The sequence below is a fragment of the Leisingera sp. JC1 genome (genome assembly GCF_001679925.1).
GTDB lineage: Bacteria > Pseudomonadota > Alphaproteobacteria > Rhodobacterales > Rhodobacteraceae > Leisingera.
Genome location: NZ_LYUZ01000013.1, coordinates 55,990 through 111,205, shown reverse-complemented (window position 1 = coordinate 111,205; position 55,216 = coordinate 55,990). Strand labels below are relative to the sequence as shown.

General features: G+C 63.2%; 54 protein-coding genes, 1 tRNA gene, 1 pseudogene and 1 riboswitch (2 of these 57 running past the window's edge). Of the genes and pseudogenes, 33 read left to right on the top strand and 23 right to left on the bottom strand.

The window, feature by feature from the left end; genetic code table 11:
• The 4 genes in view from A9D60_RS03495 to A9D60_RS03480 are tightly spaced (at most 59 nt apart) and all read left to right on the top strand, a layout consistent with a single transcriptional unit that may run on beyond the window.
• Nucleotides 1-859: the 3' portion of an aromatic ring-hydroxylating oxygenase subunit alpha gene (locus A9D60_RS03495; protein WP_065266326.1), read on the top strand. The gene continues 347 nt to the left of window position 1, outside the view; only the last 859 of its 1,206 coding nucleotides appear in the window; its start codon lies off the left edge, out of view; the stop codon is at nt 857-859.
• Nucleotides 860-918: 59 nt separating this feature from the next.
• On the top strand, nt 919-1,776 hold the full coding sequence (locus tag A9D60_RS03490; RefSeq protein ID WP_065266325.1) for an ABC transporter permease: 858 nt from the start codon (nt 919-921) through the stop codon (nt 1,774-1,776).
• Nucleotides 1,773-2,606, top strand: a complete 834-nt coding sequence (locus A9D60_RS03485; RefSeq protein WP_065266324.1) for an ABC transporter permease — start codon at nt 1,773-1,775, stop codon at nt 2,604-2,606. Before A9D60_RS03490 ends, A9D60_RS03485 begins: the two co-directional genes overlap by 4 nt.
• 1 nt (nt 2,607) lies before the next feature.
• A complete protein-coding gene (locus tag A9D60_RS03480; protein WP_065266323.1) occupies nt 2,608-3,711 on the top strand; it encodes an ABC transporter ATP-binding protein in 1,104 nt (367 codons plus the stop codon).
• Nucleotides 3,712-3,833: 122 nt separating this feature from the next.
• Here the strand turns inward: A9D60_RS03480 and A9D60_RS03475 are convergent, their stop codons facing one another.
• Nucleotides 3,834-4,895: an extracellular solute-binding protein gene (locus A9D60_RS03475; RefSeq protein WP_065266322.1), complete on the bottom strand. Its 1,062-nt coding sequence runs from the start codon at nt 4,893-4,895 to the stop codon at nt 3,834-3,836.
• A 167-nt stretch (nt 4,896-5,062) separates the two neighbouring features.
• Between A9D60_RS03475 and A9D60_RS03470 the strand changes: the two genes are divergently transcribed.
• The gene (locus A9D60_RS03470; RefSeq protein ID WP_254656620.1) at nt 5,063-7,102 is read left to right on the top strand and encodes an oxidoreductase; all 2,040 of its coding nucleotides are present in this window, start codon (nt 5,063-5,065) and stop codon (nt 7,100-7,102) included.
• A 229-nt stretch (nt 7,103-7,331) separates the two neighbouring features.
• On the opposite strand, the gene A9D60_RS03465 is transcribed toward A9D60_RS03470, so the two are convergent.
• The 4 genes from A9D60_RS03465 to A9D60_RS03450 are packed head-to-tail and all read right to left on the bottom strand — an operon-like array spanning nt 7,332 to nt 13,127.
• Nucleotides 7,332-8,702, bottom strand: coding sequence for an aminotransferase (locus A9D60_RS03465; protein ID WP_141117803.1), 1,371 nt, complete (start codon nt 8,700-8,702; stop codon nt 7,332-7,334).
• Between the two features lie 27 nt (nt 8,703-8,729).
• Nucleotides 8,730-9,908, bottom strand: a complete 1,179-nt coding sequence (locus tag A9D60_RS03460) for an aminomethyltransferase family protein (RefSeq protein ID WP_065266319.1) — start codon at nt 9,906-9,908, stop codon at nt 8,730-8,732.
• The gene (locus tag A9D60_RS03455) at nt 9,908-11,479 is read right to left on the bottom strand and encodes a phytoene desaturase family protein (protein ID WP_065266342.1); all 1,572 of its coding nucleotides are present in this window, start codon (nt 11,477-11,479) and stop codon (nt 9,908-9,910) included. Before A9D60_RS03455 ends, A9D60_RS03460 begins: the two co-directional genes overlap by 1 nt.
• A gap of 10 nt (nt 11,480-11,489) precedes the next feature.
• Nucleotides 11,490-13,127 (bottom strand): phytoene desaturase family protein, encoded by a 1,638-nt coding sequence (locus A9D60_RS03450; protein WP_065266318.1) that lies wholly within the window; start codon nt 13,125-13,127, stop codon nt 11,490-11,492.
• Between the two features lie 149 nt (nt 13,128-13,276).
• On the opposite strand from A9D60_RS03450, the gene A9D60_RS03445 reads away from it, so the two are divergent.
• Nucleotides 13,277-13,933, top strand: coding sequence for a TetR/AcrR family transcriptional regulator (locus A9D60_RS03445; RefSeq protein ID WP_065266317.1), 657 nt, complete (start codon nt 13,277-13,279; stop codon nt 13,931-13,933).
• 429 nt (nt 13,934-14,362) lie between these two features.
• On the opposite strand, the gene A9D60_RS03440 is transcribed toward A9D60_RS03445, so the two are convergent.
• Nucleotides 14,363-15,280, bottom strand: coding sequence for a LysR family transcriptional regulator (locus A9D60_RS03440; protein ID WP_065266316.1), 918 nt, complete (start codon nt 15,278-15,280; stop codon nt 14,363-14,365).
• Between the two features lie 110 nt (nt 15,281-15,390).
• On the opposite strand from A9D60_RS03440, the gene A9D60_RS03435 reads away from it, so the two are divergent.
• The 6 genes from A9D60_RS03435 (at nt 15,391) to A9D60_RS03410 (ending at nt 22,803) form a co-directional block, all read left to right on the top strand.
• Nucleotides 15,391-16,356: a glutathione S-transferase family protein gene (locus A9D60_RS03435; protein ID WP_083194089.1), complete on the top strand. Its 966-nt coding sequence runs from the start codon at nt 15,391-15,393 to the stop codon at nt 16,354-16,356.
• A 62-nt stretch (nt 16,357-16,418) separates the two neighbouring features.
• Entirely contained in the window at nt 16,419-17,231 is an 813-nt protein-coding gene (locus A9D60_RS03430) for a hypothetical protein (RefSeq protein ID WP_065266315.1), read from the top strand.
• Nucleotides 17,232-17,295: 64 nt separating this feature from the next.
• Nucleotides 17,296-17,967: a DsbA family oxidoreductase gene (locus tag A9D60_RS03425; RefSeq protein WP_065266314.1), complete on the top strand. Its 672-nt coding sequence runs from the start codon at nt 17,296-17,298 to the stop codon at nt 17,965-17,967.
• A gap of 553 nt (nt 17,968-18,520) precedes the next feature.
• Nucleotides 18,521-19,540: a putative 2-aminoethylphosphonate ABC transporter substrate-binding protein gene (locus A9D60_RS03420; RefSeq protein WP_065266313.1), complete on the top strand. Its 1,020-nt coding sequence runs from the start codon at nt 18,521-18,523 to the stop codon at nt 19,538-19,540.
• 136 nt (nt 19,541-19,676) lie between these two features.
• Complete coding sequence (locus tag A9D60_RS03415) at nt 19,677-20,783, top strand: putative 2-aminoethylphosphonate ABC transporter ATP-binding protein (RefSeq protein ID WP_065266312.1); 1,107 nt, start codon at nt 19,677-19,679, stop codon at nt 20,781-20,783.
• A 4-nt stretch (nt 20,784-20,787) separates the two neighbouring features.
• Nucleotides 20,788-22,803 (top strand): putative 2-aminoethylphosphonate ABC transporter permease subunit, encoded by a 2,016-nt coding sequence (locus A9D60_RS03410; RefSeq protein ID WP_065266311.1) that lies wholly within the window; start codon nt 20,788-20,790, stop codon nt 22,801-22,803.
• Nucleotides 22,804-23,035: 232 nt separating this feature from the next.
• Here the strand turns inward: A9D60_RS03410 and A9D60_RS03405 are convergent, their stop codons facing one another.
• Nucleotides 23,036-23,908, bottom strand: coding sequence for a LysR family transcriptional regulator (locus tag A9D60_RS03405; protein WP_065266310.1), 873 nt, complete (start codon nt 23,906-23,908; stop codon nt 23,036-23,038).
• A gap of 124 nt (nt 23,909-24,032) precedes the next feature.
• On the opposite strand from A9D60_RS03405, the gene A9D60_RS03400 reads away from it, so the two are divergent.
• The 3 genes and pseudogenes from A9D60_RS03400 to A9D60_RS03390 form a co-directional block, all read left to right on the top strand.
• Nucleotides 24,033-24,740 (top strand): TSUP family transporter, encoded by a 708-nt coding sequence (locus A9D60_RS03400; protein ID WP_065266309.1) that lies wholly within the window; start codon nt 24,033-24,035, stop codon nt 24,738-24,740.
• A gap of 6 nt (nt 24,741-24,746) precedes the next feature.
• Entirely contained in the window at nt 24,747-25,769 is a 1,023-nt protein-coding gene (locus tag A9D60_RS03395; protein ID WP_254656619.1) for a D-cysteine desulfhydrase family protein, read from the top strand.
• A gap of 196 nt (nt 25,770-25,965) precedes the next feature.
• Nucleotides 25,966-26,196, top strand: a pseudogene (locus tag A9D60_RS03390) (ester cyclase); the annotation flags it as partial.
• A 460-nt stretch (nt 26,197-26,656) separates the two neighbouring features.
• On the opposite strand, the gene A9D60_RS03385 reads toward A9D60_RS03390, so the two are convergent.
• Nucleotides 26,657-27,148 carry a hypothetical protein gene (locus A9D60_RS03385; RefSeq protein WP_065266308.1) on the bottom strand — a complete coding sequence of 164 codons (492 nt, stop codon included), beginning with the start codon at nt 27,146-27,148 and terminating at the stop codon, nt 26,657-26,659.
• Nucleotides 27,149-27,314: 166 nt separating this feature from the next.
• Between A9D60_RS03385 and A9D60_RS03380 the strand changes: the two genes are divergently transcribed.
• On the top strand, nt 27,315-28,304 hold the full coding sequence (locus A9D60_RS03380) for a hypothetical protein (protein WP_065266307.1): 990 nt from the start codon (nt 27,315-27,317) through the stop codon (nt 28,302-28,304).
• Between the two features lie 6 nt (nt 28,305-28,310).
• Here A9D60_RS03380 and A9D60_RS03375 read toward each other — a convergent pair whose 3' ends face one another.
• The 8 genes from A9D60_RS03375 to thiC form a co-directional block, all read right to left on the bottom strand.
• A complete protein-coding gene (locus A9D60_RS03375; protein WP_065266306.1) occupies nt 28,311-29,669 on the bottom strand; it encodes an amidase in 1,359 nt (452 codons plus the stop codon).
• A gap of 116 nt (nt 29,670-29,785) precedes the next feature.
• Nucleotides 29,786-30,490: a bifunctional hydroxymethylpyrimidine kinase/phosphomethylpyrimidine kinase gene (thiD, locus tag A9D60_RS03370; RefSeq protein ID WP_065266305.1), complete on the bottom strand. Its 705-nt coding sequence runs from the start codon at nt 30,488-30,490 to the stop codon at nt 29,786-29,788.
• On the bottom strand, nt 30,487-31,455 hold the full coding sequence (locus A9D60_RS03365; RefSeq protein WP_065266304.1) for a HesA/MoeB/ThiF family protein: 969 nt from the start codon (nt 31,453-31,455) through the stop codon (nt 30,487-30,489). The genes thiD and A9D60_RS03365 overlap by 4 nt, the downstream gene beginning before the upstream one ends.
• Nucleotides 31,452-32,057 carry a thiamine phosphate synthase gene (locus A9D60_RS03360; protein ID WP_065266303.1) on the bottom strand — a complete coding sequence of 202 codons (606 nt, stop codon included), beginning with the start codon at nt 32,055-32,057 and terminating at the stop codon, nt 31,452-31,454. Before A9D60_RS03360 ends, A9D60_RS03365 begins: the two co-directional genes overlap by 4 nt.
• On the bottom strand, nt 32,057-32,824 hold the full coding sequence (locus tag A9D60_RS03355; protein WP_065266302.1) for a thiazole synthase: 768 nt from the start codon (nt 32,822-32,824) through the stop codon (nt 32,057-32,059). The genes A9D60_RS03360 and A9D60_RS03355 overlap by 1 nt, the downstream gene beginning before the upstream one ends.
• Nucleotide 32,825: 1 nt before the next feature.
• Nucleotides 32,826-33,023, bottom strand: a complete 198-nt coding sequence (gene thiS / locus A9D60_RS03350) for a sulfur carrier protein ThiS (RefSeq protein ID WP_065266301.1) — start codon at nt 33,021-33,023, stop codon at nt 32,826-32,828.
• A complete protein-coding gene (locus A9D60_RS03345) occupies nt 32,992-33,960 on the bottom strand; it encodes an FAD-dependent oxidoreductase (protein ID WP_065266300.1) in 969 nt (322 codons plus the stop codon). The genes thiS and A9D60_RS03345 overlap by 32 nt, the downstream gene beginning before the upstream one ends.
• Entirely contained in the window at nt 33,957-35,771 is a 1,815-nt protein-coding gene (gene thiC / locus A9D60_RS03340) for a phosphomethylpyrimidine synthase ThiC (RefSeq protein ID WP_065266299.1), read from the bottom strand. The genes A9D60_RS03345 and thiC overlap by 4 nt, the downstream gene beginning before the upstream one ends.
• A gap of 137 nt (nt 35,772-35,908) precedes the next feature.
• A riboswitch (TPP riboswitch) is annotated at nt 35,909-36,037 on the bottom strand.
• A 212-nt stretch (nt 36,038-36,249) separates the two neighbouring features.
• Here thiC and bioB point away from each other — a divergent pair.
• The 12 genes from bioB (at nt 36,250) to A9D60_RS03280 (ending at nt 48,638) form a co-directional block, all read left to right on the top strand.
• Nucleotides 36,250-37,227, top strand: coding sequence for a biotin synthase BioB (bioB, locus tag A9D60_RS03335; RefSeq protein WP_008556688.1), 978 nt, complete (start codon nt 36,250-36,252; stop codon nt 37,225-37,227).
• Nucleotides 37,227-38,366 (top strand): 8-amino-7-oxononanoate synthase, encoded by a 1,140-nt coding sequence (locus A9D60_RS03330; RefSeq protein ID WP_065266298.1) that lies wholly within the window; start codon nt 37,227-37,229, stop codon nt 38,364-38,366. The genes bioB and A9D60_RS03330 overlap by 1 nt, the downstream gene beginning before the upstream one ends.
• The gene (bioD, locus tag A9D60_RS03325) at nt 38,363-38,989 is read left to right on the top strand and encodes a dethiobiotin synthase (protein ID WP_065266297.1); all 627 of its coding nucleotides are present in this window, start codon (nt 38,363-38,365) and stop codon (nt 38,987-38,989) included. The genes A9D60_RS03330 and bioD overlap by 4 nt, the downstream gene beginning before the upstream one ends.
• Nucleotides 38,986-40,284, top strand: a complete 1,299-nt coding sequence (bioA, locus tag A9D60_RS03320; RefSeq protein WP_065266296.1) for an adenosylmethionine--8-amino-7-oxononanoate transaminase — start codon at nt 38,986-38,988, stop codon at nt 40,282-40,284. Before bioD ends, bioA begins: the two co-directional genes overlap by 4 nt.
• 3 nt (nt 40,285-40,287) lie before the next feature.
• Nucleotides 40,288-40,902, top strand: a complete 615-nt coding sequence (locus tag A9D60_RS03315; RefSeq protein WP_065266295.1) for a pimeloyl-ACP methyl esterase BioG family protein — start codon at nt 40,288-40,290, stop codon at nt 40,900-40,902.
• The gene (gene bioC / locus A9D60_RS03310) at nt 40,902-41,693 is read left to right on the top strand and encodes a malonyl-ACP O-methyltransferase BioC (RefSeq protein WP_065266294.1); all 792 of its coding nucleotides are present in this window, start codon (nt 40,902-40,904) and stop codon (nt 41,691-41,693) included. Before A9D60_RS03315 ends, bioC begins: the two co-directional genes overlap by 1 nt.
• Before the next feature lie 162 nt (nt 41,694-41,855).
• Nucleotides 41,856-42,824, top strand: coding sequence for an ABC transporter substrate-binding protein (locus tag A9D60_RS03305; RefSeq protein WP_065266293.1), 969 nt, complete (start codon nt 41,856-41,858; stop codon nt 42,822-42,824).
• Between the two features lie 382 nt (nt 42,825-43,206).
• Nucleotides 43,207-44,172, top strand: a complete 966-nt coding sequence (locus A9D60_RS03300) for an ABC transporter substrate-binding protein (protein ID WP_065266292.1) — start codon at nt 43,207-43,209, stop codon at nt 44,170-44,172.
• A 10-nt stretch (nt 44,173-44,182) separates the two neighbouring features.
• Complete coding sequence (locus A9D60_RS03295; RefSeq protein WP_019294647.1) at nt 44,183-45,235, top strand: quaternary amine ABC transporter ATP-binding protein; 1,053 nt, start codon at nt 44,183-44,185, stop codon at nt 45,233-45,235.
• Nucleotides 45,235-47,271: an ABC transporter permease gene (locus A9D60_RS03290; RefSeq protein ID WP_065266291.1), complete on the top strand. Its 2,037-nt coding sequence runs from the start codon at nt 45,235-45,237 to the stop codon at nt 47,269-47,271. The genes A9D60_RS03295 and A9D60_RS03290 overlap by 1 nt, the downstream gene beginning before the upstream one ends.
• 123 nt (nt 47,272-47,394) lie before the next feature.
• Complete coding sequence (locus tag A9D60_RS03285; protein ID WP_065266290.1) at nt 47,395-48,057, top strand: NnrU family protein; 663 nt, start codon at nt 47,395-47,397, stop codon at nt 48,055-48,057.
• Nucleotides 48,058-48,119: 62 nt separating this feature from the next.
• Nucleotides 48,120-48,638 (top strand): DUF2478 domain-containing protein, encoded by a 519-nt coding sequence (locus tag A9D60_RS03280; RefSeq protein WP_065266289.1) that lies wholly within the window; start codon nt 48,120-48,122, stop codon nt 48,636-48,638.
• A 132-nt stretch (nt 48,639-48,770) separates the two neighbouring features.
• Here the strand turns inward: A9D60_RS03280 and A9D60_RS26470 are convergent.
• Nucleotides 48,771-48,854: transfer RNA gene (locus A9D60_RS26470), tRNA-Tyr, on the bottom strand.
• A 120-nt stretch (nt 48,855-48,974) separates the two neighbouring features.
• On the opposite strand from A9D60_RS26470, the gene rlmB reads away from it, so the two are divergent.
• The 3 genes from rlmB (at nt 48,975) to A9D60_RS03265 (ending at nt 50,982) form a co-directional block, all read left to right on the top strand.
• A complete protein-coding gene (rlmB, locus tag A9D60_RS03275; RefSeq protein WP_065266288.1) occupies nt 48,975-49,751 on the top strand; it encodes a 23S rRNA (guanosine(2251)-2'-O)-methyltransferase RlmB in 777 nt (258 codons plus the stop codon).
• A 94-nt stretch (nt 49,752-49,845) separates the two neighbouring features.
• Nucleotides 49,846-50,307 carry a YHS domain-containing (seleno)protein gene (locus A9D60_RS03270; protein ID WP_065266287.1) on the top strand — a complete coding sequence of 154 codons (462 nt, stop codon included), beginning with the start codon at nt 49,846-49,848 and terminating at the stop codon, nt 50,305-50,307.
• A gap of 204 nt (nt 50,308-50,511) precedes the next feature.
• The gene (locus tag A9D60_RS03265) at nt 50,512-50,982 is read left to right on the top strand and encodes a CoA-binding protein (RefSeq protein ID WP_065266286.1); all 471 of its coding nucleotides are present in this window, start codon (nt 50,512-50,514) and stop codon (nt 50,980-50,982) included.
• Nucleotides 50,983-51,211: 229 nt separating this feature from the next.
• On the opposite strand, the gene A9D60_RS03260 is transcribed toward A9D60_RS03265, so the two are convergent.
• Together A9D60_RS03260 and hisF are read right to left on the bottom strand one after the other, a co-directional pair.
• Nucleotides 51,212-51,529 carry a phosphoribosyl-ATP diphosphatase gene (locus tag A9D60_RS03260; RefSeq protein ID WP_065266285.1) on the bottom strand — a complete coding sequence of 106 codons (318 nt, stop codon included), beginning with the start codon at nt 51,527-51,529 and terminating at the stop codon, nt 51,212-51,214.
• Between the two features lie 11 nt (nt 51,530-51,540).
• On the bottom strand, nt 51,541-52,302 hold the full coding sequence (gene hisF / locus A9D60_RS03255) for an imidazole glycerol phosphate synthase subunit HisF (RefSeq protein WP_065266284.1): 762 nt from the start codon (nt 52,300-52,302) through the stop codon (nt 51,541-51,543).
• Between the two features lie 215 nt (nt 52,303-52,517).
• Between hisF and A9D60_RS03250 the strand changes: the two genes are divergently transcribed.
• Nucleotides 52,518-52,964 (top strand): DUF302 domain-containing protein, encoded by a 447-nt coding sequence (locus tag A9D60_RS03250; RefSeq protein ID WP_065266283.1) that lies wholly within the window; start codon nt 52,518-52,520, stop codon nt 52,962-52,964.
• A gap of 2 nt (nt 52,965-52,966) precedes the next feature.
• Here A9D60_RS03250 and A9D60_RS03245 read toward each other — a convergent pair whose 3' ends face one another.
• A complete protein-coding gene (locus A9D60_RS03245; RefSeq protein ID WP_065266282.1) occupies nt 52,967-53,254 on the bottom strand; it encodes a hypothetical protein in 288 nt (95 codons plus the stop codon).
• Between the two features lie 24 nt (nt 53,255-53,278).
• Nucleotides 53,279-54,001 (bottom strand): 1-(5-phosphoribosyl)-5-[(5-phosphoribosylamino)methylideneamino]imidazole-4-carboxamide isomerase, encoded by a 723-nt coding sequence (gene hisA, locus A9D60_RS03240; protein WP_039189700.1) that lies wholly within the window; start codon nt 53,999-54,001, stop codon nt 53,279-53,281.
• A gap of 135 nt (nt 54,002-54,136) precedes the next feature.
• Here hisA and A9D60_RS03235 point away from each other — a divergent pair, with 135 nt between their 5' ends.
• Nucleotides 54,137-54,523 carry a DUF2147 domain-containing protein gene (locus A9D60_RS03235; RefSeq protein ID WP_065266281.1) on the top strand — a complete coding sequence of 129 codons (387 nt, stop codon included), beginning with the start codon at nt 54,137-54,139 and terminating at the stop codon, nt 54,521-54,523.
• An 18-nt stretch (nt 54,524-54,541) separates the two neighbouring features.
• Here A9D60_RS03235 and A9D60_RS03230 read toward each other — a convergent pair whose 3' ends face one another.
• The gene (locus tag A9D60_RS03230; RefSeq protein ID WP_065266280.1) at nt 54,542-54,793 is read right to left on the bottom strand and encodes a WGR domain-containing protein; all 252 of its coding nucleotides are present in this window, start codon (nt 54,791-54,793) and stop codon (nt 54,542-54,544) included.
• A 110-nt stretch (nt 54,794-54,903) separates the two neighbouring features.
• Nucleotides 54,904-55,216, bottom strand: partial view of a peroxiredoxin-like family protein gene (locus tag A9D60_RS03225; protein ID WP_065266279.1) — the 3' portion only. Its footprint extends 224 nt past the window's final position; the window shows 313 of its 537 coding nt (coding positions 225-537); its start codon lies off the right edge, out of view; it ends in the stop codon at nt 54,904-54,906.

The following is a 55,216-nucleotide window of genomic DNA, read 5'->3' as shown; positions in this document are numbered from 1 at the left end:
CCTGCGGGGAGCTGCCCGGCCCGAGACGCTGCCGGATCTGGACCCGGTGGAATGGGGCTTGAAGCCGGTGGAAATGGATATCTGGCAAGGGTTTGTCTTTGTCCGTTTCAAGCCCGGGCCGCAGCCTCCGGTCTCGGAGATCATGGCACGTTTCGACGAGGAGGTCGCGCCTTATGGCCTGGACACCATCCTGCCGGACGGAGCGGGGATCGCCTTGACCGAAATCGAGGCAAACTGGAAATGCGTGCGTGACGTCGACAATGAGGGCTACCATGTGCCGCTGGCGCATCCCGGCCTGCACGACCTGTTCGGCAGCAATTACGCCGATGAATCCTTCAGCGAGGGAGTTGCGCGCTCCTACGGGGGCTTCCGCGGCGGCGACGGGCGCCTTTGGAGTGTACGGAAGTACAAATCTCTGCTGCCCCAGACGGATATGCCTGACGGGGTTGCCGAGACCACTTGGCTCTATCTCGCCCTGTTCCCGAATCTTGTGTTCGGAGTCTACCCGGATTCGGTCATTTTCTACCACGAGTTCCCGGTTGAAAACGGCCGCACCATCCAGCGCAGCGCCTGCTACAAGCGGCCTGGCGAAGACCGGCTGATGCGCGCCGCGCGCTATCTCAGCGGGCGCATCGACCGGATCACCTCGAAAGAGGACGAGCAGTTGATCGAATGGTGCTGGGAGGCGGCGTTCTCCAGTGCTTATGATGGGGTTATCCTTTCCGATTTGGAGAATGGCGTGCGCAGCTACCACGATGAATTGCGCAAGATATTCCCGGTTCTCGACCATGACGAACCGGAACCCGGGCAGCTGAAGGCCCGCAACGCGGAACTGCTTGCGCAGCTTGACAAGACATGAATGGAGGGCGCCGCCAAGGCACTGGCGGCGCCCTATTAACGGGGCAGGAGGACCCAGGAATGTTAACAGGAGAGAGGCGCCAAGGCCTCGCTTTGATCAGCCCGACTTTGCTCTATTCGCTGCTGATGCTGGCCGCACCCCTGATAATGGTGCTGACGTTCAGCTTCTGGACCCAGAACTATCTGGAGCTCGATACCACTCTCACGCTGGATAATTACCGGGAGGCCTGGAGCAAGCCGATCTACAGCACCTTGATCTTCCGCTCGCTGAAGATCTCGCTGATCGTCACGCTGGTGACCGTGGTTCTGGCCTTTCCGATTGCCTATTACCTGTCTTTCCACGTCAAGCAGCGCAAAGCGCTGTGGCTGTTCCTGATCACGGTTCCGTTCTGGACCAGTTATCTGCTGCGGGTGTTCCTGTGGAAGGTGATCCTGGGCTACAACGGCGTGCTCAACACCGCGCTGAAAGGGCTGGGCATCATTGAGGAGCCGCTGACCTTCCTGCTGTACAACGCCAACGCCGTGGTGCTGACGCTGGCCCATGCCTGGGCGCCGTTTGCGATCCTGCCGATCTTCGTGGCGCTGGAGAAAATCGACCGCTCGCTGCTGGAGGCGGCCGAGGACCTGGGCGACGGCCCGGTGCGGCGGTTCTTCCGGATCACTCTGCCGCTGGCAATGCCGGGCGTGGTCGCCTCCACGCTGATCGTATTGATCCCGACTATTGGCGATTTCATCACCCCCAAGCTGGTCGGCGGCACCGACGGGCTGATGATCGCCAACATGATCCAGATTCAGTTCGGCAAGGCGAATAACGCGCCGCTGGGCGCCGCGCTGGCGCTGTCGTCAATGCTGATCGTGGCGAGCATCAGCGCGGTCATCTTCCTGCTTGGCAAACGGTTCGGGGGCAAAGTTCAATGAAGTCCGCACTGAAGTCTCTCCCGTCCAAATGGCTGGCCGTTTACGCGGTTGCCTACATGGTGTTTCTCTATGCGCCGGTGATCCTGCTGCCGATGTTCGCGTTCAACGATGCGACGGTCATCTCCTTTCCGCTGACCGGGTTCACGGCAAAGTGGTTCGGCGTGCTGTGGCAGACCGAAGCGCTGCATGGCGCGGTGCGGAATTCGCTGGTGGTCGGCCTGTCGTCGGCGGTGCTGAGCACCGTGCTGGGCGCCTGCGCCGCGCGGGCCGCCGCCCGCTACCGGTTTCCGCTCAAGCGCGGCATCATGAGCTTCATCCTGCTGCCGCTGGTGCTGCCGGAAATCATCGTGGCGGTGGCACTGCTGGTCCTGCTGATGCAGCTGGGCATGCCGCTGTCGCTGGTGACTGTGGTCCTGGGCCATGTGCTGATCTGCACGCCGTTTGCGATTGCGATCCTGAGCTCGGCCTTCCAGGGGCTTGATCAAAGCCTTGAAGAAGCATCTTTTGATCTGGGTGAAACCCGCTGGGGCACGTTCCGGCGGGTGATCCTGCCGCTAGTGATGCCGGGAGTGGTGTCGAGCCTGCTGATCACCTTCACCATTTCGCTCGATGAGTTCATCATCGCGTTCTTCCTGACCGGCACCGAAGTCACGCTGCCGGTCTACATCTGGAGCCAGCTGCGCTTCCCTGGAAAGCTGCCGTCAGTGATGGCGCTGGGGACGATCCTGCTGGTCCTGTCCGTCCTGCTCCTGATCCTGGCCGAGTGGTTCCGCCGCCGGTCCGCCAGAAAACAGGGTATCGAAGCTTCAGCCACCGGAGGATTTGCCTGACATGACGTCCCCGCTCCCCAAGCCTATCATCGATCTGAAAGGCATCACCAAGTCATTCGGGACCTTTCAGGCATTGAAAGGCATCGACGCAACCATCAACGAGGGTGAGTTCTTCTCCCTGCTGGGACCCTCGGGGTGCGGCAAGACCACCCTGCTGCGGATGATCGCCGGGTTTGAGATGCCGTCAAGCGGCACCATTATGATCGGCGGCAAGAACATGGCGGGGGTTCCGGCCAACCGGCGCCCCACCAATATGGTATTCCAGTCCTATGCCATTTTTCCGCATTTAACTGTGGCAGAGAACGTCGGCTATGGCCTCAAGACCCGCAAGCTGCCAAAGGCGGAAATTGCCCGCGAGGTGGAGCAGGCGTTGAATATGGTGGACCTGGGCGGCCTGGGCGCCCGCGCTGCGCATGAGTTGTCAGGCGGCCAGCGCCAGAGGGTAGCGCTGGCCCGGGCGCTGGTTATGAAGCCGAAAGTGGTGCTGCTGGATGAGCCGCTGTCGGCGCTGGACAAGAAGCTGCGTGATCAGATGCAGGTCGAATTGCGCCAGCTGCAGCAGAAGCTCGGCATCACCTTCATCCTGGTGACCCACGACCAGGAGGAGGCGCTGACGATGTCCGACCGGATTGCGGTGATGTTCGAAGGCCGGATTGCCCAGCTCGCCACTCCGGAACAGCTGTACCGCCGTCCTGTCGACCGGCGCGTCGCCTCCTTCATCGGGGTTATGAACTTCCTCGATGCCCGCGCCACCGGGCCGATCAACGGCCATCTGGCGCTCGACATTCCTGCGCTAGGCAGCATTGCGCTGCCGTCGGCCCAGATCCCCGAGGGGCTGGATCCGGGGCGGCTGAATTCAATCGGCATCCGGCCGGAGATGCTGACAATTCTGTTTGACGGCAATGAGCACGCCGAACAGGTGGCCAGGGGAGAGGTGACCGGCACCGCCTATTACGGCGATATGACCTATTACAGCGTGCGCTTGCCCGGCCATGCCGAGGATGTGACCATCTCGATGCGCAACACTGCGGGCCGGTCGATCGTGCCTGCGGGCAGCACAGTGCCGGTTGGCTGGGGCGCGGATTCGATCGTGCTGTTCCAATAGAGCAGGGTCCGCGCCTCTGCGGCGGTGCGGGCAAAGTTTAGGCTGTCAGAGAAGCCCATTCATAAAACGCCCCGCCGGATTGGCGGGGCGTTTTCATGTTCACCGGGAGCCGTAAGCCGGAGTCAGAAACCGGCTTTGATCAGCTCGAATTCGGCAATCATCTTCTCGCGCAGTTCGGAAGGCACCGGCGCTTGCCACAGGGTTTTGGTCTTCAGGTCTTCGCTGATCTCAAGCCCCATTGCGGTAAGGTCCTCGGCGTTCATTTCCGCCATTGCCTTGGCATTGCCGTGGCCATAGCCCCAGTTGTTCACCAGGTAGTTTGCCGTCTTCGGTTCCAGCCAGGCGTTGATGAAATCATAGAACTTGTCCTCGGACCCCGGTGCATCGGCTAATTTGGCATAGCCGCAGACCCAGCTGGACGCGCCCTCATCCGTATCGCGTTTGATCGCGATCGGGTGGCCTTCGTAGCTCATCGTTGAATAGGTCTCGTTCCAGGCCCAGGCCAGGTAGACCTCGCCGCTTTGCATCAGCTGCGCCAGCGAGGCGCCGTCGGACCAGTAGGTGCGAACGTTCTGGTGAACGGCGCGCAGGAATTCCGAGGCCGCCTGGAACTGCTCATCCGTGGCATTTGTCCAGTCCTTGACGCCGGTGGCCAGGAATGCCAGCGCATAGGCGTCGTCAACATTGTCACCGATCGAGATGCGGCCCTGGTGCTTGGGGTCCGCGAAGGCGTGCAAGGAGGCCACGTCCGCGTCGCTCAGATGGTCACTGTGATAGGTGACCGCCGTGTTGCCCCAGTCCGCCGGGATGAAGTAGCTCTGCCCGTCCTTGGTGTATGCCTTAATGTCGCGGAAGCTGGGCTCAAGTTCATCCCACCGTTCGATCTTGGACGTGTCCAGGGGCGCGAGCAGGCCGGCTTCGATCCATTTCGGCACCGACTGCGAACACGGGTGCACTGCGTCGGCGCGGAACCCGGAGCGCAGTTTCTGAAAGGCCTCCTCCTCGTCGCCGAAGAAGGCGAAGGTCGGGCTGTCGCCGTGTTCGTCGATATAGGCGGCGAAGAACTCCGGGTCCTCGTAACCGGCCCAATCGAACACCGTCAGGTCTGCATCGGCGGCCAGGCCGGACCCTGCCTGAAGCGACAAAACCATGCCAAGCGCAGTGGCTGTTTTCAAAATTTTCATGAAAGTCTCCCTGTTGCCGCGGCCCTGTTTTCCCGTCTTTGCCCTCTTCGGCACGGGCATGGCCGTGATAAGGAAAAGGTTAGGAGGGAAACCGGCTTGACTCAAGAATTATTTGAGCGCTCAATTAAATTGAGAAGTGAGGCCAGCCTATCGAAGGGTAAAGACTGATGCGCGATCCCCGCCATGACATCCTGTTCCAGCCATTGAAAATCGGTCCCGTGGAGACGAGGAACCGGTTTTACCAGGTGCCGCACTGTGCCGGAATGGGCTGGCGGCGGCCGCGGACGGTGGCGGCGATGCGCGGAATGAAGGCGGAAGGCGGCTGGGGGGTGGTGAATACCGAGTTCTGCTCGATCCACCCGACCTCGGACAACGACTATTACCCCTATGCTGCGCTGTGGGATGAGGATGACATCCGCGCCAACCGGCTGATGACGGACGCTGTGCATGAGCATGGCGCGCTGGCCGGGGTGGAGCTGTGGATCGGCGGTGGCATGGTGACCAATTTCGGCACCCGGCTGGCGCCCTTGGGCATGCGCAATCGGCTGCAGACGGATTCTACAGTGCTGCATCCGGGGCAGGCCAGAAAGATCGACCGGGAGGACATCCGGAACATCCGCAACTGGCACCGCGATGCCGCGCTGCGGGCGGTCGAGGCGGGGTTTGATATCGTTTATGTCTATGCCACCCATGGCTACCTGCTGTCGGAATTCCTCGACCCGGTGAACAACACCCGCAGCGATGAATACGGCGGCAGCCTGGAAAACCGGTTGCGGCTGGTGCGCGAGCTGATCGAGGAAACCAAGGAGGCGGTTGGCCACAAATGCGCCGTCGCCACCCGGTTCAGCGTCGGGCTCGAGGATGCGGAAAGCTATGACGCCTTTGCCATGCTGGCGGACCTGCCGGACCTGTGGGATCTGGTGGTGCCGGACTACAGCGTCGAGATGGGCGCGAGCCGGTTTGTAAAGGAAGCGTCTTTCACCGGCAGCATTGCGCAGGCGAAATCGCTGACCTCGAAACCGGTGGTGGCGGTGGGGCGGTACACCTCGCCGGACACCATGGCGCAGGTGATCCGCCAGGGCGGGCAGGACCTGATTGGCGCGGCGCGGCCGTCGATTGCTGATCCGTTCCTGCCGAAGAAGATCGAAGAGGGGCGCAGCGGGGACATCCGCGAATGCATCGGCTGCAACATCTGCTACGCGCATGACTCGCTGGGGGTGCCGCTGCGCTGCACCCAGAACCCGACCATGGGCGAGGAATGGCGCCAAGGCTGGCACCCGGAAAAGACCGGGCGCAGCGAGGCGCCGGAGAAGGTGCTGGTGGTTGGCGCCGGGCCCGCCGGGCTGGAGGCTGCCCGGGTGCTGGGCGAGCGCGGCCATTCGGTGATGCTGGCCGAGGCGCGCCGTGTCCTCGGTGGCCGCGTCACCCGCGAATCCCGCTTGCCGGGGATGATGGAATGGGCCCGCGTGCGCGACTGGCGGGTCGGGCAGATCGAAAAGCTGACCAATGTGGAGGTCTACCCGGAAAGCCCGCTGGAGGCGGCGGATGTGCTGGACCTGGGTGTCTCGCATGTGATTGCCGCTACCGGGGCGGTCTGGGCAACGGATACCATCGGGCGGCACTCCGACACCGGGCTGGAAGAAGAAGTGCCCGGCATGATCGTGTCTGCCGAGACCGTGCTGAACGGGGAGCCGCTCGATGCCGGTCATGTGTTGATCTATGACGATGACCACTACTACCTCGGCTCGGTCCTGGCGCTGCAGCTGCGCAAGGAAGGGCACCGGGTCACCCTGGTGACGCCTGCAGGCCGCCCCTGCGACTGGGGGCAGTGGACCACGGAGGTCTACCAGTCCAATGCGGCGCTGATCGAGGCGGGCGTTGCGGTGGTGCCCAACCGGATGCTGGTGGCCGCGCAGCAGGGCGAAGCGGTGCTGGCGTGCATGTTCTCGGACGCGCGCAGCCCCCTTGCCTGCGATGCCATCATTCCGCTCACCCGCCGCCTGCCGGTTCTGGGCCTGTACGAAGGGCTGAAGGCAATGGGGGAGGGGCTGGGGGAAGCCGGGATCAAGTCGGTGACCCGGATCGGCGATGCCGAGGCCCCGCATATTATCGCCGCCGCCGTGCAAAGCGGCTACCGCGCGGCGATGGACCTGGGGCAGGAGGTTGATCTGGCCAAGAAGTACGGGCGCCGAGAGCACACTGTGTAAGGGGGCTTACTTCATAAGGTTCCGGTTTCGCGGCAGTGGCCTCGGAACTGGGGATTTTCCGTAGGTAACTGGGAGAAGAGTGGCGCGCCAATTGGACTGCGGAGTGCGAGGATGGCCCCATGCCCGGCGGCGGGGCAGCGCCGGGAACAAAAAGGGCGGGCGCCGGGACCACCGTTTGCGCCCGCCAGTTCGGGAGGGGTGACGGGAACCTGTGCCACCCGGGTCCGCTTCAGGCTGCCAGCTGCGCCTCAACCTGCTGGATGGCACGCTCCAGGATGTCGAACATCTCGTCGATTTGGTCCAGGGTGATGATCAGCGGCGGCGAAAACACCGCCATGTTGATCAGTGGGCGCACGATCAGGCCCATCTCCTCGCAGGCATCATCAATCATTGAACCGAGCCTGCGTTCGGCCTCCAGATCCTCTGCCTGGCATTCGATGCAGCCCAGCAGCCCCTCGCCGCGTGCGTCACCAACAATATCGAATCTCATCAGATCGCGCAGGCGCGCCTGGAAATGCGGGGTGACGGCACGGACATGCTCAAGAATGCCCTCGCGCTCGATGATCTCGATGTTCTTCAGCGCCGCGACGCAGGACACCGGATGGCCCGAATAAGTGTAACCGTTGGTGAAGGAAGAGGGGGTGCCCAGATGGCTCATCTGCTCCATCACCCTGTCGGAGATGATGCAGGCCCCCAGCGGCAGGTAACCGGAAGTCAGGCCCTTGGCGCAGGTGATCATGTCGGGCTGGATGCCAAAGACCTCCTCGGACGCGAACCAGTGGCCGAGGCGGCCAAAGCCTGTCACCACCTCATCAGAGATGTAGAGGATGTCATTTGCGCGGCACAGCTCCCAGGTGCGCTTGTGGTAGCCGGGCGCGGGCACGATGACCCCGCCGGAGGACAGGATCGGTTCGGCGATGAAAGCGCCGATCTTGTCCGCGCCGATTTCCGCGATGGCGTTTTCCAGATCCGCGACCTTGGCATCGCACCAGTCCTCGACGCTCATCCCGGCGGGGCGGCGGTAGGGGTTCACGTCGGGCAGGAAATGCACCAGCCGGGTTTCGAAATCGAAATGGCTCTTGTCGCGCTCCTTGCCGGTCACCGAATGGGCCAGGTAGGTGGAGCCGTGGTAGCCCTTCTCGCGGGCGATGATCGTCTTTTTCTGCGGCTCGCCGCGGCGGTTGTTCATGTACTGCATGGTGCGCAGCGCGGTATCCACCGCGGTTGAACCGCCGGTGGTGAAGAAGACGTTGTTCAAATCGCCCGGCGCCATGTCCGCGATCTTGCGGGCCAGCACCGCCGAGGGCTCGGTGGTGTTGGTGAAGGGGGAGGTATAGGGCAGCTTCATCACCTGCGCGGCGATGGCGTCGGCCATCTCCTGGCGGCCATAGCCGATCTGGGTGCACCACATGCCGCCGGGGCCGTCGATATAGCGCTTGCCTGCGCTGTCCCACATGTGGATGCCCTCAGCGGTCTCCACCAGCATGTTGTCATAGCCGCGCCAGTCATCCATCGCCATCCAGGGATGCAGCTGGTGGGTGCGGTCCCACTCATGCAGCTTTTCCGGGCTGGGTTCGTTTGCAAACGTGTTCGGTTTCATCTTGGTCATTAAAGCACCTGATCCGGTTCAGAACGGGCGCGGCGGGGTCGTCCGCGCGCGGCTGTTGATGAAGAAGGGCTTGTCTTCAATGGTGACCGGCACCAGCCGCTTGTTCCATTGGCCTTCCTCGTTGACATAGATTTCGGCCCACAGGTCATCGGTGATGCCGTCGCCGAAGGGCGCCTTGAACTCGGCCAGCGCGATGTTGCGCTTGGTGGTCGGGGACCAGACGCCCGAGGTCACATGCCCCACCTCTTTCTTCTTCTTGTGGTAGATCAGCGCGCCGTCCGCCGGTTTGAAGCCGCCGATCTCGATCTTGCGCAGGTGGTAGCGCAGGCCGTTCTTCTGCTGGTCCAGCAGCGCCCGGCGGCCGTTGAAATGGCCCTTGGTGAAATCGACCATCTTGCCGAACCCCAGTTCCAGCGGGCTGCGGCCGCGGCCCAGCCGCATGGCCGTGTGAACCGGCTGGAAGTCGAAGCCCGCGGCGATGAACCCGGCCTCGATCCGGCATATGTTGAGGGCGTCGAAGCCGATCGCCTTCAGGCCCCAGTGGCCGCCCTTGGCCCACAGCCGGTCCCACAGCTCCAGCGCCTTGCCGTTCGGCACCCAAAGCTCATAACCGAGGTCGCCGGTGAAGCCGGTGCGCGAAACCCAGAGATCCGGCTCGATCTCGCGCCAGTCAAAGGGCTTCATCTCCGCGACGGCCTGCAGGCCCGCGTCCTGCATCAGCGAGAAGGAGGTCGGCCCCTGCAGCGACAGCGCCGCGATATCGTGGCTTTCATCGGTGATTTCCGCGTCAAAGCCCCAGGCGGTATCGAGCAGCCAAGTGTACATCGGTTCCTGGCAGCACAGGCGGAAGTCCGTCTCGGAAAAGCGGAACAGGGTGCCGTCGTCGATCACCATGCCTTCTTCGTCGCACCACAGGGCATAGCCGACCCGCCCGTCGCGCAGCTTGGCAGCGTCGCGGGTCACCAGCCGGTTCACCACCCGCAGCGCGTCCGGCCCGGTGATGCGGTATTTGTGCATCGGCGAGATGTCGAACAGCGTGGTCTGGTTGCGGATGGCGAAATATTCGAATTCCACCGTGTCCAGCATCGCAGCCGAGGCATAGCCGGCCCAGTTGGTCCAGCTCTTGGCGGTGCTGTGCGTGTCCAGCCGCGACTGGAACGGGGTTTCGATCAGGCCGATGGGAACATGTTTGGTCATCAGAGAACCCCGTCTTTCAGAAGCTGCAGCGCGCTGTTGCGGCCGGCCAGCCCGGTCACGTCGCCGCCGGGATGAGCGCCCGCGCCGCAAAGATAATAGCCCTCGGGGCCGAAGCGGTAATGCGCCATGCCGTTGGCAGGCCGCACGGTGAGGATCTGGTCAACGCCCATCTCCGCATGGTGCCAATGGCCGCCCGGCGCGCCTGTCCGAGCTTCGATGCAGGCAGGGCTGAGCACTTGGCATTCCGTGACCAGCGCGCTGATTCCGGGGGCGTAGTTCTCAAGCGTTTCGAGCGTGATGGCTTTAAGTTTTTCGCGGGCTGCCTCATCCCAGCCGCCCTCCAGCGCGTAGGGAACGGAGCTGACCACCGCCGACAGCACATGCTGACCGCCGCGGGCCAGCGCCGGATCGGTCAGGCTCGGGATGACGGCTTCGATCACCGGGTTCTTGGGCATCTCCCCGTATTTCGCCGGGTTGAACGCGCGTTCGGCATAGGTGGCGCTGGGGGCGATCAGCAGCCGGCCCGCCATCAGCTCGGGGCTGAGGCCGGTGAACACGGGCGCAGTGCTCAGAACCAGGTTCACCTTGGCGGCGGCGCCCTTGCAGCGCTGGTTGCGCATCCGCCGCACTGCTTCCACGTCGTAGTGCCCGGCGCCTGCCAGCATCATCGCGGGCATCGGTCCGGTGTTGCTCAGAACAGCCCGGGCAGACAGCTCGGTGCCGTCCTCCAGCACCACGCCCGCTGCGCGGTCGTTTTCAACCCGGACCCGGGCCACGCCGGTGCCGGTGCGGATTTCAGCCCCGGCCGCACGGGCTGCGGCCTCAAATGCAGCCGCAACCGCGCCCATGCCGCCGATCGGCAACTGCGCGCCGCCGCCCTGGCCCAGGCGGTACATCAGGGTGAACACGGTTCCGGGTGAGCGCGGCCCGGCATAGGCGCCGCGCACCGCATCCGCTGCCAGTGCACCGGCCAGCGGTCCGTCCTCAAGATCGTCCAGGATCAGGTCATAGGCGTTGGACAGGAGCACGCGGAGAAATTCGCGCATGTCCTTCTTGCCCATCCGTTTCAGATCCAGCCCCAGCTTGGCCAGCCCGGCAAGCTCCGTGAGTGCGCCGAGGCTGGTGAGGCCGCCGTCAAGCGAGGGCGGGGATATTGTGGAAAGCTGCCCCAGCAGCCCGGCAAACAGCGTCAGGCGGCGCATCAGTTCGGCAAAGGGCGCGGCTTCCGGGTGGGGCCGTCCGTCTGCCAGTTCTGCCTTGCCGTTGCGGATCACCGCATGGTTGCCGGTCTCCGACAGCGAAACCGCCGGCAGGTCGCGCACCTGCAGCGGTGCGCGGGCGGAGCCAATGCCCAGTTCCTTCTTCACCTTGGGGTGCAGATTATACAGCAGATGCGCGATTTCCGGCGCCTGTACCCCGTTTGCAAGCGTGGTGTTGCGGGCCATGCCGCCGGCGGTTGCGTTCTTCTCGATCACGCAGACGGATTTGCCCTTGCGGGCCAGTGTTGCCGCAGCGGCAAGCCCGTTGTGGCCCGCGCCGATGACAATTGCGTCGTAGGTTGGTGTGGTCATCTTCTGGTCCTCAGGCCGCATAGCCGGTCATGGCGCCGCCGCGGCCGATATTGCGCAGGATTTCCCGGGCGGCATTCGCACCCGGTGCCGCCATCACCCCGCCGCCCGGATGGGCCGAGGAGCCGACGATATACATGCCGTTGATGGGGGTGTCGTATTGCGCGTAGCCCGGCACGGGGCGGTTGAAGAGCAGCTGGTCAAAAGTCAGCTCGCCCTGGAAGATGTTGCCTTCGGTCAAGCCCACTTCCTGCTCGATGTCCCAGGGGGTGCGGACCTCGGCATGCACGGTCTTGCTGCGGATGTCGGGGCAGGCCTGCTCCAGCTTGTCGAAGACGCAGTCGGCAAAGGCGCCGCGGGTCTGGCCGTTCCAGTTGGTGCCCGCGCGCACGCCACCGACCTCCAGGTCATAGGGCGCGTATTGCACAAAGACGGTCATCATGTGCTTGCCCGGCGGTGCCATGGTCGGATCGATCTGGCTGGGGATCAGCATGTCGAAATAGGGATTGGACGACCAGCGTCCCTCCTTCCAGTCGTCGTAGGCGCGCTCCAGCTCGTTCAGGCTTTCGGCGCAGTGCAGATCGCCGCGCAGGAAGGGCGCGCCCTTGGGGGCGGCGGGGAACTCGGGCAGGGCATCCAGCGCGATGTTCAGCTTGCCCGAGGAGCCGCGGATCTTGAACCGCTTGACCGCCTTCACGAAATCGCCGGGCAGATGCTGCTGGCCGGTATGCTGCAGGAAGGTGCGTTTCACATCCATGTTGGAGGCGACGATGGGCGCGTGGTATTCGTCGCCGTTGTCCAGAGCCACGCCGGTCACCTTGCCATTGTCCACCAGGAAGCGGTCGACGCCGGAGCCGGTGACGATGGTGCCGCCTGCGTCCTCGAAACAGGCCCCCAGCGCGTTGGAAATCGCCCCCATGCCGCCGCGGGCAAAACCCCATGCGCCGATCGCGCCGTCCACATCACCCATGTAGTGGTGCAGCAGCACATAGGCGGTGCCGGGGGAGTAGACGCCCAGCCCTGTGCCGATGATGCCTGCTCCGGCGATATGCGCCTTGATCAGATCGCTTTCGAAATGCTCGTCCAGGAAGTCGCCGATCGACATCGACCAGAAGCGCAGCGTCTCGCCCAGCTCCTTCTTGCCCAGCCCGTGCGCCTGCTTGACCAGGAACAGCAGCTCGCCGATGTCGCGCGGCTTCAGCGAGGTCGGGTCCGGCGCGTTGCGCAGCAGGAACGGCCGGATGAAGCGGCACTGGCGGATCACCGTCTGGCTGAACCGGTCATAGGCATCGGCATCATGCGCGCTGTGGCGGGAAATCTCGCGGCGCAGGGCGTCATGGTCCGACATATAGGCAAAGTAATCGCCGTCGCGACTGAAGCTGGCGCCTCCTTCGTAGGGGATCACCTGCAGCCCGTATTTCGGCAGCTCCAGATCGCGGACGATCTCGCGGCGCAGCAGCGAGCAGACGTAGGAGCAGTTGGAATAGGTCCAGCCCTCGTGCAGCGACCGGCTGACTGCCGCGCCGCCGATCCAATCGTTCTTTTCGACCACCAGTACCTTCAGGCCGGCCTTGGCCAAGTAGCAGGCCGCTGTCAGGCCGTTATGCCCGGCGCCGGCCACGATGGCGTCATATCTGTCGTGCTGCCCCATGAGGTTCTCCAGGTTCGGCTGTTGCTGACCGGAGCCTAGTAGAGAAGATTTTCCGCGTAAAGTTTTTTTGAGCGCTCAAATAAAAATAATGAGGCTGACAGGCGCAGGGAATTGTGGAACAAGGAGGAAAATTGAAGTTTGGATTTCTCATGGTGGCATCGCAGGGCAGCGGCAAGAAGCCGCGCAAGGAACGCAAGGAAAACGCCGACATGCGGCGGCGGCAGATTCTGGATGCGACTCTGAAATCAGTTGTCGCCAACGGGCTGGCCAAGACGACGCTGGCCACCGTGGCCAACGAGGCCGGGCTGTCGCAGGGCGTTGCTGTCTTCTATTTCAAGTCCAAGACCGGCATCCTGACCGAGGCGCTGCGGGACCAGTACCAGACTTATGAGGCGCACTGGCAGGCGGCGCTGGAAAAGGCGCCCGAGGCCCCCGCAGCCCGGCTGCGCAAGATCATCGAGGCGGATTTCAGCCCCAAGATCTGCAATCCCAGCGCGCTCGCCATCTGGTTTGCCTTCTTCGGGGAGCAGAATTTCGTCCCGCAATATGCCGAGATCACCGGTGAGTTTGAGGAAAAAAGGTCTCAGATGCTTGCCGAGATCTGCCACAAGCTAATACCGGAGGATCCCGCGAAGGCGGACAGGGCCGGCGGGTGGATCGACTCTCTGACAGACGGATACTGGCAGAAGCTGCATTTGTTCCCGCACATCTACACCCGGGAAGGGGCGCTGGAGCAGACGCTGAACTTCCTTCAAACACTGTTCCCCGGCCATGCGGAGGCTTTCCAGGCAAAGGCTGGCAGTTAAACCCGTCGGCAGCCTGACAAAACTTTTCCACGTCAGCGAGCTTCCCCCTGGAAATTTCAGAGGTTCGGCCAGTAAGCGCCGCCGCACTGCTCGGGCAGCACCCTGCTGAGCAGCAACAGGCCAAGTGCCGGTTCTAGTAGTCGGCATTTTTTCCTGCTTCTGGACTCGTAAATGGCTGCAGTGAACTTCTGTTCCAGCTGTCATCCTGCCTGCCCCAAACAATGTGCGCAGCCTGCGTTAGCCTAATCGGGCAACCCCGCGTGGCGGGGACTTTGAGTGCCAGGGTGCGGCTACCCAAATCCGCATCGCCGCGCTCAGCCGCGATACTGCTCTTGGCATATCTGCCGCAAAGCCTGCGGGGGAGGTTCGCCTGGGCCGATGAGCCTGCGTTCAGAACCCGATTGCCGCAACAAAGTCCAGCGGCGGCCTTTACTCCGGCGTGCCCTGGTCCCAGGGCGGTATTCCGCCGCCAAGGCGTTCCAGAATGAAATCAATGAAAACACGCACCTTTTCAGGCAGATACCGGCGTTCAGGATAGATGGCGTAGAGCGTCTGCGATGGCAGGCTGCAGTGCGGCAGCACCCGCACCAGCCGCCCGGCTGCCAGATCCTGCCCGGCGGTGAACGTCGGCAGCCGGCCGATGCCTGTGCCGCCCAGGATCGCTTCACGCAGTGCCTCGCCATTGTTAACGCTGTAGCTGCCGCCGGGCCGGAAAGTCTCCATCGCACCGCCGCAGTTGAAGACCCACTCCTGAAAATCCCTGCTGTACGAATACTGCAGGCAGTTGTGACGGCGCAGATCGCTGACCGTTTCCGGCACGCCGTGGCGTTCCAGATATGCCGGGGCGGCAACCAGAATATTGTGCAATGGCGCAATCTTGCGGGCCACCAGCGCGGAATCCGCCAGCGTTCCGCCGCGCAGCGCCAGGTCAAATCCGCCGGCGAACAGGTCGGCCACCCGGTCGTCCATCACCATGTCCACCGATACGCCGGGATAGCGTTCTAGAAAGGCGGAAATCAGCGGAGCCACATGCAAGCGCCCGAAGGCCATCGGCACATTCACCCTCAGGCGCCCCTTGGGCGCCTCCTGCAGCGCCAGCACGCTGTCCTCGGCTTCCTGCGCCGCTTCCTGCGCCCGGACCGCATGGGCATAGAAATGCTCGCCTGCCTCGGTCAGGCTGACCTTGCGGGTGGAGCGGTGAAACAACTGTGCCCCCAGCCGCTTCTCGATCTGGGTAATCCTTTTGCTGACCGCGGACTTGGTCACTCCCAGCCGCCGCGCCGCCGCAGCAAAACCCTGGGTTTCGGCAACCGCCACGACCACCGGGATATCTCCCATTCCTTCCATCAGCCTTCTTCCTTATGGGTGAGTTTTTCTCAACATCTGGTTTCACTTTAGACGGATTATCGCACACATGGAAACCGCCTACCTTTGCCGGGTCATCAAGGAGACGAGCCATGGCAAAGATGCTGATCGACGGTGTGCTCACCGAAAAGCCGAAACCGGGAGACGGCGTTTTCCGCCGCATGAGCAGTGGTTTTCGCGGATGGATCGAGCCTCGGGCGGATGCGGGGTTCCCGGCTGAAAAAGGCCGTTATCACCTCTATGTTTCCATGGCCTGCCCGTGGAGTCACCGCACCACGATCCTGCGCGCGCTGAAGGGGCTGGATGAGATCATCACCGTCACCCAGATGCTGCCGCTGGCAGGCCCTGATGGTTGGCAGATCGACACCGCAGCGCATGATCCGGCAGCCGGGGTGCCGTTGGACGCGTACCTCTATCAGGTCTATCAGCGGGCAGATCCCGGCCACACGGGGCCGGTCACGGTGCCGGTGCTGCTCGACAAGAAGACCGGCCGCATTGTCAGCAATGATTCCGGTGAAATCATGCGGATGCTGAATTCGGCCTTCGGAGGGCTGACGGGTGCCGCCCCGGACTTCTATCCGCCGGAGCTGGGGCAGGACATCGACCGCATCAGCGCGGAAATCTACGGCCCGGTTAACAACGGCGTCTACCGCGCGGGCTTTGCCGCCACCCAAGCCGCCTATGATGAGGCCATCGCCGCCCTGTTTGGCAAGCTGGACGAGCTGGACACCCTGCTCGGCACCCGCCGCTTCCTGACCGGGGCCCGGATCACCGAGGCGGATTGGCGCCTGTTCACCACCCTTGTCCGCTTTGATCCGGTCTATGCCACCCATTTCAAGACCGACCGCAAGCGGATCACCGACTACCGCAACCTCGGCCCCTATCTGCGCGACCTTTACCAGGTGCCTGGCGTGGCCGCCACGATCGATATGGAAGCGATCCGCCAGCACTATTTCCTGAGCCACCGGCACATCAACCCGCACGGGATCATCTCCGCTGGTCCGGAACAGGATCTGAGCCGCCCGCACGGGCGGGAGGGCACAGCCCCGCGCACCTGAACCTCTCACCCCGCAACCGGACTGGGGCCGCTTCCCCGGAAACAGAACTGGAGAGTTCCATCATGAAACTGCTTTCGAAACTTGCTGCCGCCGCCGCTGTGCTGTGGCTGCCCGCCCAGAGTCTTGCCGGCGCTGAGGATACCGCCGGCCTCCTGAAACTCGAATACACCGACGGACGTCCCGCCTCGATCGGTGTGGAGGATGTGAACACGGTGCTGCACAGCGTTGGGGTCCGCGTCAGCACAGTTGCGATCCCGGATCAGGCACGGCCCATCCTTGAGGCCTCGCGCAGCCGCGCCATCACCGCGGAGGAGGAGGTGCAGCTGATCTCCGGTTTTGCCCTCAGCCGCAAAGACCTGCTGGCAGAGATCGCCGCCGCGGGACGGAAGCCCACGGTCGAAAACGGCGGCTCGCTCACCACCTCCGAGCCGGGCGTCGCGCCTTATCCCAAGGTCTATGACATGAACAAGATGGACGCGGCGACCCGGATCTGGGTCCACAAGAAATTCGGCCCGCTGCACATCAACCACGCCAAAGACGGCACCGGCATTGATGAGGTGATGACCATCGTCTCCGGCGGCCCCTGGGTCTGGTTCTTCGAACTGCCCGGCGATGTCATCGGCAAGCTGACGTTTGGCCATGTCGGCCCGGAAGGCGAAGCCTGGCGCATCAGCTACCCCGGCATCCGCCCGCACGGCGGCTTCCTGGACCCGGAGTATGGCCTGGTTGTCGCCTATGCGCACGGGCCGGAGCAGTTCGAGATCCATTTTGGCGCGGAAAATGCGGCCGGTTCCCGCCTGAATGGCACCAATGCCTGGATCGACATGTCCGGGGACAAGCCTCTGCTTCTGGATGCGCCGCTGACCGGCAACTGACACTTACGCGGCTGTCGGCGGCCCGCCCGCCGACAGTCCCTTCCTCCCTCATCCCGGTGACCTGATGAAATCCCCCGTTCTTACCATTGACTTCTTCCATGACGCGGTCTGCGGCTGGTGCTTTGTGATGTCTCCAAAGCTGCGCAAACTGGCAGCTGAATTTCCAATCCGGGTGCGCCATCGCACGTTTGTCCTGCAAGACTCGCCCGCCAAGCTGGCCGCCGCCTTCGGCTCGGCTGAAAAAGCCAAGGATGCCATCCTGGGCCATTGGGAGCGATGCGCCGAACATGACGAAAGCGGCCGCATCAATGTGGAAGGTATGCGCCGCCAGCGCTTTCCCTATCCCACTGGACTGCTGAGCGCCAAAGCCTGCAAGGCAGCGGAGCTGCAGGCCGGGGACGCAGGGCACTGGGACTATTTCGATACGGTGCAGGCGGCGCATCTGACGGAGAACCGCAATATCGCCGATGACACAGTGCTGCTGGATACGGCCCGAACCTGCGGGCTGGACACCGACCGTCTGCGCATGGACATGCACAGTGCCGAAGTTGCGCGGCTGGTTTCCCAGGACCGGAAGCTGGCGGCCTTCTGGCGGATCAGCGCTGTGCCTTCGCTTGCGGTTTTCAACGGTAAATGGCAGCTGCGCCACGGATCTCTCGCCCAAATGCGCTCAGAGCTGGGTTCAGTTATAACTGATGCGCTGGCTCAAAGCCCGGCCAGTAAAGGTCTGCAGTAATTTTGCTTCTGGTTAGAGGCAGCCACTCGTAAAGGGCGCAGCGGCTAAAGTCCGCTGCGCTTCTCGTTCTAGGGCTGGAACCGTGGTGCGCACTGGCAGAAGATTTTCAACGTGCCTCTTGGCTCCGTTGCCGCTGGAGCCCGGTGCCGCCATTCACCGTGGCTGCTGCTTGGACAGCCTCCAGTGTCAGATTTACGCCCAGTTGGCGATTTGGGCAGTATTCCTGGCAATACCTTTCAATCCTGCTGATTAGCGCTCAAATTCCCTCGCTTCGGCGGGCCGATTAAACGGCTTCCATGCCTCATTACTGTGAGCATTTCTGCTTCGGACTGAATTGCGTGTGTCAAATGCTAGGCACTTGCCACGTATGCGGCCGGGCTGAGCCAGCCCCTCCAGGTGAGCAATATGTATAAGCACTGCCTATGATGTGATGGGTATTACCGATTTTTATTGATGAGCAAACCTGTCAAACTGCCAGTCGAAGAAAAAACTAAGACCAGAAAGCCCCGTTAGAGGGTGACCAATAATAACATCCAACCAACAGAGGAAACCCATGACACAGAAAGCGTCTTTCTTAACCGCTCTGGCCTTTACTATGACGGCTGCCAGCGCGGCCTTCGCCGAAACGGAACTGACCGTATATACTGCGGTGGAGGCCGAAGATCTTGCCCGTTATGCCGAAACCTTCAATCAGAGCCATCCGGACATCAAAATCAATTGGGTGCGGGACTCGACCGGGATCATCACCGCCAAGCTGCTGGCCGAGCGTGACAATCCGCAGGCGGATGTGGTCTGGGGGCTTGCGGCGACCTCGCTGCTGCTGCTGAAATCCGAAGGCATGCTGGAAGCCTATGCGCCTGCCGGTGTGGATCAGCTGGATCCGAAGTTCGTTGATGGCGACAGCCCGCCCAGCTGGGTTGGCATGGACGCCTGGGTGGCCTCGGTGTGCTACAACACGGTTGAGGCAGAGAAACTGGGCCTGACGCCGCCCGCGTCCTGGAAGGATCTGACCGATCCGCAGTATGCCGGCCATGTGATCATGCCCAACCCGAATTCTTCCGGCACCGGCTTCCTGGATGTCTCCAGCTGGCTGCAGATGTTCGGAGAGGAGGAAGGCTGGAAGTTCATGGACGCGCTGCATGAGAACATAGCGCGCTACACCCATTCCGGCTCCAAACCCTGCAAGCTGGCAGCGGCCGGCGAAATCCCGATCGGCATTTCCTTCGCCTTCCGTGGTGCCAAATCCAAGGCTGCAGGCGCACCGCTGGAAATTATCGTGCCATCGGAGGGTGTTGGCTGGGACATGGAAGCAACTGCCATTGTCGCTGGGACTGCAAACCTGGAGGCCGCGCAGACACTGGTCGATTTTACCGTCACCAAGGAAGCCAACGAAATGTACAACACCGGCTATGCGGTGGTGGCCTACCCGGGCGTCGCCAAGCCGGTTGAGCATTTCCCCGAGGGGCTGCTGGACGCAATGATCGACAATGATTTCGAATTCGCGGCCAACAACCGCGCTGCCATCCTCAAGGAATGGCAGTCCCGTTACGACGGCAAGTCGGAAGCGAAATAGGCCTTCGGGGGCGGAGGGGTAGCCTTCCGCCCTTCTGCCTTCCCCATTCTCACTGCCCATGCCCTGAGCCATGCCGCCCGTTGACAAAAGACAGGGTGCCGCGTTGGCATATGCAAGGACCAACGACGTGCTTCAAATGACCCCGCCAAAAGAAACCTACCTGAGCATCCGCGACCTCTGGAAAGCCTTCGGCAGCTTCATCGCGCTGAAGGACATCTCCCTGGACGTGACGGAGGGTGAATTCATCTGCTTCCTTGGCCCGTCCGGCTGCGGCAAGACCACCCTGCTGCGCGCCATTGCGGGTCTGGATCTGCAATCCAAGGGCACCGTGACACAGGGCAGTCAGGACGTGTCCAACCTGCCGCCGTCCGAACGCGACTTCGGTATCGTGTTCCAGTCCTATGCGCTGTTTCCGAACCTCACCATTGAGAAGAACATTGCCTTCGGCCTGGAAAACGCAGGCCGCAGCAAACAGGGAATCAATGCGCGCGTCGCTGAACTTCTGGAACTGGTTGGCCTGCCGGATCAGGGCCGCAAGTACCCGGCACAGCTGTCCGGCGGCCAGCAGCAGCGGATCGCCCTTGCGCGGGCCATTGCAACCAATCCCGGCCTGTTGCTGCTGGATGAACCGCTGTCTGCCTTGGATGCCAAGGTGCGCGTCCACCTGCGCCACGAGATCAAGGAACTGCAGCGCAAGCTGGGTGTTACCACCATCATGGTGACCCATGATCAGGAAGAGGCGCTGGCCATGGCCGACCGCATCGTGGTGATGAACCACGGTGTTATTGAGCAGGTCGGCTCCCCCACAGAAATCTACCGCGAGCCGGCCAATCTGTTCGTGGCCGACTTCATCGGCGAGATGAACCAGATCAGCTCCTCAGTTGCCAAGGGCGGACGTCTGGCTGTGGGGGAAAAGACCTTTGCCTGCCTGCCGCATGACTTTGCCGATGGCACCCCGGTCATTGCCGCCATCCGGCCCGAGGACGTGATCCCGCATGAGGCCGGATACCTTGAAAGCAGCGGCAACCGCAACTGTATCGACGTTCAATTGGCGGAAATGGAATTCCTCGGCTCCTTCTGGCGCTGCCGCCTGACCAGTGAGCGTTTCGGCGGCAAGGAACTGATCGCAGACTTCTCCATCAACGCGGTGCGGCGCCTGGGTCTGGAGGCCGGCTGCCAGATGGAAATCGAACTGCCTGACAACCGGCTGATGGCCTTTGCGCAAGACGGGCAGGGGGCGTGAGCAGATGACTGACACCTCGCAATCCGTCATGCCCGCTGGACCAGTGATCAAGGGCAAGCTGAGCCGCGACGATATCATCATGCGCGGCAGTATGATCATCATCGCGCTTTACCTGGTCGTGTCGCTGGTCTTTCCGCTTTATGCGATGCTGTCGAAATCCTTCTCCACCTACCGGGTGGAGCTGTCGCAATACGAATTCCAGGTTAGCGATGAGGCGGGCCAGTTCGATGGCAGCGTCCTGACCGGCGCAGACCTGAACGCACGCAGCGCCACTTTTGCCGATGCCGATCTGTCCACCGGTGCTGACGGGCGGCTGCCGGTCACCGGCTTCTTCCCCGACTTCAGCTTCCGCAGCCCGGTGATGTACCAGATCCGTAATACCTCCGACACAGGCCGCTTCCTGATCGGCTCGAATCTGCAAACTGGCACCGAGTGGGTCACACTCGACTCAAACACCTTCCGCCGGGTGCAGCTGCGCCCCGTGCAGGCACGGGGGCTGGACAACTTCGTTTCCTATTTCTCGACGCCTGCGCTGTTCAACTCGATCAAGAACTCGCTGTGGATCGCGGTCCTCAGTACCGTCGTCACCGTCTCGCTTGCCTTCTGGTTCGCCTACGCGCTGAACCGCAGCTGCATGAAGTACAAGGGTGTGTTCCGCCTCATTGCCATGGCCCCGATCCTAGTGCCGTCGCTTTTGCCGGGTATCGCGCTGGTCTACCTGTTCGGCAACCAGGGCATGATCAAAGAACTTCTGTTCGGCGCCAGCATATACGGCCCCATAGGCATCGTGATCGGTTCTGTTTTCTTCACCTTTCCGCATGCCTTCATCATCATCTCAACCGCGCTGGCGATTTCTGACGCGCGCCTTTACGAGGCCGCGGCCAGCCTGCGCTCTACCCCCTGGCGCACCTTCTGGACGGTCACGGTGCCGGGTGCGCGCTACGGTCTGATCTCGGCGGCCTTTGTGGTGTTCAATCTTGTGATCACCGACTTTGGCCTGCCTAAGGTGATCGGCGGCCAGTTCAACGTGCTGGCGGTGGATATCTACAAGCAGGTGATCGGCCAGCAGAATTTTGAAATGGGCGCGGTGGTCTCCGTGGTGCTGGTGATCCCCGCAATCCTCGCCTTTGCAATCGACCGCATGGTTCAGTCCAAGCAGGTGGCGCTGCTGTCGGCACGCTCGGTCCCGTATGAGCCGCAGCCGAACAAGAAGATGGATCGTATCTTCTTTGCCTATTGCACACTCATCGGCCTGTTCATCGCCGGGCTGCTGGCAGTCTGCCAGTTTGCGGCGCTGATCAAGTTCTGGCCCTATGACCTCAGTCTCAGCCTGAACAACTACCAGTTCGATAAGATGGACGGCGGCGGCTGGGGCTCCTACGTGAACTCCATCAAGCTTGCGCTGATGACGGCTGTGGCCGGCACCGCGGTGGTGTTCTTTGGTGCCTATCTGGTGGAGAAATCCAAAGGTTTCCGCACCGGACGCGCCATCTTCCAGATGTTCGCGATGCTGCCAATGGCAATCCCGGGCATGGTCCTGGGGCTGGCCTACATCTTCTTCTTCAACAACCCCGCCAACCCGCTGAATGCGATCTACGGCACCATGGCGATCCTGGTGGTCTGCACCGTCACCCACTTCTACACGGTGTCGCATCTGACGGCGGTCACCGCCCTCAAGCAAATGGATCGGGAGTTTGAATCGGTTGCGGCCTCGCTCAAGCAGCCGACCATGAAACTGTTTGCCCGCGTGACGGTTCCGGTCTGCCTGCCTGCGGTGCTGGACATATCAATCTACCTCTTCGTCAATGCGATGACGACGGTGTCGGCGGTGGTGTTCCTCTATTCGCCCAAGACCACGCTGGCCTCGATTGCGGTGCTGAACATGGATGACGCAGGCGACATCGCCCCGGCAGCGGCGATGGGGATGATGATCTTCTACACCAATGCGCTGGCCCGGGTCATTCACCTGCTGGCGTCCCGCGGTATTCTGAGGAGGACACAAGCCTGGCGCAGCCGTTAGCAACAGAATTTTGGTTGAGTGAGGAAAACCTGCCAACGAATAAGTGGTTTGCGGGAAAGGCATCCAGAAGGAGGGATTGGACCCGCGCAATATTTCAGTTCGGAGACAGGCCGTCACTCCAACCGTCTGAAAGAAATCCGAACAAGCTGTGCAAGGTTTTGATGCCGGCCGCAGATACCAGGGGCAACAGCTCTGTTGCGGCCGGCAAAATGCCTTTGTGCGGGTGCAGGATCTACAGCAGTTCTTTTGTAAATCTTCGAAGCCCTGGTATGTCCTGAGAAGCTGACAGGGTTATCAGCCTTATCGGCCAGCTCAGCTCTGATGTCAGAGCTGCAGCTGAGACATCAACACCTTTGGCCGCGGCCAATATGCTCTTGTCGACAATGGCCCGGCCGGCCCCCTGCGCGACCATTCCTGCAACGGCCGTTTGCGTTCGGCCTACTGCGCGGATCTGAAATGCCACTCCTTCCCGATCGAACATGTTTTCGACCGCACGGCGGAAAGGGCTGAGCGGGGGCAGCATGATTTGTGGCTTCTCTGCAAGTTCCGCAGCAGAAATTGTCTGGTTTCCGGCCTGCGGATCCCCCGGGGGCAGAATAGCGACAGGATGAATGTCGGCCAGCCTGGTGCAGGTCAGATTGGGATCTCCGGGATCAGATGATACAACTGCACAATCGGCGCGGCCTTCGCGCAGCGCGGCCAGTCCGGCGCGTTCATTCAAAACATCCACGTCTATCCGCAAGGCGGGATACTCCGTCATGAGCTTTCCGGCGGCAACAGCAACCCGTGTGTCGGCCACGGCGGGCACCGTTGCGACGCGAAGGTGGCCGCCCGTGCCAGAAGCAATCTGCGAGGCGGTTTCACGGATTCTCTCCAGACCCTGATAGTGCTTCTGTACGGCCTGCTGCAGGCTGTGCGCGGCTGCCGTAGGTTCGAATTTGCGCCCTGACCGGTCAAACAGCGTCACGCCCATTTCGGTTTCAAGTTCGGCCACAACCCTGCTGATCGCGGGTTGCGAAATGTGCAGCGCGTTCGCAGCCTTGCGGGTGGAACGATGGCGGTAGGCTTCTTGGAAAAGCTCGATCTGGCGGGCTGTGATACGCATTTGGATTGATAACATTTGGGTATCAAAAAATCCAATAAGATGATTTTTATTCCCGAATGGACGGCATTAAGTTTCGGGCTGCGACCTGCAAAAGGAAACTGCTGTGCCCGGTGAACTCGCTCTCTTGCTGCTTGCCATCACTGCTGGCGCCGGGCTCCAGGCGGGCGTCGGGATCGGCTTCAGCATCGTGGTTGCTCCAGTGATGATGGTCCTGCTGGGGACCGCCACGGCTGTTCCGGTGCTGCTTATGCTGAACACGGTGGTCTCGGCTCTGGCGACCGACCGACAGGCTTGGCTGCGGGACAAATCCCTGGTCCGGAATGCCGTGTCCGGATGCCTCGCAGGGATCGTTTTGGGGCTGCTGATCTATCCCTTATTGTCAGAGCGGGCGGTCCTGTCGCTAACTGCTGTGCTGCTCCTGATCGGTGTCGCTTCGTCGCTGATTCCGCGAAGGAACACTGTCGGCCGACATGGGTTCCGGACAATTTCAGGCCTGTCGGGGCTGGCAACAGTCTGGGCTGCGACACCCGGGCCGTTGATGGTTCTCGGCCTGCTGGCCACCGGACGGAGCGCCGGGGAAGCGCGCAAGCTGGTGCAGCCTGTGGCGCTGGTTGCTTATGGATCGGCCTTCACACTGCATTACCTGTCGGACTGGGCAGCTTTCGCCCGCGCTCCCTGGCTTTGGCAGTTCACGGCAGCGACCGTTCTCGGCAGCCTGCTGGGCCGCCTGACCTGCCCGTATCTGCCGCAAGCCGCGATCTCGCTCGCAATCCGGGTGGTTTCCATTTTCGCCTGTGCCGCCCTGTTCCGGCGCGCCTATCTGATCGGATGACAAGACATGACAGACCCGATGAACATTGATGCAAAGCTTGCGGAGTTCCCGCGTGCCAGGCTGATGTACGGTGCAACGCCGGTTGAGCGGCTTGAGCGCTTGTCGGACCGCCTTGGGATCGACCTGTGGATCAAGCGGGATGACCTCACAAGCCTCAGCTTTGGCGGCAACAAGACCCGCCAGCTGGAGTTCTATTTCGGTGAAGCGCAGCAGCAGGGGGCAGATACCATTCTAATCACCGGTGCCGTGCAATCGAACTATGTCCGCTCTGCATCCGCTGCGGCTGCAAAGCTGGGCATGCAATCGGTGCTGCAGCTGGAGGAGCGCGTGCCAGGCATGGGCGAGCATTACTACCGGTCTGGCAATGTTCTGCTGGCGCAGCTGCTGGGCGCTGAGCATATGAGCTACCCCTTGGGAAAGGATGAAGCCGGAGCCGACAATGCGCTGCATGAACGGGCCGAGCAGCTGCGGGCGGAAGGGCGCAAGCCCTATGTGATCCATCTGGGAATTGATCACCCGCCGCTTGGTGCGCTCGGGTATGTGCCTGGCGGGGCAGAGCTGAATGAACAGATCGGAGATTTCGATGCGGCCGTGGTTCCGTCGGGCAGCGGTTCGACGCATGGCGGTTTCCTGACCGGCCTGCGGCTGTCAGGGCAAACCGCGCCGGTCTATGGCATTTGCGTGCGCCGCGATCGGAACCAGCAGCACGCACGGATGCAGAAGGTGCTCAGCAAGCTGGCGGATCTGATGCAGTTCGATCCGGCGCTGGTTATGAACAGCATCAACGTCTGGGATGGCGCGCTGGCGCCCGGCTACGGACGCGTCGGCAGCGGCACCCGGGATGCCCTGACCCTGATGGCCCGCAGCGAGGGCATCTTCCTGGACCCGGTCTACACCGCCAAAACCTTTGCCGGGCTTCTGGGCCTGCTCAAGGAGGGGGTGATCCGCAAGGGGCAAAAGGTCGTCATGCTGCACACCGGCGGTCAGCCTGCTCTGTTTGGCTATCAGGAGGAGCTGCAGCCAGATTGATACGGCAGGAACCTTGGATTTGAGGTTGAGTGAAGCGAGCTACGGCGATCATCAGAGAGCGGTGGCTTGTTTTGGCAGTTTGCGCCGAAAACAGGACACGGATCAGCAAGTCGGCAACGTCCCGCCGCATCCTGTATAGGCTTCGGATCCGGCAGCGGGGCTATTTCCGGGATTCGGGGGAGGGTTTGCCAAGCTCGTCCCCGATCTCGAATGGGCAGTACAGGATATGCACCAGGATAGCGACACTGTGGTTGTCCGCCGCCACGCCACCGGCGCGCCCGCAGGCCTCCTGTTCGGAGTTGACGGCGAGGGCCGCGGAATTGATATCCTGACGATTGACATTCACAAGCTTGAGGACGGTGTGATCGCGCAGTCCTATCACGTCGAGGATTGGGCTGGCGCGTTACGGCAGCCTTCCGGCAAGTAAGTTCTGCATGCGCGCTGCAGCAGGGGCGCTTGAGGCAGCGCCTCGCTGCCTGGTCAGCAACCGTGCCTAAGTCATGTGAGCTGTGACATTGCGATTTCAGCTTTTGGCGGTAGTGAAGCGAAATCAATGGATCCTGACGCTGAAGTCGCTGGATATCCCAGCCCCAAAAAGTTTCCAGAACATTGTTTCTTGGCGTGAACACAGGCGGCAGATTTTCAGTGTTTGAAAACGCCTAGAAAGCATTTCCAATGCAAGGCATGTGGCGCAATGCACAGGACTGCCGTTCCGCCGAGGTCACCGCTAGTTCCCTTTCCGCAGCCGCTTGAGCTGGACGGTTCCACCTCGCGAAACTGCTTGCATCAGCACAAGCAGGTGTGTCCGGTTCAGCAACCCTAGCATGCTCCTCGGCCGCTTTTAACTGCCGCAGTCCACAGGCTGGAGCGGGGCAGGAGCCGCCGGATCACTGCAGGGGCTGGCCGTTGCGGCTGAAGGTCAGGCTTTCGGTGCTCAGGTCGTCATAGGTCACTTCGACCGCGATTTGCTCAATCGAGCCGAGCGGATAGCTGCGGTAGGGCAGGCCGTCCTCTTCTTTGATCATGTTGGGAAAGCCTTCCTCCAGATGGCAGTCCGGAAGCGGCCAGATTTCCGGCGTCTGGCCATTCACCCCCAGCTTGACCTGCACCAGGCCGCAGCGCCAGGACCACAGGTGGGTCACATACAGCAGGTCCTGGCCGTCGAATTCGCGGACATGGATCCAGTTGGCCTGGGTCGCGGCCAGGATCGGTTTGACCTCCAGTGCGGTGGTGAAGCGGCCGGTGGCCTCCTGCGGTTCTGCGGCCAAGGCGGTTTGCACGGCGGCGGGTGCTGGCGCGGCAGCCGCGGTTTCCGGTGAGCCGCCGTCCGTCCCGGGCTGCGCGGAGGCGGCAACAATGGCCAGGATCACATCAAACATCGTCTCTCTCCAAATACGGAGCCTTTTGCGTCACAAGGCGTCCCGAAATTCCAATGGCCGGTTGCGTGGCAGTTTGCCGGCTTATAGCTAGCTTAGCAGGCAAGTCTCTTTGCGGCCTTAACGCGCAGTCCTAACCGCCCGGCAGGGGCGGAAAACGGGGAAAACAATGGCAAATGCCCCCTTCAATGTGATGATCGTCGGCCAGGCGGGCCGGCTGCAGTATGAGGCGCTGCTGTTTGCAGCCTCGCTGCGCCGCTGCTCGCCGGGGTTTGCCGGGCGCCTGTTCGTTGCGGTGCCGCAGCCGGGGCCGCTGTGGGACAAGGATCCCGGCATCCGCAACTCGGATGTCCTGCAGGCCCTTGCGGATCTGGATGCGGAGATCCTGCTATTTGAAAGCAAGGTGTTCGGAACCGCCTATCCCTATGGCAATAAGATCGAGGCGCTGCTGGCGCTGCCCGAGGGGGAGCCGTTTGTGTTCTTCGACACTGACACGCTGATCATTGGTGAGCTGGCCGAGGTGCCGTTTGACTTCTCCCGCCCCTCGGCGTCGCTGCGGGTCGAGGGCACCTGGCCCAAGCCGACGCTCTACGGGCCGGGATACGCGGGCATCTGGCAGTCGCTTTATGGCCGTTTCAGTCTCGACTTCCAGTCCAGCCTCGACCTCAGCCAGCCGGATGAATACTGGAAGCGCTACCTCTATTTCAACGCGGGCTTCTTCTACGGTGCCTGCCCGCAGGCATTCGGCAAGCGGTTCCTGGAATATGCGCAGTCAGTCAGGAACGATCCCCCGCCGGAGCTGGTGGGGCAAAGCCTGGATCCCTGGCTGGATCAGGTCGTGCTGCCGCTGGTGATCCATTCCTTTGGCGGCGGGCGCGATGCGCTGCCCGCAGGCTATCTAGACGGTGAAACCAGCTGCCATTACCGGCTGTTCCCGCTGCTCTACGCGCGCGAAAGCGACCGCGTGGTAGAGGTGCTGCACGAAGTGGCCGCGCCGAACCGGATCAAGAAGGTGCTGAAGGGCTACGAGCCGATCAAGCGCATGGTCTACCAGGGCCGCGGCGAGAAGGTGCGGGCGCTGTTTGACCGCGAAAACCTGCCCCGGCGCGAGCAGGCGATCCGCAACCGGATCAAATCCGAAGGCTTCTGGATGCGCTGAGGCGGGTCAGCCCTGAAGCGCCCGTTCGATGCTGCGGGCAAACTGCAGCAGCCGCGCATCAGATCCTTTCGGCCCGGTGATATGCAGCCCAACTGGCATCCCGTCAGCGGATTGCCCAAAGGGGATCGAGACCGAGGGCAGCTCCATCGGCGGCGTCAGCGTCACCGTGCGCCAATCCTCGGTGATCTCCCCGTCGCGCAGGTCTGCGGAGAACGGCATCCCCGTCGCCGTGGGCCAGAGGGCAAAGTCGTAACGCTCGAAGAAGGCGCAAACATCTGCCCAGACCTTGGCGCGGGTTGTCTGATAAGCGATCAGCTCCGCCAGGCTGCGCCCCTCGGCCTGGGCGCAGGCGGTGCGGTAGCTTTCGCCTGCCAGCGCCATGTCCGGCTTCAGCGCAGCACGGAGCTGCAGCGCGCATTGGCCCCGGATGATGTCCTGATGCACCATCAGCGGCTCCAGCGGCGGCGTGTCTTCTGCGACCTGCCAGCCCAGCTCGCGGCACAGCGCATCCACCGGGGCAATCGCCGCCTGCACCGAGGGCTCGACGCTTGCCCCGAACGGCGACAGAGACAGAGTCACCCGGCCAGCGCCGCGGGCAGGGGCCTCTTCCTGCTCCGCCAGCCGCGGCAGCGTCTGCCAGAACCCCAGCGGCTGGCTTGTGCAATTGCCCTGCATAACCTCCAGCATCAGCACCAGATCCCGCACAGTCCGCGCCATCGGTCCTGGCACTGACAGCCCGTCAAAGGGAGACGGGTTCGGGCCATAGGGGATCAGGCCGGAGGAGGGGCGCATCCCCACTACACCGCACCAGGCCGCTGGCGTTCGGGTGCTGCCGCCCAGGTCGGAGCCGTCCGCCAGCGCTGCCATGCCTGCCGCCAGCGCTGCCGCCGCTCCGCCTGAACTTCCCGCAACCGATTTAGTGGGGTCCAGCGGGTTGCGGGTGGTGCCTGCCACCAGATTGGTTGTCTGGCCGGACAGGGTGAACTCTGGCGTATTGGTTTTGCCCGTGATCACCGCACCAGCTTCGCGCAGCCGCGCCACATGCAGCGTGTCGTAGTCCGGCACAAGCGTTTCAAAGCTCTTCGATCCCCAGGTGGTGCGCAGGCCCTTGGTTTCAAAGCAATCCTTAATGGCAACCGGCAGTCCGTGCAGCGGGCCGGCAAATTCCCCGCGTGCGGCCATCGCATCCAGCTCCGCCGCCCGCACCTCTGCCGCCTCCCAGTCCAGAGTGATGAATGCGTTGACCGTGGGTTCCTGCACTTTGGTCTGCGCCTGGTGGGCCGCCAGCACCTCGCTGGCGCTCAGCTCCCGCGCACGCAGTTTGCCTGCCATCTCCTCGGCGGTAAGCGCTGTGATATCGGTCATTTTGGCAGGTCTCCCGGTCGAGGCGGCGGCGTTGCTGCCGTGACCCTAAGGAGCCTGAACGCTTCGCTCCGTCCTGAAACCGGCCTGAAAGCGGCCTGCCTGCGACCTTGCGCCGTTCAGCGGCGCAGCCAGCGGTGGACGGCGTGCTTGGCTTGGCCGCAGGCGCCGTCCAGATCAGCACCCAACGCCATGTGACAGGCGATTGCGGTGGCAAGGCTGCATCCTGTCCCGCGTTTCGACACAGGCAGCCGCTGCGCCGTGTACCGCCTGACTGACCCTTGCGGCGTGAACAACAGGTCGGTGCTTTCAGATCCAGTACCATGCCCGCCCTTGACCAGCACCGCCTGCATGCCTTGGGCCAGCAGGGCCGCCGCTTGTGCTTCCAGCGGGCCGTCAATACCGGCGAGCACTTCCAGTTCCGCCAGGTTCGGCGTGATCAGCGCCGCGCGGCGCAGCAAGGTGCCAAACCCGCCTGCGTCCATCAGCGTGCCGCCGGAACTGGCTTTCAGAACCGGGTCCAGCACAATGGGCAGCCCGGCTGGCAGGGCATGGTCCACAGCCTCTGCCGCCTCAGCGGAGCCCAGCATGCCGATCTTCACAGCAGCCGGCGCCGGGGCTGTTGCCAGGGCCGCGCGGATCTGATCCGCCACAGCTTCGGGCGGGCAGGGGTGAACACCCAGAACCGCGGCATCGGTCTGCACGGTGACGGCTGTCACCACCGGGCGGACAGTCACACCCAGATCTGCGGCCATGGCTGTGTCCCGCGTCAGCCCCGCGCCGCCGCTGCTGTCGGTGCCGCCAATGGCAAGGATCACCGTCATGCGCTGTTCCCGGCGGCGAGCAGGGCGAGGTTGCGATACCCGGCTTGCCGCAGATCCTGTGCCGCACCCCAGGCCCGCAGCCCGCTGCGGCAGCACAGCACGACCCGCTTGTCACGCGGCAACCCGGCGGCCGGAAGATCCGCGCGGGCGACCCGCAAGGCCTGTGGCACCGCCGGCTGCGGTGCCTCTGCCGCGTCCCGCAGTTCAATCACCGTGTCCTGGGGCGTGATGTGACTGGCGGCTATGAAGGGCAGGGCATCTTCCGGTTCCTCGGCTTCGTCAAAACGGAAAGTGCTCACCTGGAGCTCTCCGAGGCGGAAAACAAACAGTTGCCCCAGCGGTGAGGGCTGATGCCACAGCAGCACTTTCAGCGCCAGTTGCGCCTGCAGGGCGCCGATCAGGCCCACCACCGGCCCCATCACACCGGCGGTTGCGCAGGTCGCGGCCTGCGCCGGCAGGTCCGGAAACACCGCCCGCAGCGATGGCGCACCGCCGCAGAAGCCCCCGGCATAGCCCGATTGCCCCAATGCGGAGGCTGAAATCAGCACCTTGCCTTGCCTGAGGCACTCGTCAGAGAGGATATAGGACACCGCAAAACTGTCCGCCGCATCCACCACCAGATCAGCTGCTGCCACCGTCTGCACCGCATTGGCCGCATCAAGGCGTGCAGCCTGCGCTGTCACCTGTAGACCTGGGTTGGCGGCCAGCAAGTGCTGCCGTGCCGCCTCTGCCTTGGGCAAGCCGATGTCCGCCATGGAGTAGAGCACTTGCCGGTGCAGGTTGCTCTCCTCCACCACGTCGCCATCCATGATGGTGAGCCGCCCGACACCCGCACCGCCCAGGTATAGCAGCACCGGACAGCCCAGCCCCCCGGCACCAACCACCAGCACATGGGCGCGGGCCAGCCGCGACTGACCCTCCGCACCCACCTCCGGCAGGATCATCTGGCGCGCATAGCGGCTCATGCGTCCTCCCGGATCCGGCAGGCCTGCACCCATTCGCGGGTCCGGGCCTCGGGGTCGTCTGCCAGCTGGATGTCTGTCACCACCGCCGCGCTGTCGGCACCCGCGGCGAACMCCCCCGGCAGCCGCTCCGGCGTCAGCCCGCCGATGGCCACCAGCGGGGTCTCTCCCGCCATCTGCTTCCAGCGCGTCACCCGCTCCAGCCCCTGCGGCCCCCACTTCATCTTCTTCAGAAGCGTCGGATAAACCGGCCCCAGCGCCACATATGCGGGCCCAAGGGACAGGGCGCGGTCCAGCTCCGTCTCGTCATGGGTCGACAGGCCGAAGCGGACTCCCTTGCGGCGCAGCGCGGCAAAGTCGGCGGTGTCCATGTCCTCTTGTCCCAGGTGCACAAAGCCGCAGTTCAGATCCAGCGCCGCCTGCCAATAGTCATTGACCACCAGCTGGGCATCATGCACCGCGCAGAAATCCCGCGCCCGGGCAATCTGACGGCGCACTTCAGCCTCCGGCTGGTCCTTGATCCGCAGCTGCACCAGCTTGACCCCATGCGGCACCAGCAACTCCAGCCGTCCCACATGGCCTGTGATCAGATAAAACCGTTCCATCAAGCAAACTCCGCCATTCCCAGAACCGGGGTTGAGGGCACCGCCATGTCGCGCCGCTCCATCGGGTCGGCAGTAAAGCCCGCGCGGCCAGCCTCAACAGCCAGCGCCATGGCGCGCGCCATGCCTGCCGGGTCGCCGGCCTTGGCCACGGCAGTGTTCAGCAGCACCGCATCCATCCCCAGCTCCATCGCCTGGGCGGCATCCGATGGCCGCCCGATCCCGGCATCAACAACCAGCGGCACATCCGGGAAATGCGCCCGCATCGCGCGCAAGGCATCCGGGTTGCGCAGCCCCTGGCCGGAGCCGATCGGTGCGCCCCAGGGCATCAGCACCTCGCAGCCCGCTTCCAGGAGCTTTTCGCCCACCACCAGATCGTCGGTGGTGTAGGGAAAAACCTGGAACCCTTCGCTGCTCAGCATCCGCGCAGCCTCCACCAGCCCGAACACATCCGGCTGCAGGGTGTCGGAATGGCCGATCACCTCCAGCTTGATCCACGGCGTATCAAACAGCTCCCGTGCCATACGGGCAGTTGTCACCGCCTCCTGCACCGAATGGCAGCCCGCGGTGTTCGGCAGGATGCGGCAGCCGGTCTTCTGCAGGTCCTGCCAAAAGGCGGTGCCGGATCCATCGGCGGTCTCCCGGCGCAGGGACACGGTGATGATCTCCGTGCCGCTGGCCTTCACCGCCTCCGTCAGCACCGCAGGCGACGGGTATTGCGCCGTGCCCAGCAGCAGCCGTGAGGTGATCTCTGTTCCGTAAAGCTGCATCTCAGCCTCCCTGCATCGGGGCCAGCACTTCCAGCTGGTCGCCCTCCGCCAGTTGCACCTCTGCCCGCTGGCCGCGGGCCACAAATGTGCCATTCAGCGCGGTCGCGACCGAGGAACCGGCAAAGCCGAGTTCCCGCAGGGCAGATTGCAGGTCACTTGCCGAAATCTCATGCGGTTTGGCGTTCACGATGATCTTCATCTGATGTCTCCGGTAACAGGTGGTCCGCGGCCTGCTGCGCCATCGCGGGCGCCAGCAGGAAGCCGTGGCGGTACAACCCGTTGAGGTAAAGCGTGCCGTCCTGCTCGGTCAGCCGCGGCAGGTTGTCTGGGAAGGCGGGGCGCAGGCCCGCGCCGGTTTCCACCACGCTGGCCTCGGCAAACCCCGGGTGCAGGGCAAAGGCCGCGCTCAAAAGTTCACTTAAGGAGCGCAGCGTGATGGCACGGTCAGAGCTGCTCTCGATCATGGTGCCGCCGATCATGAAGTGCCCCTCTCCGCGGGGCACCAGGTACAGCGGCATCCGCGGGTGCAGCAGGCGCAGGGTGCGGGTGATCTCCACCTCCGGGCAGTGCAGGATGGCCATTTCGCCGCGCACCGGGCGCAAACCGGGCAGCGGTGCCGCCATGCCGGTGCAATCCAGCGTGACGCGGGCCGGCGCTGGGGAGCCGTAACGGATTTCCACCCCCAGCTCCTGCACCTTGGCGCTCAGATCGCGCAGGGCGCGGCGCGGGTCCAGATGCGCCTCCTGCTCAAAGAAAAGTCCTTGCGCAAACCGTCCCGCCAGTGCCGGCTCCAGCGCGCCGATCTCTGCCCCGTCCACGCTGCGGTAGCCCGAAGTGCGGCGGGCGAAACGGGTCAGCTCCGCCCGGTCGCGGGCAGGCGCTACCACCAGTGTGCCGCGCCTGTGGACCGGGGTGATCTTGGCCCACCAGTCCGAGGCGCGGCTGCCGAGGTTGACAACCTCCTCCTCAGCGCTTTCGCGTTCGCACCAGGGCGCCAGCATGCCGCCCGCAAAGCGCGCGACGCTGCTGTCTCCGGGAGTTTCGCCCCGCTCATAGACGGTGACCGCCGACCCGCGCTGCGCCAGTTCATAGGCGCAGGCGAGGCCGGCCAGACCCGCGCCTGCGATGGTGATCATTCCGCCGGTTCCGCTGCTTCAGCGGCAGGCACATACAGCTCGCCGCCCTCGCGGAACTTGGCGGCCATCGCCTCCATGCCCTCTTTCTGCGCCTCGGAGCGGATGTCGTGGCTGATCCGCATGGAGCAGAACTTCGGCCCGCACATGGAGCAGAAATGCGCGACCTTGTGCGCCTGTTTCGGCAGGGTCTGATCGTGGAATTCACGCGCGGTGTCCGGGTCCAGCGACAGGTTGAACTGATCTTCCCAGCGGAACTCGAACCGCGCGCGGCTCAGCGCATCGTCGCGGCGCTGGGCGCCCGGCAGACCCTTGGCGAGGTCGGCAGCATGGGCGGCGATCTTGTAGGTGATCACACCGGTCTTCACGTCGTCCCGGTCGGGCAGGCCCAGGTGCTCCTTCGGCGTCACGTAGCACAGCATCGCGCAGCCGAACCAGCCGATCATCGCCGCCCCGATGCCGCTGGTGATGTGGTCATAACCCGGCGCGATATCCGTGGTCAGCGGCCCCAGCGTGTAGAACGGCGCCTCGTGGCAGCACTCCAGCTGCTTATCCATGTTCTCCTTGATCTTGTGCATGGCGACATGGCCCGGCCCCTCGATCATCACCTGGCAGTCCTTGGCCCAGGCGATCTTGGTCAGCTCGCCCAGGGTTTCCAGCTCGGCAAACTGCGCCTCGTCATTGGCATCGGCGATGGAGCCGGGGCGCAGGCCATCGCCCAGAGAGAAGCTCACGTCATATTGGCGGCAGATATCGCAGATTTCCTCGAAATGCTCATAGAGGAAGCTCTCCTTGTGGTGATGCAGGCACCACTTGGCCATGATCGAGCCGCCGCGCGAGACAATTCCCGTCACCCGGTTCACCGTCATCGGCACCATGTGCAACCGCACGCCGGCATGAATGGTGAAATAGTCGACGCCTTGCTCAGCCTGCTCGATCAGCGTGTCGCGGAACACTTCCCAGGTCTGGTCCTCGGCGATGCCGTTCACCTTCTCCAGCGCCTGGTAGATCGGCACGGTGCCGATCGGGACAGGGGAGTTGCGCACAATCCATTCACGGGTGTTGTGGATGTTGCGGCCCGTTGACAGGTCCATCACGGTGTCGGCGCCCCAGCGGATAGCCCAGACCAGCTTGTCCACCTCTTCCTCCATCGAGGAGGTGACGGCCGAGGTGCCCATATTGGCGTTGATCTTCACCTTGAAATTGCGGCCGATGATCATCGGCTCGATTTCCGGGTGGTTGATGTTGGCGGGGATGATGGCGCGGCCTGCGGCGATCTCCTGGCGCACGAATTCCGGTGTGACGTAGTCTGGGATATTGGCGCCGAAATCATTGCCGTCGCGCTTGGTGTGGCACGGCGACAGCTCGCGCAGCTGGTTTTCGCGGATCGCCACGAACTCCATCTCCGGAGTAATGATGCCGGCACGCGCATAGGCCAGCTGGGTCGGCGCCTTGCCGTCCTTACCGCGCAAGGGGGCGGGTTTCACTGGAAACTCCGGCGTCAGCCGGTCGCCCTCGACAAACCCGTTGTCCTCCGGCTTCACGTCGCGGCCCTGGTAGCTCTCGACGTCGCCGCGGGCCTCGATCCACTGGCGGCGCAGCTGCGGCAGGCCCTGGCGGATATCGGTCAGCACATCGGGGTCGGTGTAAGGGCCGGAGCTGTCATAGACCGGCAGCGGCGCCTCGCCTGCGGTGGGGTGGGTAGAGATCTCGCGCATCGGCACGCGGATGTCCTGGTGGACTTCGCCGCTGACGTAGATCTTTTGCGATGCGGGCAATGCGCCCGTGGTGATTTTCGGGTTGGGGACGTTCATCTGGTGTTCCTCCGGGCCTTCGGTTCAAAAACACCAATTGAGCCGGGACGGAGGAAAACGGGCAGGGGGGTGTACAGCCGGTGTACGGCCGGTGCACGCATGCTGCCTGTCCGAAACACGGGTTGCCGCCGGGGCGCCGCGCCATGTTTCTTGCTTCCTACGCCAGTATCAACTGGGTCAGGTTCAAAGGGTCGCGCCGCCGGTCCGGGATACCCCGCACCATGACGCCTCTCAGTCCCTTGGGCGGGACTCCCCTGCGTGCCTATAGGGCTAGGGGAGGTGCGGGGTTTGCGTCAACCGGAATCTTTGTAGATTATTTTTTGGCATTAATATCAGTTCGGTGTTGGCCTTATAGGTAGATATTTGAGGCAAATCGCTGCAGCGCAGCTTTGATGCTTGATCGGTGCTCTCAAAATTATCTATAAAACCGGAAACGCCATCCGCGCATGGCCAACAGGTATAGAGAACAGGAGACAGCATGCTGGACGCTGCACCCATCCGCACCGACTGGACCCGCGAGGAAGCGGAAGCGATTTATAACAAGCCTTTCATGGACTTGCTGTTTCAGGCCCACACCGTGCACCGGCAGTACTTCGACCCCAACCAGGTGCAGAAATCCAAGCTCCTCAGCATCAAGACCGGCGGCTGCGCCGAGGATTGCGCGTATTGCTCGCAGTCAGCCCGCAACGGCGCGCAGCTCTCGGCCTCCAAGCTGATCGAGGTGCAACGGGTGATCGCGGAGGCCAAGAAAGCCAAAGAAGGCGGCGCGACCCGCTACTGCATGGGCGCCGCCTGGCGCTCGCCCAAGGACCGCGACATGGCGGCGCTGGAGGCGATGGTGCAGGGGGTCAAGGACCTGGGCATGGAAACCTGCATGACCCTGGGCATGCTGGACGAGGAACAGGTGTTCCGCCTGCGCGATGCCGGTCTCGACTACTATAACCACAACATCGACACCTCGGAGCGCTACTACTCCGAAATCATCACCACCCGCACCTTTGCCGACCGTATCGACACCCTGAACCGGGTGCGCGAAGCGGGCATCAAGGTGTGCTCCGGCGGCATCGTCGGCATGGGGGAGCAGCAGCTCGACCGCATCGACATGATGCTGGCGCTGGCGACGCTGGAGGTGCATCCGGATTCGGTGCCCGTGAACATGCTGATCCCGATCGCCGACACGCCGCTGGCCAATGTCGAGAAGCTGGACCCGATCGAATTCGTCCGTTCCGTGGCGCTGGCCCGCATCCTGATGCCGAAATCGCATGTGCGCCTGTCTGCGGGCCGCACCGACATGTCCGACGAGATGCAGGCGATGTGCTTCTTTGCCGGGGCCAACTCGATCTTTGTGGGCGACACGCTGCTGACCGCGGACAACCCCGAAGAGGATAAGGACCAGCAGCTGTTCGACCGTCTGGGCATCACCGCCATGGCTGCGGGCTGCGACGGCAGCCGCTGATGGCGGGCGCCTTCCCGAGGCATGAGAAATCGCTGGAAGCGCTGCGCACGCGCGGACGCTACCGTCAGCTGATGCCGCGGGACGGGCATGACTTTGCCTCCAACGACTATATCGGGCTGGCGGGCAGCGATGTGCTGCGCGCCGCCGCCGCAGACGCGCTGGCGCGCGGGGTGCCGGTGGGGGCGGGCGGCTCGCGCCTCTTGCGCGGCAATGACGCGGAACACCAGCGTCTGGAAGCTGAGGCGGCTGAATTCTTCGGCACCGAGGCCGCGTTGTTCATGGGCGGCGGTTTCAACGCCAATCAGGCGATCTTCTCCGCCCTGCCGCAGCAGGGCGATCTGGTGCTCTATGACGCGCTGATCCATGCCAGCACCCATGACGGGATGCGGCTGGGCCGGGCAGAGACCCGCAGCTTTGCACACAGCGATTCGGAGGACGCGGCACGGGTGCTGAAGGACTGGCGCTCGTCAGGCGGCGCAGGCCAGGTCTGGATCGCGGTTGAGGCGGTCTATTCGATGGATGGAGACCTCGCCCCGCTGGAGGCACTGATGGCGCTGGCGGATGCAGAGGGCGCGGTTCTGGTTGTGGATGAGGCGCATTCCTCGGGCGTATTCGGCGATCTGGGCCGCGGGCTGGCACACGGCATCGCCCACCGCCCGAACGTCCTGTCCCTGCACACCTGCGGCAAGGCGCTGGGCGCCTCTGGCGCTTTGATCTGCGGTCAGCGGGTGCTGATCGAGACGCTGATCAACAAGGCGCGCGGCTTCATCTTTGCCACCGCGCCGTCGCCCTTGAATGCGGCTTTGGTGCGGGCAGCCCTGCAGGAACTTCAACAGAACCCGGGCCGCCGTGAGCAAGCCTGGCAAGGGATCATCCATGCCCAAGGCGAGGCCAAGCGCCTTTGCGGGCTGGAAGGTTATCAAAGCCAGATCCTGCCGGTGGTGATCGGCGACGACAAGCGCACCATGGCGCTGGCCGCTGCAATGCAGACCCGCGGTTATGACATCCGCGGCATCCGCCCGCCGACAGTGCCGCGCGGCACCTCACGGCTGCGGCTGTCGATCACGTTGAATACCGGGTCAAAAGTCATCACCCAGATGTTCGAAGACCTCGCCCGGGAAATGGAGAGTGCAGCATGAGCGCGCTGATCGTGACCGGAACCGATACCGGCATCGGCAAGACTATTTTCTCGGCCGGCCTGGTGCAGGCGCTGGGCGCAACCTACTGGAAGCCGGTGCAATCGGGGCTGGAGGAGGAGACCGACAGCCAGATCGTTTCCCGCCTGTCGGGCCGCCCGGCGCTGCCGGAGGGGTACCTGCTGCAGCTTCCCGCCTCGCCGCATCTGTCGGCAGAGGCCGAGGGTGTGGAGATCGACCCGCACGCGCTGCCGCTGCCTGAGGTCGAAGGCGTGCTGGTGGCTGAAGGCGCAGGCGGGCTGATGGTGCCGCTGAACCGCAAGGTGCTGTATCTCGACCTGTTCGCCCGCTGGGGTGCGCCGGTGATCCTGTGTGCACGGACGCAGCTGGGGACGATAAACCATACGCTCCTTTCGCTGAAGGCGCTACGCGATGCGGGCTGTGAGGTTGTCGGCGTAGCATTCATCGGTGACGCGGAACCGGCGGTGGAGGAAACCATCTGCCAGTTCGGCCAAGTGGCGCATCTGGGGCGCTTGCCGGTACTGGGCGAGCTGACCTCTGACGCTTTGGCGGTAGCGTTTCAAGCGAGCATCCGGGTGGGCTTGATCAAGGAGGCCTTGGCATGAGCGCCGCAGACCTCACCCAACTGGAATTCGACCAGCAGCACCTTTGGCATCCTTACACCAATGTCGCCAAGCCCGGCCCGACTTTTGTGGTGAAGGAAAGCGAAGGCATGTACATCACCCTGGACGACGGCACCCGGCTGATCGACGCCATGTCGTCCTGGTGGTGCATGATGCACGGCCACAAGAACCCGGCGATCACCCAGGCAATCCACGACCAGCTCGACACCCTGCCGCATGTGATGTTCGGCGGGCTGACCCATGACCCGGCCATCGACCTGGGCCGCAAGCTCTTGGAGGTCACCCCCGAAAGCCTCACCCGCATCTTCTACTGCGATTCGGGGTCCGTCTCGGTCGAGGTGGCAATGAAGATGGCGGTGCAATACCAGCACGCCATCGGCCAGGCGGAGCGCCAGGAGTTCGCCACCATCCGCTCCGGCTATCACGGCGACACCTGGAAGGCGATGAGCGTCTGCGACCCGGACACCGGCATGCACCACCTGTTCCAGGGCGCGCTGAGCGTGCAGCACTTCGTCTCCCGCCCGCCGGTCCGCATCCACGAGGAGTGGATCGACGACCCGTCGCAGAACGGCCTGGATGAGCTGCGCGCCGTGCTGGAAGCCAACGCCGAGAGGATCGCCGCCTTCATTCTGGAGCCCGTGGTGCAAGGCACCGGCGGTATGTATTTCTACCACCCGGAATATCTCAATCAGGCCCGTGCCATGTGCAACGAGCTGGGCATCCTCCTGATTTTCGACGAGATCGCCACCGGCTTTGGCCGCACGGGCGAACTGTTTGCCACCAGCTTTTGCACGGTGGAGCCGGATATCATCTGCCTCGGCAAGGGGCTGACCGGCGGTCATATCTCATTTGCCTGCACCATGACCAATGACCGTGTGGCAGAGGGCATCGGCGGCGGCAATCCGGGCCTGTTCATGCACGGTCCCACCTATATGGGCAACCCGCTGGCCTGTGCGGCCGCGAAGGCCTCGCTGGACCTGCTCACGGGCCAGGATTGGCGCGGCACGGTGGCTTCAATTGGCGAACAGATGGAGGCCGAGCTTGCCCCGGCGCGCGACCTGCCCAACGTGGCGGATGTTAGGGTGCTGGGTGCCATTGGCGTTATCGAGATGAAGCACCGGGTCTCGGCGGATGAGGCCCACGCGCGGGCGCATGAGATGGGCGTGTTCCTGCGCCCCTTCGGCACCAACATCTACACCATGCCGCCCTTCATCACCTCACCGGATCAGCTGAGCGAAATCACCGCAGGCATGCTGCGGCTGGCGCGGGAGCTGTAAGCCATGGAGTTCCGCTGGCTCAAACAGAACCAGGCAGCCGAGGCCATTGTGGTCTTCGGCGGCTGGGCTGTGGGGCCGGAGGTGTTCTGGCACCTGGACGGTGAACAGGACATCCTGTTTGCCAATGATTATTCCGATCTGGAAGCCGACCTGCCTGACCTGTCCGGCTATGAAACAGTTAGCCTGCTGGCCTGGTCGTTTGGTGTGGCCTCATATGCCCATTGGCAGCAGGGGCGTCCGGATCCGTTCAGCCGCAAGGCGGCAGTGAACGGCAGCCTGCAGCCGGTGAACCGCGGCGCGGGTATTCCGCCCGCCGTGTTCCGCCGCACCGTGGAAACCCTGAGCCTGGACAGCTACCAGCAGTTCTTGGGCCGTGTCTTCGGCACCCCGCAGGAAGCTGAGGCACTGGATGTTGAGGCCCGGCGTGCCGAGTTGCTGGCGGTGGAGCGCCGGGGGGATGCGCCGCAGATGCGGTTCAGCCGGGTCTGGATCAGCTCCGGCGACAAGATCTTTCCGCCCGCCAACCTGGCCCGCGCCTGGGCCGGGCAGAATGTGTCGCATCTGGACGCGCCGCATGCACCGTTCGACCGGTTTGTGAAATGGGAGGATCTGTTCTGATGAAGGATATGCAGTCCCCGCACCTGGATCAGTTCCGCGTGCAGCAAAGTTTCCGCCGCGGGCTTGAGAGCTATCATGGCGCGGCTTCGGTGCAGGCAGGAACAGCCGGAAATCTAGCCCGGATGCTGCAGGATCAGTGCGCACAGCGGCACTTTGGCAGCGTTTTGGAATTCGGTTGCGGTACAGGACATTTGACCCGGAATCTGCTGCAGCGTTTCAGTGCCGACAGTCTGATCCTGAATGATCTTGTGCCGGAGGCCGCGCAGGTGATGCAGACGCTGGAAAGGGCGGCCGAGGCTAAGACCCGCTTCAGAAGCGGTCCGGTCGAAAGCCTGCCGTTGCCGCAGGATCTGGACCTGATCGCCTCTGCCTCAACCGTGCAGTGGATACCCGACCCGCGGGCCCTGATGGCCCGGCTGGCAATGCATCTGAAGCCGGGCGGCTGGCTGGCGCTGTCGGGCTTCGGCCGCAACCAGTTCCGGGAGCTGGCAGCGTTGGGGTCAGCAGCCGCGGCACCCAGTTACCTGGATGCGGAGGAATGGCCGTCGGTTTTGCCGGATGATTTGGAGATCCAGGCAATTGAGCAGCGAACGGTCGTGCTGGAATTTGATACAGCGCTTGATGTGCTCAAGCACCTGCGTCAAACCGGAGTGAACGGTAATGCCCAGCAGGGTTGGAGCCGCCGGCAGCTGCGGTCGTTCGAGGATGCTTACCGCGCGCAGTTCGAGCAGGGCGGCAAGCTGCCGCTGACCTACGATCCGGTGCTGCTGGTGGCGCGGCGCACTGGCTGATTCCAGCGCGCCCTTGAGGCAAGTTTTAGGCGTTTTTCTATCTGAAGGCGCACCGGTTCCTGCGTGCCGTTAATCTTTGTCAACTCCCGCCTGATATGCCTGATCCCGGAGCTGCGCTGAGGCGCGGCGTGTGGGACGACTGGCAGTACGGGAGTTACGCCAATGAAATTCAATGTGATTGCCGCGGTGTTTGCGGCGCTGGCGGTTTCGGGAGCCGCCGAAGCAGCTGACATGGGGGACGTGGGAACCCCGATCCGGCTGTCGCTGAACAACTGGACCGGCCAGCACCTGTCGACTTACATTGCTGGCGGCATTCTGGAAGAGGCTGGATATACGGTCGAATATGTCGAGGCGGACCAGAGCAACCTGTATGGTGAAATTGCTACTGGCGATGTGCACGCGATGGTGGAGGTCTGGACCAGCAGCGACCCTGCTGAGTACTTCGACCTAGTGGATGCGGGGCAGCTGGAGAATCTTGGCGATATGGGGCTGGACGCGCGCAATGGCGTGGTCTTCCCGCCTTACGTTGCGCAGATGTGCCCTGGATTGCCGAATTGGGAGGCGCTGCGCGACTGCGCTGGCATCTTCTCAGAAGATGGCAAGGGCAAGCGCGGCATCTACCTGGCCTACCCGGAATCCTGGGGCTCGCCCGGAGCCGACCGGATCCGGGCGCTGGAACTGCCCTTCGACGTGGTCGCGGCCGAGTCCGAGGCGGCAATGATTGAGGCGTTTCAGGCGGCCTACAGGGAGAAGCGTCCGGTGATCTCCACCTTTTGGGCACCGCATTGGGCGATGTCCTCATATGCGCTGCAGTTTGTGCGCCTGCCCAAGCCGGAGCCCGCCTGTTACACCGATCCGTCCTGGGGGCCGAACCCCAAGGCCACTGGCGACTGCGACTTCTACCGCGGCGGCGTGGTCAAGGCGAGCTGGCCAGAGCTGAAGGACCGCTGGCCGGCCGCATACGAGATCCTGAAGAACTACCAGCTGAGTATCTGGGATCAGCAGCCGCTGATTGGCCTCGTGGATGTCCGCGGCGAGACCCCGCAAGGCGCAGCGCGCGGGTGGATGGCGGTGAACCGCGCCAAGTGGATGCCCATTGTCGAGGAGGCTACGGGAAAGGGCCGCTCCTGAGCCGCTCATATTTCTCTTCTCGCTTCAGCAGCGCGCCTGTAAAACAGGGGCGCTGTTTTTGCTTTCGGAAGCGGCCTGCGGCCGGTTTGCCCGCTCTTTAGGTTCGGCTCTGGCGGGCAAGGATGATTCCAGAACTTGTCTATTTGCACAAAAACTTGAACCGGCAATCAAAATATTTCACGATTTGCGTCGCATTTGCTCGACAAGCGGTCGTAATATGTTCCAATACTTGCATTATCCCCGGCCACACTAATAGCACCGGCTCCTGCAAGTAAGAAGACGAACTGCCAAAAGGCTTGGCAGGAGCCATGAACCGCCGGGTTCCAATGACGCGCCAAGCCGGACAACCGGCGGCGCAAAAACAATGACAGGGAGTATTGAGATGAACTTCAAGGGATATGCACTGGCGCTGGGCGCTGCAACGATGACGGTTGCCGCGGGCATCGCCTCTGCGGCAGAGCTGGGCGACACCAGCAAGCCGATCAAGCTGGCGGTGAACGAATGGACCGGCCAGCATGTGACGACCCATATCGCAGGCGAAATGCTCAAGGCTGCGGGCTATGACGTGGAATACGTCTCTGCCGGCATGATGAACCAGTTTCAGGCGATTGCCGATGGCGACATCCACGCGACGCTGGAAATCTGGTCCTCCAACGTGTCCGACGAATACGCCAAGAAGGTCGAGGAGGGCACCGTTGTCGAGCTGGGCGACCTGGAGCTGAACGCGCGTGAGGGCATCGCCTATCCGGCGCATGTGGCCGAGATCTGCCCCGGCCTGCCGGCCTGGGAGGCGCTGAAGGACTGCGCCGCGCAATTCGCCACTGCCGAAACCCTGCCCGAAGGCCGCCTGGTTGATTATCCGGCCGACTGGGGCACCCCGGGTGCGGACCGCATGACTGGCCTGGCGCTGCCGTTCAAGGCCGTGCCTGCGGGCTCCGAGGCGGCGCTGATTGTTGAGCTGCGCGCAGCCACCGAGCGCAAGACGCCGCTGCTGATCACCTTCTGGCAGCCGCATTGGGCGATGTCGGCCTATGACGTCAAATTCGTCGATCTGCCGCCGGGCGAGGATGCCTGCTTCTCCGATCCCGCCTGGGGCCCGAACCCCGATGCGGTGAACGACTGCGACTTCTCTCCCTCGCGCATCTTCAAGGCCGCATGGTCCGGCACCGAGGAAACCTGGCCTGCGGCGTTTGAAATCCTTTCGAACTACACCCTGGCCGTGGAAGACCAGCAGCCGATGATGGGCGCGGTCGACGTGGACGGCGGCAAGGTTGAAGAGGTGGTTGCCGAGTGGATGGCCGCCAATGAGGACAAGTGGCGCCCGGTTGTCGACGCCGCCATTAACTGAGCTGACCCAAGTGAGCGGCTCTGAGACGCCTGCCATCACCTGCCGGAATGTCTGGCAGGTGTTTGGCAACAACGCAGACAGCGCCTTGAAGGAGGCGCTGTCGCGGCACGAAACACCCGAAGCAGCAGCGCAGGACTTGCGCGGCAAGGGGCTGATCCCGGCAGTGCAGGACGCCTCCTTTGACGTGAAGGAGGGGGAGCTGTTTGTGATCATGGGGCTGTCAGGCTCCGGCAAGTCCACCCTGATCCGTTGCATCTCGCACCTGCTGCACGCCACCGGCGGCGAGATCCGCATCGACGGCGAAAACATCGTCGAGGCCAGTCCCAAGCGGCTGATCGAGCTGCGCCGCAAGAAGCTGGGCATGGTGTTCCAGCACTTCGGCCTGTTCCCGCATATGACCGTGGCGGAAAACGTCGCCTACCCGCTGCGGGTGCAGGGGGTGAAGAAGAAGCAGCGCCTTGCCAAGGCGCAGGAGGTGATCGAACTGGTCGGCCTCGGCGGGCGGGAAAAGAACTTCCCGCGCGAGCTGTCCGGCGGCCAGCGCCAGCGCGTCGGTATTGCCCGCTCGCTGGTGGCGGATTGTTCGGTCTGGTTCCTGGATGAGCCGTTCTCGGCGTTGGACCCGCTGATCCGGCGGCAGCTGCAGGATGAGTTCCTGGAAATCCAGGCCAAGCTTAGGACCACCATCGTTTTCATCACTCATGACATCAATGAGGCGCTGAAGCTCGCCGACCGCATCGCCATCATGCGCGACGGCAAGGTGGTGCAGATCGGCACGCCTGCCGACATCGTGCTGCGCCCGGTCGATGACTATGTGCGCGAGTTCTCCAAGGACGTGGCCAAGGGCCAGCATGCGCATGTGTCCTCGGTAATGCAGCCGGGCGAACACCATGTCTACGGCGCCGACGATCCCGGCCTGCGCCAGGATATGACGCTGGATGCAGCCCTTGCGCGCTGTATGGAGCTGTACGAGCCGGTGCCGGTCCGCACGGATGACGGCAAGCTGGTCGGCGTGGTGAACCCTGCAGACCTCGCTGCCGCGCTGCAGGTGGAGCAAGGGTGATGGCAGGTCTTTCGAAAGGCTCGATTGCGGCGCTGATCGCAGCGGCGGTGGGTGCTCTGTGCTTGGCTCTGGAAAGCAGTGCCCCATGGCTTGTGAAATTCCCTGCTGCCTGGGTGCTGCCCGCCACCGACTGGGTCGGGGCCTTCATGGAATGGTTCCTGGCACTCATCAAACCAACCGCCCGTGCCTTCTCGGCGCTGATGTTCTATCCGATGGAAGCGGCAAACTACGTGCTGAGCCACACGCCCTGGCCGCTGGTCATCTGCGCCACCACGGCACTGGCCTGGACCCTGGGCGGCGTGCGGATGGCACTGATGGCTGTGGTGGGCCTCGGCTTTGTGCTGGCGTCGGGCTACTGGCCCGAAAGCATGAACACTCTGGCGCTGGTTGCCGTCTCGGTGCCCTTGGCGCTGATCATTGGCGGCGGCATCGGCATCCTCGCCAATGAATTCCCCAAGATTCGCCAGCCGGTGCAGGCGGTGCTCGACATCATGCAGACGGTACCGACCTTTGCCTATCTCACGCCGTTGCTGGTGCTGTTCGGCTTTGGTCCTGTGGTCGGCCTCATCGCCTCCGCCATCTACGCGGCGCCGCCGATGGCGCGCAATGTGCTCCTTGGTCTCGAACGGGTGGAGCCGGAGATCAAGGAAGCTGCCATTATGGCTGGCGGCACCCGCTTGCAGCAGCTGTTCCAGTGCGAGATCCCTTCCGCCGGGCAGCAGATCATGGTGGGCGTCAACCAGTGCCTTATGGCGGCGCTGTCGATGGTGATCATCGCGGCCGTGATCGGCGGCTTTGACGACATCGGCTGGGAGGTCCTGCTGACCATGCGCAAGGCGCAGTTCGGACAGAGCCTCTTGGCAGGCCTGGTGATTGTGATCTTTGCAATCCTGATCGACCGGATGAGCGGCACCCTGACCCAGGACCGGCGCGACATGCACGATGCGCGCATCGCTTGGGGCATCGTGGCGCTGGGTGTCGTGGTCAGCGCGGCCTTCTGGGGCAGCATTCAGCAGCCCGGCGCCTATGGCCTGTTCAACCCGGTGGCGGACAGTGTCGACCGCGGCCTGTCGTCCTTCACCAGCGCCAATGCGGAATTCCTGACTGCGCTCAAGAACAACGTGCTGTTCTACGTGCTGCTGCCGATGCGGATCGGACTGGATCAGGCGGTGCTGCCCTTCACCTGGGGCTTTGCCTGGACCCCGATGATGAGTGCAGCGCTGTTTGCGGCGGGTGCCGCGGCCGGGGTGGTCTTTGCACTGCGCGGACGGGTAGCGCTCGGTGTCATGCTGCTGATTGCTGCTGGAATGCTGGAAACTGGCATTTCCCAGCTGCCATGGCCCTTTGTGCTGGTGGGCGCCGGCGCGCTGGCCTGGGTTGCAGGTGGTCGCAATTTGTCCGTTCTGACTGTCGTCCTGTTGGGCACCATCCTGCTCTCCGGCCTGTGGGAGCGGGCATTGCTGTCGCTATACCTCTCCGGTGCTGCCGTGTTTGCCTGCGCGCTGATGGGTGGTGCCATTGGCTTGGCATCGGCGGTGTCGCCCGGTGTCTGGCGGGTGGTGCGCCCAGTCTGCGACATGCTGCAGACCATTCCGCTGTTCGTGTTCCTGATCCCGGTGCTGATGGTGTTCCAGATCGGCGAGTTCTCCGCCTTCCTGGCGATCATCGCCTATGCCATCGTGCCGATGATCCGTTACACGCGGCACGGGCTGGTCTCGACGCCGGACGAGATGATCGAGGCTGCCACTGCCTCCGGCGCCACCACATGGCAGATGCTCAAGGACATCCGCGCGCCTTACGCGGCGCCGTCGATCCTGCTGGGGCTGAACCAGACCATCCTCTATGCCTTTGCGATGCTGGTCATTGCGGCGCTGATCGGCACCACCGGCCTCGGCCAGTCGATCTATCTGGCGCTAGGGCAGGCGGATGTGGGGCTGGGCATCTCCGCAGGTGCGGCGATGGCGATCCTCGCCTTGATCGCCGACCGTATGGTGCAGGGCTTTGCCGAGGAGCGGCGCAAGGCGCTTGGCCTGTAACTAACCTCAAACCCAAGTGAAAAGGGCGCCCCAGCGGCGCCCTTTTTGATCTGGGGCAACGTTCTATATTGCCCGCCCGCCTATAGCTGCAATGAAGTCTGATCTATAACCGGAGAAACCCCGATGGCCTGGTTTGAGTTCACCGCTGCGCTGATGCTGTTCCTGGCCAGCCACGCCATCCCCGTGCGCCCGCCGGTGCGGCCGTGGCTGGTCAGCCGCCTCGGCCTGCGCGGCTATATCATTGCCTATAGCCTGCTGTCGCTGATGATCCTCGCTTGGCTGGTTGTCGCCGCCGCTCGCGCGCCTTTTGTTGGCGTTTTGCCCTATTGGGAGGGCTTCCGCTGGGTGCCGCTGCTGGTGATGCCGCTGGCCTGCCTGCTGGCGGTGGGTGGCATGATGCGGCAGAATCCGTTCAGCTTTGGCGGTCTGGGGCTGCGCGCTTTTGACCCGGCGGACCCCGGCATCCTGGCTGTCAGCCGCCACCCGCTGCTGGCGGCAATGGCGCTTTGGGCCGGGGCGCACCTTCTGGCCAACGGCGACCTGGCGCATGTGATCCTGTTTGGCCTCTTTGCGGGCTTTGCCTGGATAGGCATGGCGCTGATCGACAAGCGCAAGCAGCGCCAGATGGGGCAGGGGGAATGGCGCCGCCTCAGCCGCAACACTGCGCGGCTGAAACTGCTGCGCCTGCGCCCCATGGCTAGTGAGACCGGGCTGGCCGCGGCGGTGTTCCTGGCGCTGCTGGTCTTGCACGCCCCGATCATCGGCTACAGTCCGCTGCCCTGGTAGGGGTTGACCCCGGCGGCCGCATGACCACCTATGAAACGACACGAGACTGGAGAGACCGACAAATGCACCTGGCCTATGTGATGACCGAAGAACGCGGTGCCACTGACCGTTTGCTGAGCGAACTGGCCGAACGGCTGCAGGCCAAGGGCGTCCGCCTGGCCGGCATCGTGCAGACCAATGTGGAATGCTACGACAAGGAACTGTGCGACATGGATGTGCGGGTGCTGCCCGCCGGCGAGACCATCCGTATTTCGCAATCCCTGGGCGCTGGCGCCCGCGGCTGCCGCCTGAACCCGGAGGCGCTGGAACAGGCGGTCGGGCAGGTCTCTGCCGTCCTCCAAACAGACCCGGCACCGCAGCTGATGATCGTCAACAAATTCGGCAAGCACGAGGCTGACGGGCGCGGCATGCGGCCAATCATCGGCGAGGCGCTGGCGCTGGGCATCCCGGTGATTTCCGGCGTCAATAAGATGAACGTGGAGCCGTTCCAAGCCTTTGCTGACGGCATGGCGGTCGCGGCCGGGCCGGATCTGGACGCGCTCGTCGAATGGGCGGAGCAGGCCGTGGCAGAAACTGCGTAAGGAGCAGATTGCTATTTTAAATCAAAAGGTAAGTCCGCATATCTGATGCGGGCTTTTTAGGCGTCCACGCAGCGCGCGGCCTGTTCCGCCTGCTGCTGAACCACCATCGTCTGATCAGAAAAAGAGAGAAGATGGTGGGCGACCCTGGAATCGAACCAGGCGTGCGTCTCCGCGAGGGAGTTACAGTCCCCTGCCACACCTTGCGGCCTGTCGCCCACTGTCAGTTGCTTGTTGCACCTGATGTGGAGGCGTGATTACAAGCAGGCCAAAGGAGCGTCAACCGGAAAAACGCAAGTTTTTCGCGCGCCCCGCAAATTCTTTCTGCCGGAGTGCAAAATGTCCAAGAAACCCAAATGGGTCGTCGAAAAAGAACAGTCCAAGAAGGCCGCCGCGGCAGAAACCGTATGGCTGTTCGGGCTGCATGCGGTGCGTGACGCGCTGCTCAATCCCAAGCGTGAAAAACTGCGCCTGATGGTGACCCTGAACGCGCAGGCGAAACTGGCGGATGCCATTGAAGAGTGCGGCATTGAAGCAGAGGTCATCGACCCGCGGAAATTCAACCCGCCCATCGACCCGCAGTCGGTGCACCAAGGGGCGGCGCTGGAGGTAAAGCCGCTGAACTGGGGCGGGCTGGCAGAAAACTGCATTGGCCTTGAAGCGCCCCGCGTGCTGCTGCTGGACCGGGTGACAGACCCGCATAACGTTGGTGCCATCCTGCGCTCAGCCGAGGTGCTGGGCGCCAGCGCCGTCATTGGGACCCGCCACCATTCGGCACCGGAAACCGGGGCCTTGGCCAAGACCGCCAGCGGCGCGCTGGAGCGTCAGCCGTACCTGCGGATGCGCAACCTCGCCGATACCATAACCGAACTGCAGGGCATGGGCTTTATAGTGCTGGGCCTGGATGGCGAGGCCGATCAGACCATCGAGTCCGCGCTGGCGGGCAAGCAGCACCTGCCGGTGGCGCTGGTGCTGGGTGCCGAAGGTCCGGGCCTGCGCCAGAAAACCAAGGAGACCGTGGACGGGCTGGTCAAGATCGATGCTGCAGGCGGCTTTGGCTCGCTCAACGTCTCCAATGCAGCGGCAATTGCCCTTTACGCGTCCATCGCCCGCTGAGGAGCCTGGTGTCACACCTTGTTCACATCTGCGTAAGCCGCCTTTGCAACGGCACGGCGGTGCGGCAAAGTCGCAGGCCTGATGCAAGCAGTGAATGGAGTGCAATGTGATCCTGCGTCTGGTGCTGATGGCCGCCGCGGTATTGTTCCTGTCCCTGCCGGAAGCGGCACGGGCTGAACCGGCTGTGTACTCCTCGCGTGCCGGCGTGGCCATCGGCGGATATGACACGGTTGCGTTTTTTGAACATGGTACGGCCGAGGAGGGGCGGCCTGTACATGCCGTCATGTGGAAGGGCGTTGTCTGGCGCTTTGCCTCAGCCCATAATCAGGCGCAATTCGAAGCCAACCCGCGGGCCTATGCGCCTGCTTTCGGGGGGTACTGCGCCTATGCCATGTCCAAGGGTCAGCTACACGAAGGCAACCCGCAGCTGTGGGCAATTGTCGATGGGGAGCTTTTTCTGTTGAATAACAGGCGTGTGCATGTGCTGTGGCAGGCTGATACAGCGCATATGATTGCCTCAGGCAGGATTCATTGGCCTGCCGTTCTCAGAAAATAACGTGTCACCTCACAAATGTGTGATAAGCGCTTTTATTTTTCAAACCGTGACCCATATACAATACAGACTGCGGAGTGGAACCACCGCAGATCTTTTTCACTGTCCCTCGTTCCATACCTTGCGCCCGGTTCGTCCGGGCGCATTTTTATTTTCAGGCAGCGATTCCGCCTATGCGGCTGCCGGCGCCGCAGCTAGGGTGCCCGCATGACAGACTACAGTGACGAGCATCTGAAGAAGGTCCTGCAGAGCGCCAAGACGGTGGCGGTGGTGGGCGTGTCGATGAACCCGGTGCGTCCCAGCTATTACGTGGCGCGCTATCTGGGCCTGAAGGGCTACCGGGTGATCCCGGTCAATCCCGGCCATGCCGGCAAGATGCTGTTTGGCGAAACGGTGCGGGCGAGCCTTTCAGAAATTGATCTGCCGGTGGACATGGTCGACATCTTTCGCCGCTCAGAGGCAGTGCCGCCGATCGTCGATGAGGCGCTGGCGGCCTTTCCCAAGCTGCAGACCATATGGATGCAGATCGGCGTGGAACATGCCGAAGCCGCCGCCAAGGCCGAGGCGCGCGGCGTCACGGTGATCCAGAACCGCTGCCCGAAAATCGAATACCAGCGCCTGTTCGGCGAGCTGCGCATGGGCGGCTTTGCCACCGGGATCATTTCTTCGAAATTCTGACGGCTGGCGCGGGGCAGGGTGCTCCCGCCCGCTGCTGCCGTCCTGCCGGACGGCCTTCACGGTTGGGCCCGGCGCCGCTGCGCGGCGCAAAGGGCTTGCTGGGAAGCCCATGAGAGGCAGAAATGCCCTCAAGGGTGTTGCTGATTGCGGTTTTAAGAGCGTGTCAAGGACAAGCCGCGCGTGCCGCGCGGAGGCTGCGCCTCCCTTGATCCGCCACCCGGCCCGGCTGTCAGTTTTGGGGGCGGCTGGCCTTCTCGGCAATGCCGCTGAGCCCCTGCCGCTCGGCCAGCACCTTCAGCACATCGTCCAGCGCCACGTCACGGGCGGCCAGCATCACCAGGAAATGATAGAGCACATCAGCGCCTTCCGAAGCCAGCTTGGCCTTGTCATCCTTCACCGCCTCGATAATGGCCTCAATGGCTTCCTCACCGAATTTCTCGGCGCATTTTTCCGGCCCCTTGGCCAGCAGCTTGGCCGTCCAGCTGGCCTCCGGATCGGTGCCCTTGCGGGACAGGATGGTGGCTTCGAGATCGTGCAGCAGGCTCATCACATGCCCCCTCAGTTCAGCCGCATCGGGATGCCGGCGGCAGCCATATGTTCCTTGGCTTCCTGGATGGTGTATTCCCCGAAGTGGAAGATCGAGGCCGCCAGCACCGCGCTGGCGCCGCCCTTGGTGACGCCTTCCACCAGGTGATCCAGATTGCCGACGCCGCCCGAGGCGATCACCGGCACGTCCACCGCATCGGAAATCGCCTTGGTCAGCGGCAGGTTGAAACCGGACTTGGTGCCATCGCGGTCCATCGAAGTCAGCAGGATTTCACCGGCGCCTTTGGCTGTCACGAGCCTGGCAAATTCCACTGCGTCGATGCCGGTCGGCTTGCGCCCGCCATGGGTGAAGATCTCCCAGCGGCCCGGCTCCACTGTCTTGGCGTCAATGGCGCAGACGATGCACTGGCTGCCGAACTGATCCGCAGCCTCGGCAATCACATCCGGGTTGGCGACCGCGGCTGAATTGAACGAGACCTTGTCGGCCCCTGCCAGCAGCAGCGCGCGCACATCTTCCTTGGTCCGTACCCCGCCGCCCACGGTCAGCGGCACAAAGCACTGCTCGGCGGTGCGCTGGACCATGTCGAACATGGTGCCCCGGTTTTCATGGGTAGCGTGAATGTCGAGAAAGCAGATCTCATCCGCGCCCGCCGCATCATATGCCTTGGCGCATTCCACCGGGTCGCCTGCATCGCGCAGGCCGACAAAGTTGACACCCTTGACCACGCGCCCGTCAGCGACGTCGAGACAGGGGATGATGCGGGTTTTCAGCATGGATCGTGCCTTTCAAGCTGCTTGCCCCGTGGGTACGCAAAGCCTGCGGCAAGCGCAACAGGTATGGCGGGGGATGCGCGTTTTGGTCCGGGATTCAGGGAGACGGCAGCCCGCGCAGAACCGCCGGAAACAAGCGCTATCGAAGATGTGAGTTGCCTGCCCGGCCCGGCTGCCCTGATCATGGCCGGACGTACCTGTATTCCGGAGAAGCTGTTATGAAAAAAACTCTTATCCTCGCTGGCGCAATCGCACTTGCTTCCGCTTTGCCCGCCGCTGCGGACCTGGTCGCGGTGCCAAGCCAGAAACCCGTCGGTGAAACCATGGATGCGCTGCAAGCCGCGGTGGAGGGTGCGGGCGCAACTGTCTTTGCCCGGGTGGACCATGCCGCAGGCGCGCAGAACGCAGCGCTGGAGCTGAGCCCGTCCCAGCTCCTGATCTTCGGCAACCCCAAGCTGGGAACCCCGGCGATGCAGGCGGACATGCGGGCAGGGCTCTACCTGCCGCTCAAGGTGCTGGCCTATGAGGATGCCGGCGGCCAGGTCTGGCTGACTTACGAGGACCCGGCAGAAATGCTCTCAGGCCTCGACGTTCCTGCCGATGCTGAATTTATCGCCAAGATGCAGGGCGCCCTGGGCAAGCTGACCGCTAAGGCGGCCGAATAGCCTTAGCGGCGCGACGCCAGGTAGCGCGAAAAAGCAATCGCCAGCCCCCACAGCAACCCGGCCCCCATGGAGACCGGGCCGAAGATCAGCGGCCCCCAGGCCGCAAGGACCCCCATGGTATAGGCGGTCTCGCCCAGGTCCTGGCCCAGCACCACGCAGGGGTTGGCAAACCCCTCGTGGATTTCACAATCAAAGCCAAATCCCAACAGCACCACCGCAACAATGCATAGGAGCCACAAAACAATCGGCCCTATGGTCAGGATAGCCAGGATGCGTCGGACTAGGCGCATGAGGTTCCTTTCGCCGGGGCAGCGTCAGGCTTTCAGAACCGCCAGCGCCTCTTTCAGGTCAATGGCGCCATCATACAGCGCCCGGCCCGAAATCGCACCATTGAGAGGTGCGCCGCAGGATTTCAGCGCCCTGAGGTCGTCCAGCGAGGACACGCCGCCGGAGGCAATCACCGGGATGCTGACCGCATTTGCCAGATCGGCGGTGGCCTCGACATTCGGCCCCTTCATCGCGCCGTCGCGCAGGATGTCGGTATAGATGATCGCGGCCACGCCGGCATCCTCGAACGATTTTGCGAGGTCGGTGACCATCACGTCGGTTTCCTCGGCCCAGCCTTTGGTTGCGACTTTGCCGTTGCGGGCGTCGATGCCGACCGCGACCTTGCCGGGGAACTCCCGCGCCGCTTCGCGCACCAGGTCCGGGTTCTCCACCGCCACGGTGCCCAGGATCACCCGCGCCAGGCCCTTGTCGATCCAGCGCTCGATGGTTGCCATGTCGCGGATGCCGCCGCCCAGCTGCGCGGGCACTTTGGTCTGCTTCAGGATCTCCTCCACCGGCGCTGCATTCACCGGCTCGCCTGCAAAGGCACCGTTGAGGTCCACCAGATGCAGCCACTCGCAGCCGGCCTCGACAAACTCCAGCGCCTGCGCAGCGGGGTTGTCGTTGAACACGGTGGTCTTGTCCATCTCGCCATGCAGCAGGCGCACGGCCTGGCCGTCTTTGAGGTCAATCGCGGGGTAGAGGATCATCCGGGCGGTCCTTCGTGAAATCAAGCTGGCGGTGTTTTGCACAACGTAAGGGCAGATTGCAACGCGACCCGAAGTCAACCTTGCCTCAAAGACGGCATCAGGGACAGGCTGCCTGTAAAACAGGGAGGAAATGGAATGAAACATCTTCTGGCAGGCCTGGCAGTTGCCGTGGGTTTGGCAAGCGCTGCCGCCGCGGACCCGGTTCTGGGGGTTTGGAAGACGCAGCCTGATGACGGCTCCTATGCCCACATCCAGATGGCGAAATGCGGCGCTGCGGTCTGCGGCAAGATCGCCCGCACCTTCAACAGCGAAGGCGAGTACAAATCCCCGAACATCGGCAAGACGCTGGTGATCGACATGGTGCCGAACGGCGATGGCTCCTATGAAGGCAAGGTCTGGCGGCCGTCCAACGACAAGATCTACATCGGCAAGATGGATCTGGCGGGCAGTTCCCTTGCCCTGCGCGGCTGCGTCGCGGGCGGGCTGATCTGCTCGAAACAAACCTGGACCCGCGTCCAGTAAGCCGTTTAAGGGCTGTCGTTACAGCAGCCCCAGCTGCACCGGGATCGGCGCATAGCCGCGTTTCAGCTGCCGGTCCCGGAAGCCTTCGAAGATTGCCAGCGCCTCTGCGTGCGCGGCGAAATAGGTCCGCTTCTGCGCACCGCCGGGTGCGTTCAGCGGCCCGGACACACGCTCCACACACCAGTCACCGAACAGCGTCGGCGTCAGGCTCAGCAGGCAATAGCGGTGCTTGCCTTCGGCGTGGTCGTATTTCTCGAAACGGATGTGCAAGGGAGGGGCTGCCGCGGTGACAAGGGGTCCGCCCCGTATGCCTCGAAGCGGACCCCTTGTCTATTGTTCAATCCGGCGAATTGCACCGGCCCCAGCGGCAGCTGTGACCCTTACACCTCACCTGTGTATTCGCCGCGCGCCGGGTAGTTGTTGGGGATGGCAAAATCCAGCGCCGCCACCAGTTCCGCAAAATGCGGGCGCACAAACGGCATCGTTTGCACAGACCCGTAATAGAGCGTCTGCTCCGGCGTCACCAGGAACAAGCCGGGTTCGGAAAACAGCGCGGGCTCCTCGATCCCGATCGAGGTCTTGCCGCGCGAAGTGGAGATGTAAAGCCCCCATTCCTTGGCCACAGACAGCGGCAGATCATAGCCGAAGCGCAGCTCCTTGGCCCCGATCTTGTCAGCCATCGCACGGGTGCGC

Coding starts and splice junctions, on each gene's coding strand:
- A9D60_RS03490 (WP_065266325.1), top strand. CDS start 919: ATGTTAACAGGAGAGAGGCGCCAAGGCCTCGCTTTGATCAGCCCGACT.
- A9D60_RS03485 (WP_065266324.1), top strand. CDS start 1,773: ATGAAGTCCGCACTGAAGTCTCTCCCGTCCAAATGGCTGGCCGTTTAC.
- A9D60_RS03480 (WP_065266323.1), top strand. CDS start 2,608: ATGACGTCCCCGCTCCCCAAGCCTATCATCGATCTGAAAGGCATCACC.
- A9D60_RS03475 (WP_065266322.1), bottom strand. CDS start 4,895: ATGAAAATTTTGAAAACAGCCACTGCGCTTGGCATGGTTTTGTCGCTT.
- A9D60_RS03470 (WP_254656620.1), top strand. CDS start 5,063: ATGCGCGATCCCCGCCATGACATCCTGTTCCAGCCATTGAAAATCGGT.
- A9D60_RS03465 (WP_141117803.1), bottom strand. CDS start 8,702: ATGAAACCGAACACGTTTGCAAACGAACCCAGCCCGGAAAAGCTGCAT.
- A9D60_RS03460 (WP_065266319.1), bottom strand. CDS start 9,908: ATGACCAAACATGTTCCCATCGGCCTGATCGAAACCCCGTTCCAGTCG.
- A9D60_RS03455 (WP_065266342.1), bottom strand. CDS start 11,479: ATGACCACACCAACCTACGACGCAATTGTCATCGGCGCGGGCCACAAC.
- A9D60_RS03450 (WP_065266318.1), bottom strand. CDS start 13,127: ATGGGGCAGCACGACAGATATGACGCCATCGTGGCCGGCGCCGGGCAT.
- A9D60_RS03445 (WP_065266317.1), top strand. CDS start 13,277: ATGGTGGCATCGCAGGGCAGCGGCAAGAAGCCGCGCAAGGAACGCAAG.
- A9D60_RS03440 (WP_065266316.1), bottom strand. CDS start 15,280: ATGGAAGGAATGGGAGATATCCCGGTGGTCGTGGCGGTTGCCGAAACC.
- A9D60_RS03435 (WP_083194089.1), top strand. CDS start 15,391: ATGGCAAAGATGCTGATCGACGGTGTGCTCACCGAAAAGCCGAAACCG.
- A9D60_RS03430 (WP_065266315.1), top strand. CDS start 16,419: ATGAAACTGCTTTCGAAACTTGCTGCCGCCGCCGCTGTGCTGTGGCTG.
- A9D60_RS03425 (WP_065266314.1), top strand. CDS start 17,296: ATGAAATCCCCCGTTCTTACCATTGACTTCTTCCATGACGCGGTCTGC.
- A9D60_RS03420 (WP_065266313.1), top strand. CDS start 18,521: ATGACACAGAAAGCGTCTTTCTTAACCGCTCTGGCCTTTACTATGACG.
- A9D60_RS03415 (WP_065266312.1), top strand. CDS start 19,677: ATGACCCCGCCAAAAGAAACCTACCTGAGCATCCGCGACCTCTGGAAA.
- A9D60_RS03410 (WP_065266311.1), top strand. CDS start 20,788: ATGACTGACACCTCGCAATCCGTCATGCCCGCTGGACCAGTGATCAAG.
- A9D60_RS03405 (WP_065266310.1), bottom strand. CDS start 23,908: ATGCGTATCACAGCCCGCCAGATCGAGCTTTTCCAAGAAGCCTACCGC.
- A9D60_RS03395 (WP_254656619.1), top strand. CDS start 24,747: ATGACAGACCCGATGAACATTGATGCAAAGCTTGCGGAGTTCCCGCGT.
- A9D60_RS03385 (WP_065266308.1), bottom strand. CDS start 27,148: ATGTTTGATGTGATCCTGGCCATTGTTGCCGCCTCCGCGCAGCCCGGG.
- A9D60_RS03380 (WP_065266307.1), top strand. CDS start 27,315: ATGGCAAATGCCCCCTTCAATGTGATGATCGTCGGCCAGGCGGGCCGG.
- A9D60_RS03375 (WP_065266306.1), bottom strand. CDS start 29,669: ATGACCGATATCACAGCGCTTACCGCCGAGGAGATGGCAGGCAAACTG.
- thiD (WP_065266305.1), bottom strand. CDS start 30,490: ATGACGGTGATCCTTGCCATTGGCGGCACCGACAGCAGCGGCGGCGCG.
- A9D60_RS03365 (WP_065266304.1), bottom strand. CDS start 31,455: ATGAGCCGCTATGCGCGCCAGATGATCCTGCCGGAGGTGGGTGCGGAG.
- A9D60_RS03355 (WP_065266302.1), bottom strand. CDS start 32,824: ATGCAGCTTTACGGAACAGAGATCACCTCACGGCTGCTGCTGGGCACG.
- thiS (WP_065266301.1), bottom strand. CDS start 33,023: ATGAAGATCATCGTGAACGCCAAACCGCATGAGATTTCGGCAAGTGAC.
- A9D60_RS03345 (WP_065266300.1), bottom strand. CDS start 33,960: ATGATCACCATCGCAGGCGCGGGTCTGGCCGGCCTCGCCTGCGCCTAT.
- thiC (WP_065266299.1), bottom strand. CDS start 35,771: ATGAACGTCCCCAACCCGAAAATCACCACGGGCGCATTGCCCGCATCG.
- bioB (WP_008556688.1), top strand. CDS start 36,250: ATGCTGGACGCTGCACCCATCCGCACCGACTGGACCCGCGAGGAAGCG.
- A9D60_RS03330 (WP_065266298.1), top strand. CDS start 37,227: ATGGCGGGCGCCTTCCCGAGGCATGAGAAATCGCTGGAAGCGCTGCGC.
- bioD (WP_065266297.1), top strand. CDS start 38,363: ATGAGCGCGCTGATCGTGACCGGAACCGATACCGGCATCGGCAAGACT.
- bioA (WP_065266296.1), top strand. CDS start 38,986: ATGAGCGCCGCAGACCTCACCCAACTGGAATTCGACCAGCAGCACCTT.
- A9D60_RS03315 (WP_065266295.1), top strand. CDS start 40,288: ATGGAGTTCCGCTGGCTCAAACAGAACCAGGCAGCCGAGGCCATTGTG.
- bioC (WP_065266294.1), top strand. CDS start 40,902: ATGAAGGATATGCAGTCCCCGCACCTGGATCAGTTCCGCGTGCAGCAA.
- A9D60_RS03305 (WP_065266293.1), top strand. CDS start 41,856: ATGAAATTCAATGTGATTGCCGCGGTGTTTGCGGCGCTGGCGGTTTCG.
- A9D60_RS03300 (WP_065266292.1), top strand. CDS start 43,207: ATGAACTTCAAGGGATATGCACTGGCGCTGGGCGCTGCAACGATGACG.
- A9D60_RS03290 (WP_065266291.1), top strand. CDS start 45,235: ATGGCAGGTCTTTCGAAAGGCTCGATTGCGGCGCTGATCGCAGCGGCG.
- A9D60_RS03285 (WP_065266290.1), top strand. CDS start 47,395: ATGGCCTGGTTTGAGTTCACCGCTGCGCTGATGCTGTTCCTGGCCAGC.
- A9D60_RS03280 (WP_065266289.1), top strand. CDS start 48,120: ATGCACCTGGCCTATGTGATGACCGAAGAACGCGGTGCCACTGACCGT.
- rlmB (WP_065266288.1), top strand. CDS start 48,975: ATGTCCAAGAAACCCAAATGGGTCGTCGAAAAAGAACAGTCCAAGAAG.
- A9D60_RS03270 (WP_065266287.1), top strand. CDS start 49,846: ATGGAGTGCAATGTGATCCTGCGTCTGGTGCTGATGGCCGCCGCGGTA.
- A9D60_RS03265 (WP_065266286.1), top strand. CDS start 50,512: ATGACAGACTACAGTGACGAGCATCTGAAGAAGGTCCTGCAGAGCGCC.
- A9D60_RS03260 (WP_065266285.1), bottom strand. CDS start 51,529: ATGAGCCTGCTGCACGATCTCGAAGCCACCATCCTGTCCCGCAAGGGC.
- hisF (WP_065266284.1), bottom strand. CDS start 52,302: ATGCTGAAAACCCGCATCATCCCCTGTCTCGACGTCGCTGACGGGCGC.
- A9D60_RS03250 (WP_065266283.1), top strand. CDS start 52,518: ATGAAAAAAACTCTTATCCTCGCTGGCGCAATCGCACTTGCTTCCGCT.
- A9D60_RS03245 (WP_065266282.1), bottom strand. CDS start 53,254: ATGCGCCTAGTCCGACGCATCCTGGCTATCCTGACCATAGGGCCGATT.
- hisA (WP_039189700.1), bottom strand. CDS start 54,001: ATGATCCTCTACCCCGCGATTGACCTCAAAGACGGCCAGGCCGTGCGC.
- A9D60_RS03235 (WP_065266281.1), top strand. CDS start 54,137: ATGAAACATCTTCTGGCAGGCCTGGCAGTTGCCGTGGGTTTGGCAAGC.